This window comes from Specibacter sp. NPDC057265 (assembly GCF_042668835.1).
In the GTDB taxonomy this organism is placed as follows: domain Bacteria; phylum Actinomycetota; class Actinomycetes; order Actinomycetales; family Micrococcaceae; genus Specibacter.
In genome coordinates, this window is sequence record NZ_JBHUYE010000016.1 from 1 (window position 1) to 56,423 (window position 56,423).

Annotated in this window: 52 protein-coding genes, 1 other RNA gene and 1 riboswitch (1 of these 54 running past the window's edge); of the genes, 26 read left to right on the top strand and 27 right to left on the bottom strand. The window is 63.5% G+C overall.

The window, feature by feature from the left end:
- Positions 1-60: 60 nt before the first annotated feature.
- The gene (locus ACFUCV_RS11395) at positions 61-2,661 is read right to left on the bottom strand and encodes an RHS repeat-associated core domain-containing protein (RefSeq protein ID WP_380815699.1); all 2,601 of its coding nucleotides are present in this window, start codon (positions 2,659-2,661) and stop codon (positions 61-63) included.
- An 812-nt stretch (positions 2,662-3,473) separates the two neighbouring features.
- Here ACFUCV_RS11395 and ACFUCV_RS11400 point away from each other — a divergent pair.
- From ACFUCV_RS11400 to mgtE, 6 genes are all read left to right on the top strand, one after another.
- Entirely contained in the window at positions 3,474-4,652 is a 1,179-nt protein-coding gene (locus ACFUCV_RS11400) for a transposase family protein (RefSeq protein ID WP_380815700.1), read from the top strand.
- Between the two features lie 293 nt (positions 4,653-4,945).
- A complete protein-coding gene (locus tag ACFUCV_RS11405; RefSeq protein WP_380815702.1) occupies positions 4,946-5,419 on the top strand; it encodes a transporter substrate-binding domain-containing protein in 474 nt (157 codons plus the stop codon).
- Positions 5,416-6,414 carry a cation diffusion facilitator family transporter gene (locus ACFUCV_RS11410; protein ID WP_380815704.1) on the top strand — a complete coding sequence of 333 codons (999 nt, stop codon included), beginning with the start codon at positions 5,416-5,418 and terminating at the stop codon, positions 6,412-6,414. Before ACFUCV_RS11405 ends, ACFUCV_RS11410 begins: the two co-directional genes overlap by 4 nt.
- 36 nt (positions 6,415-6,450) lie before the next feature.
- Positions 6,451-7,017 carry an orotate phosphoribosyltransferase gene (gene pyrE, locus ACFUCV_RS11415; RefSeq protein ID WP_380815706.1) on the top strand — a complete coding sequence of 189 codons (567 nt, stop codon included), beginning with the start codon at positions 6,451-6,453 and terminating at the stop codon, positions 7,015-7,017.
- Between the two features lie 56 nt (positions 7,018-7,073).
- On the top strand, positions 7,074-7,700 hold the full coding sequence (locus ACFUCV_RS11420) for a thymidine kinase (RefSeq protein WP_380815708.1): 627 nt from the start codon (positions 7,074-7,076) through the stop codon (positions 7,698-7,700).
- Between the two features lie 350 nt (positions 7,701-8,050).
- Positions 8,051-9,409 carry a magnesium transporter gene (gene mgtE, locus ACFUCV_RS11425; protein ID WP_380815710.1) on the top strand — a complete coding sequence of 453 codons (1,359 nt, stop codon included), beginning with the start codon at positions 8,051-8,053 and terminating at the stop codon, positions 9,407-9,409.
- Positions 9,410-9,544: 135 nt separating this feature from the next.
- On the opposite strand, the gene ACFUCV_RS11430 is transcribed toward mgtE, so the two are convergent.
- Positions 9,545-10,096, bottom strand: a complete 552-nt coding sequence (locus ACFUCV_RS11430) for a GNAT family N-acetyltransferase (RefSeq protein ID WP_380815713.1) — start codon at positions 10,094-10,096, stop codon at positions 9,545-9,547.
- Complete coding sequence (locus ACFUCV_RS11435) at positions 10,093-10,833, bottom strand: HAD-IIA family hydrolase (protein ID WP_380815814.1); 741 nt, start codon at positions 10,831-10,833, stop codon at positions 10,093-10,095. Before ACFUCV_RS11435 ends, ACFUCV_RS11430 begins: the two co-directional genes overlap by 4 nt.
- Positions 10,834-11,007: 174 nt before the next feature.
- Between ACFUCV_RS11435 and ACFUCV_RS11440 the strand changes: the two genes are divergently transcribed.
- From ACFUCV_RS11440 to ACFUCV_RS11450, 3 genes are all read left to right on the top strand, one after another.
- Positions 11,008-11,664, top strand: coding sequence for a TrmH family RNA methyltransferase (locus ACFUCV_RS11440; RefSeq protein WP_380815816.1), 657 nt, complete (start codon positions 11,008-11,010; stop codon positions 11,662-11,664).
- 182 nt (positions 11,665-11,846) lie between these two features.
- The gene (fbaA, locus tag ACFUCV_RS11445; protein WP_380815714.1) at positions 11,847-12,869 is read left to right on the top strand and encodes a class II fructose-bisphosphate aldolase; all 1,023 of its coding nucleotides are present in this window, start codon (positions 11,847-11,849) and stop codon (positions 12,867-12,869) included.
- 1 nt (position 12,870) lies between these two features.
- Positions 12,871-13,296, top strand: a complete 426-nt coding sequence (locus ACFUCV_RS11450) for a DUF3151 domain-containing protein (protein ID WP_380815716.1) — start codon at positions 12,871-12,873, stop codon at positions 13,294-13,296.
- A gap of 106 nt (positions 13,297-13,402) precedes the next feature.
- On the opposite strand, the gene ACFUCV_RS11455 is transcribed toward ACFUCV_RS11450, so the two are convergent.
- Genes ACFUCV_RS11455 through ACFUCV_RS11465 form a run of 3 tightly spaced genes read right to left on the bottom strand, consistent with a single transcriptional unit; the run spans position 13,403 to position 15,460 of the window.
- On the bottom strand, positions 13,403-14,203 hold the full coding sequence (locus ACFUCV_RS11455; RefSeq protein ID WP_380815718.1) for an SDR family oxidoreductase: 801 nt from the start codon (positions 14,201-14,203) through the stop codon (positions 13,403-13,405).
- Positions 14,203-14,691, bottom strand: coding sequence for a MarR family winged helix-turn-helix transcriptional regulator (locus ACFUCV_RS11460; protein ID WP_380815720.1), 489 nt, complete (start codon positions 14,689-14,691; stop codon positions 14,203-14,205). The genes ACFUCV_RS11455 and ACFUCV_RS11460 overlap by 1 nt, the downstream gene beginning before the upstream one ends.
- Positions 14,692-14,716: 25 nt before the next feature.
- Positions 14,717-15,460, bottom strand: coding sequence for an SDR family NAD(P)-dependent oxidoreductase (locus ACFUCV_RS11465; protein WP_380815722.1), 744 nt, complete (start codon positions 15,458-15,460; stop codon positions 14,717-14,719).
- Positions 15,461-15,843: 383 nt separating this feature from the next.
- Between ACFUCV_RS11465 and ACFUCV_RS11470 the strand changes: the two genes are divergently transcribed.
- From ACFUCV_RS11470 to ACFUCV_RS11480, 3 genes are all read left to right on the top strand, one after another.
- Positions 15,844-17,136 carry an adenylosuccinate synthase gene (locus ACFUCV_RS11470; RefSeq protein ID WP_380815724.1) on the top strand — a complete coding sequence of 431 codons (1,293 nt, stop codon included), beginning with the start codon at positions 15,844-15,846 and terminating at the stop codon, positions 17,134-17,136.
- Between the two features lie 147 nt (positions 17,137-17,283).
- The gene (locus ACFUCV_RS11475) at positions 17,284-18,090 is read left to right on the top strand and encodes a carbon-nitrogen hydrolase family protein (RefSeq protein WP_380815726.1); all 807 of its coding nucleotides are present in this window, start codon (positions 17,284-17,286) and stop codon (positions 18,088-18,090) included.
- A gap of 64 nt (positions 18,091-18,154) precedes the next feature.
- Entirely contained in the window at positions 18,155-18,673 is a 519-nt protein-coding gene (locus tag ACFUCV_RS11480; RefSeq protein WP_380815728.1) for an SUKH-4 family immunity protein, read from the top strand.
- Here ACFUCV_RS11480 and ACFUCV_RS11485 read toward each other — a convergent pair whose 3' ends face one another.
- From ACFUCV_RS11485 to ACFUCV_RS11510, 6 genes are read right to left on the bottom strand one after another with little or no spacing between them, the layout of a single operon-like run.
- Positions 18,674-19,168: a CoA-binding protein gene (locus ACFUCV_RS11485; RefSeq protein ID WP_380815730.1), complete on the bottom strand. Its 495-nt coding sequence runs from the start codon at positions 19,166-19,168 to the stop codon at positions 18,674-18,676.
- Positions 19,165-20,541, bottom strand: a complete 1,377-nt coding sequence (locus ACFUCV_RS11490; protein ID WP_380815732.1) for an O-acetylhomoserine aminocarboxypropyltransferase/cysteine synthase family protein — start codon at positions 20,539-20,541, stop codon at positions 19,165-19,167. The genes ACFUCV_RS11485 and ACFUCV_RS11490 overlap by 4 nt, the downstream gene beginning before the upstream one ends.
- Positions 20,542-20,593: 52 nt before the next feature.
- A complete protein-coding gene (gene acs, locus ACFUCV_RS11495) occupies positions 20,594-22,600 on the bottom strand; it encodes an acetate--CoA ligase (protein WP_380815734.1) in 2,007 nt (668 codons plus the stop codon).
- Entirely contained in the window at positions 22,591-23,454 is an 864-nt protein-coding gene (locus ACFUCV_RS11500) for an ABC transporter permease (RefSeq protein ID WP_380815736.1), read from the bottom strand. The genes acs and ACFUCV_RS11500 overlap by 10 nt, the downstream gene beginning before the upstream one ends.
- The gene (locus ACFUCV_RS11505) at positions 23,451-24,491 is read right to left on the bottom strand and encodes an aliphatic sulfonate ABC transporter substrate-binding protein (RefSeq protein ID WP_380815739.1); all 1,041 of its coding nucleotides are present in this window, start codon (positions 24,489-24,491) and stop codon (positions 23,451-23,453) included. Before ACFUCV_RS11505 ends, ACFUCV_RS11500 begins: the two co-directional genes overlap by 4 nt.
- A 55-nt stretch (positions 24,492-24,546) precedes the next feature.
- Positions 24,547-25,308, bottom strand: a complete 762-nt coding sequence (locus tag ACFUCV_RS11510) for an ABC transporter ATP-binding protein (protein ID WP_380815741.1) — start codon at positions 25,306-25,308, stop codon at positions 24,547-24,549.
- Between the two features lie 323 nt (positions 25,309-25,631).
- Here ACFUCV_RS11510 and ACFUCV_RS11515 point away from each other — a divergent pair, with 323 nt between their 5' ends.
- The 6 genes from ACFUCV_RS11515 (at position 25,632) to ACFUCV_RS11540 (ending at position 30,311) form a co-directional block, all read left to right on the top strand.
- Positions 25,632-26,057, top strand: a complete 426-nt coding sequence (locus ACFUCV_RS11515; RefSeq protein WP_380815742.1) for a CoA-binding protein — start codon at positions 25,632-25,634, stop codon at positions 26,055-26,057.
- Between the two features lie 49 nt (positions 26,058-26,106).
- Positions 26,107-26,676 carry a dihydrofolate reductase family protein gene (locus ACFUCV_RS11520; RefSeq protein WP_380815744.1) on the top strand — a complete coding sequence of 190 codons (570 nt, stop codon included), beginning with the start codon at positions 26,107-26,109 and terminating at the stop codon, positions 26,674-26,676.
- Complete coding sequence (locus tag ACFUCV_RS11525) at positions 26,673-27,071, top strand: MmcQ/YjbR family DNA-binding protein (RefSeq protein WP_380815747.1); 399 nt, start codon at positions 26,673-26,675, stop codon at positions 27,069-27,071. The genes ACFUCV_RS11520 and ACFUCV_RS11525 overlap by 4 nt, the downstream gene beginning before the upstream one ends.
- Positions 27,055-27,627, top strand: a complete 573-nt coding sequence (locus ACFUCV_RS11530) for a DUF1990 family protein (RefSeq protein ID WP_380815749.1) — start codon at positions 27,055-27,057, stop codon at positions 27,625-27,627. Before ACFUCV_RS11525 ends, ACFUCV_RS11530 begins: the two co-directional genes overlap by 17 nt.
- A gap of 409 nt (positions 27,628-28,036) precedes the next feature.
- Positions 28,037-28,146: riboswitch (TPP riboswitch) on the top strand.
- Positions 28,147-28,194: 48 nt separating this feature from the next.
- Entirely contained in the window at positions 28,195-28,986 is a 792-nt protein-coding gene (locus tag ACFUCV_RS11535) for a 3-oxoacyl-ACP reductase (RefSeq protein WP_380815751.1), read from the top strand.
- On the top strand, positions 28,983-30,311 hold the full coding sequence (locus ACFUCV_RS11540) for an LLM class flavin-dependent oxidoreductase (protein WP_380815753.1): 1,329 nt from the start codon (positions 28,983-28,985) through the stop codon (positions 30,309-30,311). The genes ACFUCV_RS11535 and ACFUCV_RS11540 overlap by 4 nt, the downstream gene beginning before the upstream one ends.
- Positions 30,312-30,357: 46 nt before the next feature.
- Here the strand turns inward: ACFUCV_RS11540 and ACFUCV_RS11545 are convergent, their stop codons facing one another.
- The 4 genes from ACFUCV_RS11545 to purS form a co-directional block, all read right to left on the bottom strand.
- Entirely contained in the window at positions 30,358-30,747 is a 390-nt protein-coding gene (locus ACFUCV_RS11545) for a VOC family protein (protein ID WP_380815755.1), read from the bottom strand.
- An 83-nt stretch (positions 30,748-30,830) separates the two neighbouring features.
- Positions 30,831-33,164: a phosphoribosylformylglycinamidine synthase subunit PurL gene (purL, locus tag ACFUCV_RS11550; protein WP_380815757.1), complete on the bottom strand. Its 2,334-nt coding sequence runs from the start codon at positions 33,162-33,164 to the stop codon at positions 30,831-30,833.
- Positions 33,165-33,917 (bottom strand): phosphoribosylformylglycinamidine synthase subunit PurQ, encoded by a 753-nt coding sequence (purQ, locus tag ACFUCV_RS11555; protein ID WP_380815760.1) that lies wholly within the window; start codon positions 33,915-33,917, stop codon positions 33,165-33,167.
- Complete coding sequence (purS, locus tag ACFUCV_RS11560) at positions 33,914-34,171, bottom strand: phosphoribosylformylglycinamidine synthase subunit PurS (protein WP_380815762.1); 258 nt, start codon at positions 34,169-34,171, stop codon at positions 33,914-33,916. Before purS ends, purQ begins: the two co-directional genes overlap by 4 nt.
- A 343-nt stretch (positions 34,172-34,514) precedes the next feature.
- Between purS and ACFUCV_RS11565 the strand changes: the two genes are divergently transcribed.
- A complete protein-coding gene (locus ACFUCV_RS11565) occupies positions 34,515-37,172 on the top strand; it encodes an exo-alpha-sialidase (protein WP_380815765.1) in 2,658 nt (885 codons plus the stop codon).
- A gap of 353 nt (positions 37,173-37,525) precedes the next feature.
- Here ACFUCV_RS11565 and allB read toward each other — a convergent pair whose 3' ends face one another.
- Positions 37,526-38,917, bottom strand: a complete 1,392-nt coding sequence (gene allB / locus ACFUCV_RS11570) for an allantoinase AllB (protein ID WP_380815766.1) — start codon at positions 38,915-38,917, stop codon at positions 37,526-37,528.
- Positions 38,918-39,333: 416 nt separating this feature from the next.
- Between allB and ACFUCV_RS11575 the strand changes: the two genes are divergently transcribed.
- Together ACFUCV_RS11575 and ACFUCV_RS11580 are read left to right on the top strand one after the other, a co-directional pair.
- The gene (locus tag ACFUCV_RS11575) at positions 39,334-40,872 is read left to right on the top strand and encodes an NCS1 family nucleobase:cation symporter-1 (RefSeq protein WP_380815768.1); all 1,539 of its coding nucleotides are present in this window, start codon (positions 39,334-39,336) and stop codon (positions 40,870-40,872) included.
- Positions 40,873-40,898: 26 nt separating this feature from the next.
- Positions 40,899-41,645: an aspartate/glutamate racemase family protein gene (locus ACFUCV_RS11580; protein WP_380815770.1), complete on the top strand. Its 747-nt coding sequence runs from the start codon at positions 40,899-40,901 to the stop codon at positions 41,643-41,645.
- 84 nt (positions 41,646-41,729) lie between these two features.
- Here the strand turns inward: ACFUCV_RS11580 and ACFUCV_RS11585 are convergent, their stop codons facing one another.
- Entirely contained in the window at positions 41,730-42,662 is a 933-nt protein-coding gene (locus tag ACFUCV_RS11585; RefSeq protein WP_380815772.1) for a 3-methyladenine DNA glycosylase, read from the bottom strand.
- Between the two features lie 14 nt (positions 42,663-42,676).
- A complete protein-coding gene (locus ACFUCV_RS11590; protein ID WP_380815774.1) occupies positions 42,677-43,174 on the bottom strand; it encodes a MarR family winged helix-turn-helix transcriptional regulator in 498 nt (165 codons plus the stop codon).
- 111 nt (positions 43,175-43,285) lie between these two features.
- Between ACFUCV_RS11590 and ACFUCV_RS11595 the strand changes: the two genes are divergently transcribed.
- Positions 43,286-43,510: a hypothetical protein gene (locus ACFUCV_RS11595; protein ID WP_380815777.1), complete on the top strand. Its 225-nt coding sequence runs from the start codon at positions 43,286-43,288 to the stop codon at positions 43,508-43,510.
- Positions 43,511-43,596: 86 nt separating this feature from the next.
- Complete coding sequence (locus tag ACFUCV_RS11600; protein ID WP_380815779.1) at positions 43,597-43,821, top strand: hypothetical protein; 225 nt, start codon at positions 43,597-43,599, stop codon at positions 43,819-43,821.
- Between the two features lie 96 nt (positions 43,822-43,917).
- Here ACFUCV_RS11600 and ACFUCV_RS11605 read toward each other — a convergent pair whose 3' ends face one another.
- Positions 43,918-45,204, bottom strand: coding sequence for an aspartate kinase (locus tag ACFUCV_RS11605; protein WP_380815782.1), 1,287 nt, complete (start codon positions 45,202-45,204; stop codon positions 43,918-43,920).
- A gap of 297 nt (positions 45,205-45,501) precedes the next feature.
- On the opposite strand from ACFUCV_RS11605, the gene ACFUCV_RS11610 reads away from it, so the two are divergent.
- Both ACFUCV_RS11610 and ACFUCV_RS11615 read left to right on the top strand, forming a co-directional pair.
- A complete protein-coding gene (locus tag ACFUCV_RS11610) occupies positions 45,502-46,500 on the top strand; it encodes an ABC transporter ATP-binding protein (RefSeq protein WP_380815784.1) in 999 nt (332 codons plus the stop codon).
- Positions 46,497-47,693 carry an ABC transporter permease gene (locus tag ACFUCV_RS11615; RefSeq protein ID WP_380815786.1) on the top strand — a complete coding sequence of 399 codons (1,197 nt, stop codon included), beginning with the start codon at positions 46,497-46,499 and terminating at the stop codon, positions 47,691-47,693. The genes ACFUCV_RS11610 and ACFUCV_RS11615 overlap by 4 nt, the downstream gene beginning before the upstream one ends.
- A 96-nt stretch (positions 47,694-47,789) precedes the next feature.
- Here ACFUCV_RS11615 and ilvD read toward each other — a convergent pair whose 3' ends face one another.
- Positions 47,790-49,685, bottom strand: a complete 1,896-nt coding sequence (gene ilvD / locus ACFUCV_RS11620; protein ID WP_380815789.1) for a dihydroxy-acid dehydratase — start codon at positions 49,683-49,685, stop codon at positions 47,790-47,792.
- Positions 49,686-49,763: 78 nt separating this feature from the next.
- On the opposite strand from ilvD, the gene ACFUCV_RS11625 reads away from it, so the two are divergent.
- Positions 49,764-50,591: a helix-turn-helix transcriptional regulator gene (locus ACFUCV_RS11625; protein WP_380815791.1), complete on the top strand. Its 828-nt coding sequence runs from the start codon at positions 49,764-49,766 to the stop codon at positions 50,589-50,591.
- 2 nt (positions 50,592-50,593) lie between these two features.
- On the opposite strand, the gene recR is transcribed toward ACFUCV_RS11625, so the two are convergent.
- The 6 genes from recR to arsB form a co-directional block, all read right to left on the bottom strand.
- The gene (recR, locus tag ACFUCV_RS11630) at positions 50,594-51,193 is read right to left on the bottom strand and encodes a recombination mediator RecR (protein WP_380815792.1); all 600 of its coding nucleotides are present in this window, start codon (positions 51,191-51,193) and stop codon (positions 50,594-50,596) included.
- 43 nt (positions 51,194-51,236) lie between these two features.
- Positions 51,237-54,176 carry a DNA polymerase III subunit gamma and tau gene (locus ACFUCV_RS11635; RefSeq protein WP_380815794.1) on the bottom strand — a complete coding sequence of 980 codons (2,940 nt, stop codon included), beginning with the start codon at positions 54,174-54,176 and terminating at the stop codon, positions 51,237-51,239.
- A gap of 71 nt (positions 54,177-54,247) precedes the next feature.
- Positions 54,248-54,343: signal recognition particle sRNA small type (gene ffs / locus ACFUCV_RS11640), an RNA gene on the bottom strand.
- Positions 54,344-54,413: 70 nt separating this feature from the next.
- The gene (locus ACFUCV_RS11645; RefSeq protein WP_380815796.1) at positions 54,414-55,748 is read right to left on the bottom strand and encodes an NAD(P)-binding protein; all 1,335 of its coding nucleotides are present in this window, start codon (positions 55,746-55,748) and stop codon (positions 54,414-54,416) included.
- 13 nt (positions 55,749-55,761) lie between these two features.
- On the bottom strand, positions 55,762-56,172 hold the full coding sequence (locus ACFUCV_RS11650) for an arsenate reductase ArsC (RefSeq protein ID WP_380815798.1): 411 nt from the start codon (positions 56,170-56,172) through the stop codon (positions 55,762-55,764).
- 21 nt (positions 56,173-56,193) lie between these two features.
- A protein-coding gene (gene arsB, locus ACFUCV_RS11655) for an ACR3 family arsenite efflux transporter (RefSeq protein ID WP_380815800.1) crosses the window boundary here: on the bottom strand, positions 56,194-56,423 show its 3' portion. It continues 850 nt past the right edge of the window; the window shows 230 of its 1,080 coding nt (coding positions 851-1,080); its start codon lies off the right edge, out of view — the gene reads right to left on this strand; the stop codon is at positions 56,194-56,196.

Genomic DNA, 56,423 nt, shown 5'->3' on the forward strand with positions numbered 1-56,423 from the left:
GAAAACTTTCGACGTGCAACATTCATAGAGAACACCCTCCCGCAGAATCCCACGATCCCGCTAATCAAGGTGTCCACGAAAACAGGTTAACCCCACATCGCCGATGCTAAATAGGCCCAGTGGGTCGGAGTTGTTGATGGGGTTGTTGGCGGCGTAGGCGTAACGGTTGGCGTTGAGTGGATTAAGTGGCGTGTCGAGGGTGTCTTGTTGTGTCCAGCGTCCGATGGTGGGGCTGTAGTAGCGGGCACCGTATTTGACCCAGCCGGTGGTGCGGTCTTGGGTGCCGTTTTTGAAGAGGTAGGGGTTTTGTGGTGCACCGTTGCCGCCGGAGTCGGCGGTGAGGGTGGGAACACCGAAGGGGTCATAGTTGTAAGCGAAGGCTTTATAGGATTCTGAGGTGACGAGCGCGGCGGGGTTGCCGGTGCCGTCATAAATGTACAGGGATTGCATGCCGGTGCTGGTGCGGAGCATGAGGGGTTCCCCGGTCACGGGGTCGTGTTCGACGTAGGCGGTGAAGTTGTTCCGTTTGATTTGTTCAATGGTGGGTTGGCCGTTGGCGTCGGTCCGTCCGTAGGTAAATTCGAAGTTCGCGCCCGGGTTTTGCTGGGTAAGAAGTTCATTTTGCCCGGAACCGGCATAGGACCTGGTGTACGTGGTTCCGGCTTTGGTCACCTTCGTCATTTGTTGGGCGGCGTTGTAGCCGTAGCTGCCTGACGGGTCTGCGGTGAGGTTTCCACTGCCGTCAAAGGTGTACCCGGCGTTAGTGATTTGGTTCGCCGCGTTGGCGGTGAAGGTTTGGTTCGTGGTGGTGGCCCCGGTGGTGGTGGCGGTGAGCCGGTTCCCGCGCGAGTCATAGCTGTAGTTGTAGGTGATGGCGGCGGTGGTGCCACCGGCGATGGCGGCTTTGGTGAGCCGGTTCGCGCCGTCATAGGTGTAGGTGGTCACGTCACCGGTGAGGTTGTTCTTGACCCACTGAATATTTTTGCGGTCGTTGGCGGCGGTGCTGGTGCAGTTCGGTGCCGTGGTTCCCGCTGCGTGGCAGTAGGAGAGGTCCATGACCGGGGTGTTGGAGGCATCCCCGGTGCCTTGGGCTGCGGTGACGCGGCTGACTCTTCCGGTGGTGTCGTAATCGGTGTGGGTGCGGGCTTTCCACGTGGTGCGGGTGGTGTTGGCTTCCAGCCATGTGTCGGTGCGCCGGCCCCGGTCATCATTGGCGAACGCCAACGTTTTCGCGACCCCGTCCAGGAGGTAGATCAGCGCTGTTGGCTTGCCGGAGCTGTCGTAGCTGTAGCTGGTGGTCCCGCGCGTATCCGTGGTGGAGGTCAGGTTGGAGGCTTTGTCGTAGCCGTAGCTGATGGTCCCACCACCGGCAGTGTTCGCTCGACTGGTCAGCCGGCCCATTTGGTCGTAGCCGTAGGTCGTGGTCCCGGACCCGTCAACACGGGTCGTGAGCTGCCCGTCATCGTTGTAGGTATAGCTGATGGCGGGGGTGCTGTCGGAGAACGTGGTTTGTGTGAGGCGTCCGAGGGCGTCATAACTGTAGGTGGCGGTGATTCCAGGGGCGCTGGTCACGGTGAGGGGGCGTCCCCACGCGTCGTAGCTCATGCTGGAGGGGGCCAAGGAGGTTCCGGTGACGGGGGTGATTGTCGTGAGCTCGTGATTGGTGTTGTAACCGTAGACGGTTTTGTTCGTCCCGTTGCCTGGTGCCAGGGAGGTGGAGACCGTCCCATCAGTGTTATAAGTCAGGGTCGCGGTTGCTGCCAAAGCATCCGAGGACGTAAGGGCGTTTCCTGCACCGTTGTAGGTGAACAGGGATTGGTTGCCGGCATCACTGGTGCTGGAGGTGGGCAGGTACTTCGTTGCGGCTGCGGTGTTCGTGTAAGCCAACTGGGAGCCTGACCCACCCGGTGCCTTGGATTGCGTCAGGGATTGGCCAGTGTTCGCCCCGAAGGTGTTGGTGGTGGTCCCGGCTGTGGTGCCGGTGCCCTGGGTGGCGGTGAGGGTGTCAAAGTCCCCGGTATACGTTTTCGCCTGTGCCCGCCCCATCGGATCAGTGACGGCCGAGACGCGTTTGGTGGTGGTGAGCGTGTATGTGGTGCGCGGTCCGGTTGCTACAGCGACGGCCTGGTCGGTGTTCGGCCCCGCCACCAACGTTTGCGTAGCAGAAGGGTAGACCAGACGGGTGATCGAACTTCCCGGGGAGCCGGCAGTGGTGTTGGTTTTCTCCATCTTGGTCACCCGGCCAGTGCCGTCATAAGTGAGGGTGGTGACAGCCCCGGTGGGGGAGGTGATCGTGGAGACCCGTCCACCGGTGTAGCCGAAAGTGGTCGTCTTTCCCGCCCGGTCCGTGAAAGTTGTCAGGTTGCCGTACGGGTCACGGTCAAAGGAAGCCCGGCGCGTGGTGCCGGCGGAGGTTTGCGAATAACTGGCCAACATTCCAGCTGAATCATAAGCAATGGCCGCTGTCCGCACCGCGGTGATCCCACGGGTCGAGACGACTTCGGTGGGCCTGGAATACGACCAGGTAAGGGTGGTGGTGTTGGCGTTACGGTCAGCTATTTTTGTGGCCCGCCCGTCAGTGTCGAAGGTGATGACCTGGGCGCTGGTGCGTGACGTCAGTATCCAGCCGGTGGTGCCGGTTTTAACCAGGTCAGCTTTCACCCCCGCTGGGGGTGTGTACGCGGTCGTGGAACCCGCCACAGGGGTGAACAACGAGGAGTACCCGTCCCCGGAAGTAAAAATCATTCCGCCCGCCGCACCCGTGGACAGTGACCCGGCAGCACCCAGCGTCATGGTCCAACGAGGCGCGACCAGTCCGGGAGTAGTGATCGTTGATAGTGAGTTGAAAGCAGCACCTAAGCCCATATCGGTGCTAATCCCGGGAAGAGTGAGCGCATTGATGTTCAAAAGGAAATTCCCTGTGCCCACATCAATGGACCCACCCACCTGGTCACTGATCTGCACCGGCAACCGGGTCGCGCCAGGACGGGCACCCAGCAACCCCACCACCGAAGCATCCCCCGCCGGAGGCGCCGCAACAGAAAGAGAAGCGACCCCAAGACCCACCGCTAAAACCAGCCCAGCAGTTATTGTTCCCGCCAACGATTTCCGTCCCACCACACGCCAACGCCCGGAAATTCCTTCACGAAAATTGTTATCCGCACAGTGATGGGGCGCAGTAGTAACCGACATCGTTGTCCCCCAAAACCGAAGTAATAAGAATAAACGAAACCTATGTCAACCCAGAATAAATAACAAGGGACGACGAAACTCATCTAAAGTGCTCGCGAAATGGGGTGCGTGCCTCATTTGAGAAATGCTCGCGAAATCTCCGGTGCCTGTTCGGGTGCTTTGGTGTGCTGAAGGGATGTATGGGTTGACAAAAGTCTGCGCGCAGGGAAATCACGAAGAAGGACGCCGCCGCCTATGGGGCGTCGTCGAAGAAGGCCAAGGGCGGGATTCTGGACCGTCTGGTGGCTGAGATTGGCTGGTCCAGGGCGAACGCCCGCCGCCAACTTGGCAGGGCGTTCAAGCGGCGAGGACCGGCCCGGGCGGTGGAAAGAAGGCTGCGCCCGCCTACGTATGGCTATGACACGGTGAGAGTGCTGCAGCAGGTCTGGATCGTCGCGGGGCAGCCTTGTGGGAAGTATCTGGCCGCGGTCATAGGCACCACGCTGGAGAACATGGAAGCACATGCCCGTGCCGGGTCCTTCGGCAGGGCACGTGCCCGCTACAGCCCGGAAGTGCACGCGCAGTTGCTGGCGATTAGTGCGGCGACGATCGAACGGCTCCTGGCACCGTTCAAACTCTCGATGTATCCGGACGGGAAATCCACGACCCGTTTGCGGCGGAACCAGTACATGGAGGCGATCCCGATCATGTCCCGTATCCCTGATCTTGGCTGGCAGCCGGGCTTGGTCGCCATAGACACGGTGGCGCACTGCGGCAGCCGTGCCAAGGGCCAGTACGCGTTCACGCTGACCGCTACGGATGTCTTCACAGGGTGGATTGTGAACTGGGCGATCAAGAACAAAGCCGCCAGATGGGTGGCCGCTGCAATGGATGAAATTCAGGACGAATTTCCGTACCCCATCGACCACATCCATAGCAACAACGGGTCTGAATTCCTCAACAATCCGGTCACTGCATGGTGCAATATCGATAACATTTCCATGACCCGGTCCCGGCCTCACCACTGGCAACGACAACCGTTCGTGGAGCAGAAAAACGGTGCCGTCGTGCACCGGTCAGCGTTCAACTACCGCTACGACACCGACACCGAGCTGGGCCTGCTCAACGAGCTCTGGCCATTGGTGAACCTGCGCAAGAACCTGTTCCTGCCGACCAAGAATGTTACCGGCCACCATTTGAGCTGCAAGGGGAAATCAATGCGCAGCTACGACGATCCCCGCACCCCGGACGACCGGATCAAGGACACCGGGATAATGCTAGAATCCCAACGCCACCACATGGACGAGCTTTACGCCAGCCTGGACCTGGCCGGCCTGACTGCCAGGATCAACGAGATCCAGCAGCGAGTCATCCAGCTGGCCGCCGCCAAGACCTACTCACAAGCACCCACGCAGCATGACACTTTCGCGAGCACAATAGATGAGGCACGCCGGAATCTTTTGGCGAGCATCTTGACATGAGGCACCACACCGCACACGCATGGGCTGCGCGTTTTATATCCCCCTATCAAGGGGGACTTGAAGCTGCCGTACTGTTCGAACGCGAAGGCAACTTTGCCAAACCCGGAAGGTCCAATGCCGCCTGTTGGCGGCTGCCCTGCACCCCAAGGGAGCTCTCCGGGCCTGGAGGGCACGGTTTTGCGGCGCCTGTTCCCGCGGCGCCCGCCTGCATGTGGGTTGATCCGGAGCCGGTGGATGGTTTCAGGGCCGGCTTGTGGTTTGTGATTGTTTGGGCTTCCACCTAATGTCTGGTTATGTTCAAATTCCAGTCGTTCTTCACGGTTGCGTGCATCGCTTTGCTGACCGCATGCTCCACGTCATTTCCGGCGGATCCGGAAGGCACCTTGGAGCGGGTTACAAACGGGACGCTGCGGGTGGGTGTTTCACAGAACCCGCCATGGGTTCAGACACCTGATGGCCAAGAGCCCCAGGGAAAGGAACCGGATTTGATCCGGAACTTTGCCATGGGCATTGGCGCGGAGGTGGAGTGGGCGGAGAACGGCGAGGAGCAGCTGTTTGACGCTCTGGAGCGTGGAGATCTGGATGTGGTCATTGGCGGATTCACCGATCAAACCCCGTGGACTGAATACGGTGCGGTAACCCGCCCCTACACGCAGGAGCAACGCGGCGGCACCCAGGACAAACACGTGATGGTGGTCCGCATGGGTGAGAACGCGTTCCAAATGGAGCTGGAGAAATTCCTGTTTGAAAAGGTTCAGGCACAATGACGGCGAGATTTGGACGCACCGAGCTGCCGGCGCCACAGCGGGCAGCATTGCGCCGCGCCATCCGTTTTGAATGGTTCACGCTGGTGTTCCTGGCCGTCGCCATCACACTCGTGTTCCTCGTGATGGGCAGCTCGCAGGCAATGAAGGCTGCATGGGTTGAAGACCTGCTCTCGCTGGCTCCGCCCATTGCCTTCCTGGTGGCGGTAAAAATCGTCAATAAAATTCCGACTGCCAAGTATCCGTACGGGTACCACCGCGCCATTGGCGTGGCACACCTGGTGGCCGGTGTGGCGCTGTTGACGATGGGTGCGTTCCTGATCATTGACTCGTTCACCGGACTGCTGGGTGCGGAGCATCCGCCCATTGGATCGGTGGTCGTTTTCGGGCAGCAGCTCTGGCTGGGTTGGTTGATGATGGGCGTCATGGCGCTCACGATCCCGCTTCCCATTTACTTCGGCCGCGTGAAAATGAAACTTGCCAAAGAACTCCATGACAAGGTGCTGTACGCCGACGCGGATATGAACAAGGCGGACTGGATGACCGCCGTGGGATCGATTGTGGGGGTGGCCGGCATTGGCCTGGGCCTCTGGTGGGCCGACGCTGCCATGGCCCTGTTCATTGCCGCGAGCATTTTATGGGATGGCATTAGAAACCTGCGCGCCGCCATTACAGACCTCATGGACACGCGCGCCACCACCTTCGATGATGACAGTCCACACCCCGTTTCACACAAGGTTGATGAATTTTTGCGGTCGCTGCCGTGGACGGACGACGTCGGATCGCGGGTGCGGGACCAAGGCCACGTATTCCATGTGGAATCGTTCATCGTCCCCAAACATGGGCAAATGCCGTCACTGCAAAAATTGGTTGAGGCGCGTGACGGCTGCATTGATCTTGACTGGAAGATCCAAGACATCGTGCTCGTTCCCATCGATGAGCTCCCTGAAGAAGTGGGCGGATCCAAAAACGTGCGCCAATCCGAACGCAACCGCTAGACGCAGTGCCGCCTGCACCCAATTAGAATGAAACCCATGACCCCAACACTTGCTGCTGACCGTGCCCGCCTGCTCGAACTTGTCAAGGAACTGGCCGTGGTTCGCGGCAAAGTCATCTTGTCCTCGGGCAAAGAGGCTGACTATTACATTGATCTTCGACGCATTACGCTTCACCACGAGGCTTCCCGGCTGGCTGGCCGGGTCATGTTGGCGCTGCTGGACGACGCCGGCATTGAGTTTGAAACCGCTGGCGGCCTGACCATGGGCGCCGACCCCGTGGGCACGGCCCTGATGCACGCAGCCAACGATGCCGGCCGCCCTGTTGACGCCTTCGTGGTGCGCAAGGCACAAAAATCCTACGGCATGGGCCGCCAAGTTGAGGGTCCCGGCGTCGACGGCCGCAAAGTGGTGGTTCTGGAAGACACCTCCACCACGGGTGGCTCCGCCTTGACCGCGGTGGAAGGCGTACGCGCCGCCGGCGGGAACATTCAGGCCGTGGCTGTCATTGTTGACCGCGACACCGGGGCCAAGGAGCGGATTGAAGCCGAAGCCAACGTCCCGTACCTGTTCATCTTTGGCAAGGACGAGCTGGGCTTGGACTGACGGCTGGCTAAACAACCCGTTGCCAAGCCGCACCACACCACCTGTAGGGGATTGATTTGTCGAAGTTGTATTTCCGCCACGGGGCCATGAACTCCGGCAAGTCCACCGGTTTGCTGCAGGCCGCCTTCAACTACGAGGAGCGGGGTCAGCGGGTCCTGCTGGCCAAGCCCGGGGTGGACACCAAGGGTGAGCGCTCGGTGGTTTCCCGGCTGGGAGTGAGCCGCGAGGTGGACTTCATCATCCCCTCCGGAGCCAATGCCAGGGAGCTTTTTGCCCAGCAGGCCCGCGGGGATGACCCCAACGCCTTGCTGGAACACGTGGACATGGCGCCGGTGGCGTGCCTGCTGGTGGATGAGGCGCAGTTCCTGGACCCCGCCCAGGTGGATGAGCTGTTCAAGATTGCGGTGCTGGACGGGGTGCCGGTGCTTGCCTATGGACTGCGGACGGATTTCCGCACCCGTGCCTTTCCGGGGGCGGCACGGCTGCTGGAGATTGCCCACTCGCTGGAGGAACTGAAAACCATTTGCCGCTGCGGGCGCAAAGCCATGTTCAACACCCGCACCGTGGATGGCCAGGTGGTGTTCGACGGCGACCAGGTGGCCATTGAGGGCTCCGACGTTTGGTACGAATCCCTGTGCGGCAACTGCTATCTGCAGGAGTCCGGCGGCCAGCTGGGTTCCTGAGCCGCCCCTGCCCGCCCGCGGGGCAAGTGTTGGATACCATGGGTGGACAAGGTGGCGGAGCTGCCTGGCATCTGGCTGCCAGGTGAAAGTCCCTCAAGTGAGGCGGAGGTGAGTTGTCGTATGTCTGACGGAGACGGTCGATCTACCGGGCCGCACGGGCCGCAGCTGTGCTGTGCGGGAACTCCTTCGAAGCTTTCCCAACTTCCGTGACGGTACCTTCAAGCCGTCAGTGATTTCCTGCCTGCACATGGGCCCCTGCGGTGGCGTTGATCCGCCAGCACAGCACACCCCATTTACGGCACGTGGCGCATTTTGTTGCGCACGTGCACCCCACGGCAGGGAGCCTGATCATGAGCAAATCCCCAACACCCACCTTTGACGCCACCGCGGATCTTCTAAGCGAAGCCCTCGCCAGGAACAGGCTGCCCGACGTGGTGCAGGCCCTCTCCGCGCTGAATGTCACGCAGACGGTGGAACAGCTTGAACGCCTCACCACCATTGGCAGGGCCCTGGCCTACCGCACCCTGTCCAAGGGGCGTGCCATCGAAGTCTTCGAACGGCTCGATGCGCGTCTCCAGGCCGATCTCGTGGTGGGCTTGCAGGACGCCGAGGTGGCCGACATCTTTGCCGCACTCAGCCCCGATGACCGGGTGGGCCTGATGGATGAGTTGCCTGCGTTGCTGGCCAATCGGCTGATTCTGGGACTCACGGAGAAGGAAAGGGCGCTGACCAGCACTGTCCTGGGGTACCCGCAAGGCGCCGTGGGACGCTACATGAGCCCGGAGTTCATCACCACCCATCCGCAGCTGACGGCCAGCCAGACGCTGGCCAGGGTGCGGGCGGGGATTGATGATGCGGAGAGCATCTACACCATCCCCGTCACCGATGACGGCCGCCACCTGCGGGGTGTGGTGTCCTTGCGCGAGGTGTTGCGGGCCGAGGAATCAGAGCTTGTGGCGAACCTTGCCCACGAGCCGCTTGCGGTCCCTGCCACACAAAATGTGGAGGACGCGGCCCGGTACTGCGCCGATGCCAAAATACTGGTCCTGCCGATTGTCGATGCCGAGAACAGGCTGGTGGGCATCCTCACCGTGGACGATGCCCTGCGGATCCTGGAGGACGCCGAAAGTGAGGACGCCGCCCGCGCCGGCGGCAGCGAACCGCTCCGGCGGCCATATTTGTCCACCCCGGTGCGCAGCATTGTCCGGGCCCGTGTGGTGTGGCTGCTGGTCCTTGCCGTCGGGGCCACCTTGACGGTGCAGGTCATGGGCGTGTTTGAAGCGACGCTGGCGGAACAAGTGGTGCTTTCGCTCTTTATTCCCCTGTTGATCGGCACTGGAGGCAACACCGGAAATCAGGCAGCCACCACCATCACCCGGGCGTTGGCGCTCGGCGATGTCCGGCCCCGGGATGCCGTCAAGGTGTTTGCCCGCGAGGTTCAGGTCGGGATCTTGTTGGGGCTGCTGCTGGGCACGCTTGGTTTTGTTGTCGCCTCAGTGATCTTCACCCTCCCGCTGGGGCTGGTGATTGGGTTGACGCTGCTGGGCGTGTGCACCATGGCTGCCAGCGTGGGCGGACTCATGCCCCTGCTGGGGAAGGCCCTCAAGGTGGACCCGGCAGTGTTCTCCAACCCCTTCATCTCCACGTTCGTGGATGCCACCGGGTTGATCATATATTTCCTTGTTGCCGCCGCCGTGCTGGGCATATAGCCCTAAAACCGCTTGCCGCCGAAAAAGGCGCCTGCCCGCTGCGCGGACTTGTTGCTGTCCCGCTCTGGTGGTGGCATTTTGGTTCCTGAACCGGCGTGGCACCGGCGCCGTCCGCGAAGCCGGCGCCGGTGCGGCTTAGGGCATGGCCTGCCGATGCCCAGGGTCCAGGATCTTTTGAAACAGCCGGTGATCCTGCCAGCGGCCGGCAATCTTCAAATACTGCGGTGCCAGTCCGTACTGCACGAAACCGTTCTTCTCCAGCACCCTTTGGGACCGTGCATTGTGCACCAGCGTTTCCGCCTGCAGGCGGTGCAGTCCCATTTGGGCGGCACGGGCCGCTGCCTCGGCCACGGCGGCGCTGGCCAGCCCGGCGCCGTTGTATTCCTGCCCCACCCAGTAGCCCAGAACTCCGGACTGAAACGCACCCCGGACAATGCCGTTGATGTTCAGACGTCCGGCCACTGCGCCGTCCGGGCCAAGGATCAGCAGCGGGACCATGCTGCCGGCGGTGTAGGCCGCGAGCGCGGTCCGCACCAGTTGCCGCTGGTGTTCGCCGGTGAAGTGTTCAGCTCCCCGTGCGGGATCCCACGGGGCCAAAAAGGTGCGGTTGCGTTGAACAAGTGCCGTCAGCTCGGCCACGTCTGAAAGCTGCAGCAGCCGGGTGGTGGCACCGGCTGCGTTCCTCACAGCTGGTGGAGCAGATCAGCGACGCTGGCCAGGGTCTGATCCGGGCGGAAGGGGTAGGCGTCAATGTCCGCAGGCTGGGTGATGCCCGTGAACACCAGCACCGTGTGCAGGCCGGCCTCCATCCCGGCAATGATGTCGGTGTCCATGCGGTCGCCAATCATGGCGGTGGTCTCCGAGTGGGCATCAATGCGGTTCATGGCCGAGCGGAACATCATGGGATTGGGTTTGCCCACAATGTAGGGTTCACGGCCCGTGGCCTTGGTGATCAACGCGGCAATGGCGCCGGTGGCCGGCAGCGGCCCCTCAGGCGAGGGGCCCGTGGCGTCGGGGTTGGTGGCAATGAAGCGCGCCCCGCCGCCAATGAGGCGGATGGCCTTGGTGATCGCTTCAAAGGAATAGGTGCGCGTCTCACCCAGCACCACATAGTCCGGCTTCTGGTCGGTGAGGATGAAGCCTGCCTCGTGCAGCGCCGTCGTCAATCCAGCTTCGCCAATGACGTAGGCGCGGCCGTGGGGCATTTGGGCTTTCAGGAACTGGGCCGTGGCCAACGCGGAGGTCCACAGGTTCTCCTCGGGCACCTCCAGGCCTGAGGCCCTGAGCCTGGCGGCAAGATCGCGCGGGGTGAAAATGGAGTTGTTGGTCAGCACCAGAAAACGCTTGGAGGTGTCCACCCAACTTTGAATCAGCTCGGCGGCACCTGGCACGGCCTTGTTCTCGTGGACCAGCACGCCGTCCATGTCGGTGAGCCAGCATTCGATGTCGTTGGGTTGGCGGGACAGTACATTGCTCAAGGTTCCTCCTGAGGTGATCCGAATGTTCCGCTTCCAGTGTCTCAGACGGGCGCCCGGCAAGGACCCGGGCCAAGCTAAAATTGGGCAGTGACCAATTCCAACAACGTGCCGGACCCCGCCTTGTCAACAGAGGCCTCCGAACTTTCCGAGTATCAGCAGCCGCACCATGAGGTCGGCGTCGGCCCGTGGGAGGGGGAACTGCCGGAAGGTGAACACTGGGACCGGGAGCTTTTGGCCCACGGCGACCGGCGGAACGTGCTGGATGAATACCGTTACTGGACCATGGAGGCCATTGTGGCCGAGCTGGACACCCGCCGCCATGACTTTCACGTGGCCATTGAGAACTGGCAGCATGACATGAACATTGGCACGGTGGTGCGCACGGCCAATGCGTTTCTGGCCAAGGAAGTGCACATCATTGGCCGACGCCGGTGGAACAAGCGCGGTGCCATGGTCACCGACAGGTACCAGCACGTGCGCCACCACGCCACGGTGGCGGAGTTTGTGGCCTGGGCGCAGGGGGAGGGCCTGGCCATCATTGGCATTGACATCTTCCCGGACTCCGAGCAGCTGGAAAACTATGAGCTGCCGCGCAACTGCGTGTTTGTGTTTGGCCAGGAAGGGCCCGGGCTCAGCGACGAGGTCCATGCCGCGGCCCAAACCACGCTCTCCATTGAACAATTCGGCTCCACCCGTTCCATTAACGCCGCCTCCGCCGCCGGCATTGCCATGCATGCCTGGATCCGCCGGCACGTGTTCAACCAGAGCGTGAAGTAGCTCCGCGGCAGCGCCCGCCCCCGCGCCGGGGCCCGCCGGCGTCGGCCGTCCCCAGCCTAAAATCCGGGCGCGGGCTTCATCTTCTTCGAAGACTCTGACGGCTCTGGCTAAGATGGAGTGAGTCACACGAGGGCGGCATACAGGTCCGCCGCTTTGTACCGTTCAGCCCAAAGGAGCCATTCATGCCCATTGCAACACCGGACAAGTACGCAGAAATGATCGACCGCGCCAAGGCTGGCGGATTTGCCTACCCCGCAGTGAATGTGACGTCCTCACAGACCCTCAACGCCACCCTGCAGGGCTTCGCCGATGCCGGCACCGATGGCATCATCCAGGTTTCCACCGGCGGTGGCGCCTACTGGTCCGGCGCCGGGGTCAAGGACATGGTTGCCGGCTCCCTGGGCTTTGCAGCCTTCGCCCGCGAGGTTGCCAAGAACTACCCCATCAACGTGGCCCTGCACACCGACCACTGCCCCAAGGACAAGCTGGACGGTTTTGTCCTGCCCCTGCTCGCAGCTTCCGAGGCCGAGGTGAAGGCTGGCCGCGACCCGATCTTCAACTCCCACATGTGGGACGGCTCTGCCGAAACGTTGGAGGAGAACCTGCGCATCGGCCGCGAACTGCTGGCCCGCACGCACGCCGCCAAGATGATCCTTGAAGTGGAGATCGGTGCCGTGGGCGGTGAGGAGGACGGCGTGGAAAACGCCATCAATGACAAGCTGTACTCCACCGTTGCGGACGGTCTGGCCACGGTTGAGGCCCTGGGCTCCGGCGAGCACGGCCGCTACATCACAGCGCTGACCTTCGGCAACGTCCACGGCGTGTACAAGGCCGGCAACGTCAAGCTGCGCCCGGAGATCCTGAAGGAGATCCAGGCGGCGGTGGGCGCCAAGATTGGCAAGGAAAACCCCTTTGATTTGGTGTTCCACGGCGGTTCCGGCTCCTCGGACCAGGAAATTGCCGACGCCGTCTCCTACGGTGTCATTAAGATGAACATCGACACCGACACCCAGTACGCCTACACGCGCCCCGTGGTGGACCACATGTTCACCAACTACAACGGCGTCCTGAAGGTCGACGGCGATGTGGGCAACAAGAAGACCTACGACCCCCGCGTCTGGGGCGCCGCGGCCGAAAAGGGACTGGCAGCCCGCGTGGTGGAGGCCGCCTCGCAGCTGGGCTCCGCAGGAAAGACGTTCAAGTAACATGAGCGACGAATTCCGCCGCAACCTGCTGGGCCCCGAACCCACCCTGCTGCCTGCGGAGGTGGATGTCCAGGCGCGTCTGGACGCGGGGGATGAGGCAGTTGACCTGGCTGCCGCGCACCCCACCTCCTCGCTGCTGTGGGCCATCCTGGCCGACGAGGCCTTTGCCGAAGGCCGCACCATTGAGTCCTACGCCTACGCCCGCACCGGCTACCACCGCGGACTCGATGCGCTGCGCCGCAACGGCTGGCGCGGCACCGGACCCGTCCCGTACGAGCACGAGGGCAACCGCGGCTTCCTGCGGGCGCTTTACGCGCTGGGCCGCGCCGCGGCGACCATTGGCGAAAGCGACGAGGCGGCCCGCATTGACACGTTCCTCAACGATTCCGATCCGGCCGCCAAGGCAGCCATTGAAGCCGCCCTGTAGCTAGGGCGGCACAGTGGTTGAGGCCGCCGAGGCCACCACGCACACCGCAGCAACAAGAAATGCCGCCGCCCCGCAACAGGGGACGGCGGCATTTTTTAATGGGGTGTCAGGCCCAGATGTCGTCTCCACGCAAGGTGGCGTCGGCTCCGCCGTCGGCGTAGATGATCTGGCCGGTGGTGTGGGTGTTTTCCTCGCTGGTCAGCCACACCAGAAGACGGGCAATGACCATTGCCTCGGAGTGGCCGTTGAGCGGCATGGGCACATTGGCATCAACCATGGCGCGGCCTTCAGGGGTGGAGAGCAGTTTTTCGGTCATGGCCGAAATGACGGTGCCGGGCGCCACGGCGTTCAGCGGGATGCCGGCGCCGGCGTAGCGCGGGGCAATGGACTCGCGGCGCACCCAGCGGCTCAGGGCACGCTTGCTGGAGGAGTAGTTTAAATACCCGGCCTGGGGACCCTGCGCAGCCAGCGCGGTGCCAATTTCCACCGCCAGTGCCTCGTCCCCGGCCAGCATGGCCGCAACTTGTTCCGGCGAGTTGGCCTGCAGGGAAGCCATGGAACTGACCACGGCGGCACGCGGGCTGGCGCTCTTGGCCAGTGCGGGTGCCAGGTGGTCCAAAAATTGCGTGACGCCGAAGAAGTTCACGCTGGCCGTCAACGGGATGGGAGCGGAGATGCCGGCGCAGGCAATGACGGCGTCGACGGATCCCCCCGTCAACTCCAGGGCTGCCTCGGCTGCGGCGACCCGTCCTTCGGCGGTGCTCAAATCCCCTTGCACCTCAGCACCCTTGAGGTCAACGCCTATGACGGTGGCGCCACGTTCACGCAGCAGTTGGGCCGTGGCCAGCCCGATTCCGGAGCCGGCCCCGGTGACGATGTAGCTGCGGCCGGTTGTGATGGTTGTCATTATTGATGTGCTCCCTTGGTGGTTTCCGGCGCAAAAGGTCCGGCGGAATCATGGTTCGCCCGAAGTTGGGCGGAAAAGGCAATGGTGGACTGTTCCAGCTTGGCCAGCAGGCGCACCAGATCGGTGCGTTCCTGGGGGCTCCAATCCTGCAGGAGGTCTGCCACAAGGCCGTCTCCGGCGCGGACAAAGGACTGTGCCACGAGATGTCCCGCCGGGGTCAGGTTCACCAGGGAGGCACGGGCGTCGGCGGGATCGGAAATCCTGTCCACCATCCCTGAGGCCTCCAGCCGGGCCACGACCTTGCTGACGTTGGAGGCGCCGGTGACCATTTTTGTGGCCAGTGTTGACGGGCGCAGCGGGCCGTCAAAGGACAAAAGCGTGATCATGGTGATGGCGGCGGGGTCAAGGTCCACCCCTTCCCGTGCCACCACAGCGGATAAAAAGTCAGGGGCGGTCCATTCCCCAATGACCCGGGTCAGTGAGGCCATAAGCGCCTCCTGGTAACTGTCAGCCCTAGGCACTGGTGCCACCGTCCACGGGAAGGACAACGCCTGTGACAAAGCCGGCCTCCTGGGACAAAAGCCAGCTGACCGCGTTGGCGATTTCCTCCGGCTGCCCCAGGCGCTTCATGGGAACCTCGGCCGCATAGCCGGCCTTCGCGTCCGCCGGCAGCGACGCCAGGGCGGCGGTTTCAACTGCTCCGGGGGCGACGGCGTTGACGCGGATTCCGTGTGCGGCGTTTTCCAGTGCCACGCTGCGTGTCAGGCTGACCACGCCATGCTTGGCGGCGCCGTAGGGGGTCAGGGAAGGGGTGGCCGAGATGCCGGCCACGGAGGCAATATTGACAATGGAACCACTTCCAGCGGCCCGGAAGTGGGCAATTTGTGATTTCATCGCCAGGAAGGTTCCGCGCAGGGTCACATTGACCGTCCGGTCCCATTCGGCCTCGGAGATCTCCTCCATGGGCTTGGGCATCGCGCCGATTCCGGCGTTGTTGACGGCCAAATCCAGCCGGCCGTAGTTGTCCAGGGTGAAGGCCATGAGGGCTTGGACCTCGGCGGCGTCGCTGACGTTGGCATGCTGATAGGCGGCGGTTCCACCGGCCGCGGTGATCAGCGCGACGGTTTCCGCGCCGGCTGCGTCATTGATGTCCGACACCACGACGGCGGCCCCCTCGCTGGCGAGCCGCAGGGCAATGGCCCGGCCAATGCCTGCCCCTGCTGCCGTTACCACTGCTGTTTTATTGTTGAACCGCATGATTTCCTCCTGATGGGCGAATAAGGCGCCTGCATGGTGTCTTGGAAACAGTGTACGCTTTTTACTGTCCTGAGGACAGTAAAAATGCGGGGCCCGGGGAACCGTCCGGGAAACCGTCCGGTGGGCGAAGGCGCGCGGGCCACACAGCCTTGGTGGGCGGGTCCTGGCGCCGCCGGTCATTTAGGGCCCTGAATGTGCGCCCGCTGGGCATTGACGGTAAACTCGGGACGTAAGACCCCCTTGAGCGTTTGTCGGGCGGCGTCAATGCGCGCCGCCGGACAGGGTATTCCAAGGGGCATTTTCGTGTCCGGACGCGCCATGGCGGAACCTTCCGCCTAAATGCGCAGCGCCCGGCTCAACTTTTGAGCAAGGGGGAGGGTCCCATGCCAGCAATTGTCATCGTCGGAGCCCAGTGGGGCGACGAGGGAAAAGGCAAGGCCACAGATCTTTTGGGTGGTTTGGTCGATTATGTGGTCAAGCCCAACGGCGGCAACAACGCCGGGCACACGGTGGTGGTGGGCGGTGAGAAGTATGAGCTCAAGCTCCTTCCCGCGGGCATCTTGAGCCCCAATGCCATTCCCATCATTGGCAACGGCTGCGTGGTGAACCTTGAAGCCTTGTTTGAGGAAATCGACGGCCTCGAAGCCCGCGGCGCAGACACGTCCAAGCTCCGCATTTCCGCCAACGCCCACCTGGTGGCCCCGTACCACCAGGTGCTGGACAAGGTCACCGAGCGTTTCCTGGGCAAGCGCGCCATTGGCACCACCGGCCGCGGCATTGGTCCGGCCTACATGGACAAGGTGGCCCGCCTGGGGATCCGCGTCCAGGATGTCTTTGACGAGTCCATCCTGCGCCAGAAGGTGGAAGGCTCGCTGAAGCAAAAGAACCAGCTGCTGGTGAAGGTGTACAACCGCCGCGACGTGGAGGTTCAGGAGATTGTGGAGTACTTCCTGGCCTTCGCCGAACGCCTGCGCCCCATGGTCATTGACTCCACCTTTGTGCTTAACGAGGCTTTGGACCGCGGCGAAGTGGTGCTGATGGAGGGCGGCCAGGCTACCTTCCTGGACGTGGACCACGGCACCTACCCCTTTGTGACCTCCTCCAACCCGACCGCAGGCGGGGCCTCCGTGGGCTCGGGCATTGGCCCCACCCGCATCTCCCGCGCCGTGGGCATCATCAAGGCCTACACCACCCGTGTTGGTGCCGGCCCGTTCCCCACCGAGCTCTTTGATGAAATGGGCATCTACCTGCAGAAGACCGGCGGCGAGTTTGGCGTCAACACCGGCCGCCCGCGCCGCTGCGGTTGGTATGACGCCGTCCTGGCCCGCCACGCCTCCCGCGTCAACGGCTTCACGGACTACTTCGTGACCAAGCTGGACGTGCTCACGGGCATCGAGTCCATCCCGGTTTGTGTGGCCTACGACGTGGACGGCGTGCGCCACGACGAGATGCCCATGACGCAGACCGAATTCCACCATGCAGTGCCCATTTTCGAGTACTTTCCGGGATGGTCCGAGGACATCTCCACGGCCCGCACCTTGGCGGACCTGCCCGAGAACGCCCGGAACTACGTCCTGGCCCTTGAAGGCATGTCAGGGACCCGGATCTCCGCCATTGGCGTGGGCCCGGACCGCGACCAGACCATTGTGCGCCACGACCTCATCAGTAACAGCTGACTAAAAAGGCGGCCACCATAAACGGGAGCCACCAAGCCAGGGCCGGGGTGCGGGACGTACGTTCCGCGCCCCGGCCCTGGCTTTTATGTGCGGACTGCGGGCCGGGCTAGGCTAAAGGAAGTACAGCAGCGGCGAAGGGACAGGGCCATGAAAGTCAGTGTTGGACAATTCAACCCCGGCGGTGACGTTGCGGAGAACCTGGCCACGATGCGCCGTTTGGCTGCCGGGGTTGCCCGGGACGGCGGCGGGCTGATCGTCTTTCCGGAGGAATCCATGTTCTCCGTGGGAAAGGTGGAGGGGGATTTCACGGCCGCCGTGGATGCGCAGTGGACCACTTTTGTGCGGGAACTGTCCCTGCTCGCGGCCGAACTGGGGATTGCCATCATTGCCGGCGGCTACGAATCCAGCGGCGAGGAGCGGCCATACAACACGGTGGTGGCTGTGGATGCCGACGGCGGCATTGTGGGCACCTACCGCAAGCTGCACCTCTACGACGCGTTCTCCTTCCAGGAGTCCAAACAGATCAAGCCCAGCGGGCAGGGGCTGGCGATGGTGGAGCTTGGCGGCTTCAAGGTGGGCATCATGACCTGCTACGACCTGCGCTTTCCCGAACTGGCGCGTGCACTGGCCGTGTCCGGGGTGGATGTGCTCAGCGTGTCGGCCGCCTGGTTCAAGGGCGAACACAAGGTGGAACACTGGGAAACGCTCCTGAAGGCCCGGGCCATTGAAAACACCTGCTGGGTGGTGGCTGCCGGCACCTCCAGCGACCACTGCATTGGGCATTCCGTGATCCTGGATCCCATGGGCGTGGCGGTGGCGTCCCTGGGGGACGACGCCGAGAACGTGGCCACCGCCGACCTCACCCATCGGCGCCTTGAACAGGTGCGTGAATTCCTGCCCGTGCTGCGCAACCGCCGCCTGGAAAGCAGCACACAGCTGTTGCCGGTGGAATGATGCCCAGCCGTTGACGTGCCCCAGCGCTGTGGTTAGTGTCAGAAGCCAAGGGCAGGAGGAAGCCATGAACGACTCCCAGATCTGGCAGGTCTTGGAACCGATGTATCCGGTCATGCTTGAAGACGTGCCGCTGGACGGTGATTGGCTCAAACCGCCCTTCGCCGACGACGCCCAGGGGCGCGCCGTCATCTGCAATGACGGCGACTTTCAGTTCGTGGTGGTGGACCGGGGCAATGGTGCCGTTCTGTACGTCTGTGAAGATGAGGAGACGCTCCTTGCCTCCTCCCTGGCCACGCTGCCCGGCATTGTTGATGCCTGGGTTTCCATTGACAGGGATACCGTGGGGCCGGAGGACGACGAGGATTTCACGGCTGTGAAGAAGTCATTTCAGGACCAGCTTGAAATTCTGGATCCTGCCGCTGCCGCCGCCAACGAGTTTTGGGCCCTGTACACCGACGAGCTCACCAGCGATGACTATGTGGACCTCGCTGATGAGCCCGACGGCGACGACGGGCAGGAGCCGGTCAGCGACTCCGGTGACAATGACAGGCCCGGCGCCGACCAGTCCTTCGCCGACGCCTAATCAGGCCAGCAGCTGCCGTTTGGAGGAAATCACGCCGGTGTCAAAACCGGCCAGGTTCAGACCGCCATGGAAACGTGCATGCTCAATTTTAAGGCACCTGTCCATGACCACTTCCATGCCCGCAGCCTCCGCCGCAGCCGCCACCTCTTCGTGCCAGGAACCCAGCTGCAGCCACAGGGTCCGGGCTCCCACGGCCTGGGCCTGCGCCAGGACGGTGGGCAGGTCATCGTGCTTGCGGAACACGTCCACCAGATCCGGCACCTCGGGCAGCTCCGCCAGTGATTTGTACACCGGCTGCCCCAGGATCTCCTTGGCCACGGGATTGACGAAGTACACCCGGTAGCGGCTGGAGGAGAGCAGGTACGTCGCCACAAAGTAGCTGGCACGCGAGGGCTTGTCCGAGGCGCCCACAATGGCGATGGAGGTGGTTCTGCGCAAAATGGCCAGGCGTTCCGCAGCCGAAGGGCCAAGCCAGGTGCGTGCAGCGGTACTCATGCGCTTGCTCCAATCCGGCAGGACAGGCCGGGGCCGTCAACATCGTTCTCCGCCACGGCCTGGGCCTTGGCGGCCACGCCGTTGAGGGAGGCTTGGGCCAGGGTCAGGGCCTGATCCAGGTCCCACAGGATGTCGGCCACGTCCTCAAGGCCCACGGAAATGCGGATCAGGTCCTCGGGCACGCCGGCGGCGTCGAGCTGCTCCGTGCTGAGCTGCTGATGGGTGGTGGAGGCTGGATGCAGCACCAGGGTGCGGGAGTCACCAATGTTGGCCAGGTGGCTGGCCAGCTGCAGCGAGTCAATGAACAGCTGCCCCGCAGCCCGCCCGCCGCGCACACCAAAGGCAAAGACCGAGCCAACGCCCTTGGGCAGATAATGCAGCCCGCGTTCATGATGCCGGTGGCCGGGCAGGCCGGCAAAACTGACCCAGGAGACACGCTGATCCTGTTCCAGCCACTGGGCCACGGCGGCGGCGTTGCGCAGGTGTTCATCCATGCGCTGGGGCAGTGTTTCCACGCCCTGCAGCAGTTGGAAGGCCGACTGCGCCGACAGGGAGGGGCCAATGTCGCGCAGCTGCTCCGAGCGCAGCTTGGTCAGGAAACCGTACTCGCCAAAGTTTTCCCACCAGGAGACATTGCCGTAGGAGGCCACGGGCTCGGTCATGGTGGGGAACCTGCCGTTGCCCCAATTAAAACGTCCCGACTCCACCACGACGCCGCCCAGGGTGGTGCCGTGCCCGCCCAGGAATTTGGTGGCGGAGTGGATCACAATGTCCGCGCCAAACTCAATGGGCCGGATCAGGTACGGGGTGCTCAAGGTGGCGTCAACCACCAGGGGCACGCCGGCTGCGTGCGCCACTTCCGCCAGGCCCTCAAGATCGGCAATGTCCCCGGAGGGGTTTGCCACAATCTCGGTGTACACGGCCTTGGTGTTCTCCTGGATGGCAGCGGCAAAGTCGGCGGGATCATTTGAATCCACAAAGGTGGTCTCCACACCGAAGCGGCGCAAGGTCACATCCAGCTGCGTGATGGTCCCCCCGTAGAGCTTGGAGGAGGCCACAATGTGGTCCCCCGCACCGGTCAAGGCGGCGAAGGTGATGAATTCCGCAGCCATGCCCGAGGACGTGGCGACCGCGCCCAGTCCGCCTTCCAGGGATGCGATGCGTTCCTCAAAGGCGGCCACGGTGGGGTTGCCGATGCGGGAGTAGATGTTGCCGTACTTTTGCAGCGCAAACAGTTTGGCGGCGTCGTCGGTGTCCTTGAAGACAAAGGAGGTGGTCTGATAGATGGGCACCGTGCGGGCGCCATGGACGGCGTCGGGGGTGCCGCCGGCGTGCAGGGCGCGGGTGCGGAAACCGAATTGGTGCTCAGCCATTAAAGACGCGCTCCTTGAGGTGTGTGGGGACTGTTCATGGTGTGCTTTTTCCTTACGCCTTGGATCTTTGGGTGCAAATCTGCTGGACAGCTGCAATGCAGGGCTCGTTTTGCAAGCTGGTGGTGTCGCCCAGCGCCGAGCCTTCAAACATTTGCGTCAGCAGGCGGCGCATGATTTTTCCGGAGCGGGTCTTGGGCACGTCAGGGACAAAGACAATGTCGCGCGGCTTGGCAATGGGGCCGATCTGGGTGGCCACGTGCGCGCGCAGTTCCGCAATGGCGCTGCGTTGGGCGGCGGTGCCGCGCCCGTCCCGGGTGATGAGGGAGGTGTCGTGGGGGACCACAAAAGCGGTGGCCGCATGCCCGGTGGCGGCATCAAAGGTGGGGCACACGCCGGCTTCCACCACTGCCGGATGGGCCACCAGGGCCGACTCAATTTCAATGGTGGAGAGGCGGTGGCCGGAAATGTTGATGACATCGTCGCTCCGACCCAGGATCCACACATCGCCGTCCTGATCAAAGCGGGCGCCGTCACCGGCCAGGAACCAGCCCTGCTGGGCATACTTTTCCCAGTAGGAGCTGAAGTAGCGCTCCGGGTTTCCCCAGACGGTGCGCGCCATGGCCGGGCCCGTTTTGGTGAGCACAATGTTGCCCTGCACTCCAGCCGGGACTTTGCTGCCGGCGTCGTCCACGATGTCAACGGCGACGCCGGGAAGCGCGCGGGTGCCGCAGCCGGGCTTGAAGGTGGTGGCGTCCGGGCGTGGGGACAGGATGGTGGCGCCGGTCTCCGACTGCCACCAGGTGTCCACCATGGGGATGCCACGCGCCGGCTGCCCGGGCACCAGCGAGTCCTTGCCCACATTGTTGCGCAGCCAGCGCCACGCTTCGGGGTTGACGGCCTCGCCCACGGTGCCGGCCAGGCGGATGGAGGAAAGGTTGTGGGAGTCCGGGATGCCGTGGGGGAACCAGCCCATCAGGGAACGGACCAGGGTGGGGGCCGTGTAGTAGCTGGTGACCTTGTAGCGTTCGATGATCTCAAAGTGGCGGCCCGGGTGCGGGGCATTGGGAACGCCCTCATAAATGACCTGGGTTGCCCCGTTGGAAAGCGGGCCGTATATCTCGTAGCTGTGGGCCGTGACCCAGGCAAGATCGGCCGTGCACCAATGCACGTCGTCGGCGCGGCGGTCCGGATCGGGGTTGCTGAAAAGGAATTCGTGGCTCCAGGAAACCTGCGTCAAATAGCCGCCGGTGGTGTGGACCAAACCCTTGGGCTGGCCGGTGGTGCCGGAGGTGTACATGATGAACAGGGGATGCTCGGCGTCGAACGGCTCCGCCTGGTGCACGCGTGAAGCCGTGTCCACCACCTCATGCCACCAGACGTCACGGCCGGGCGTCCACGGCACCGTGTCCAGTTCCGCGGCGTCCGTGGTGCGGTTGATCACCAGCACATGTTCAATGGCGTTCGTCCCGCTGACCGCCTGGTCTGCATTGGCCTTCACCGCCACGGCGGCGCCGCGGCGGAACTGGCCGTCGGTGGTGACCAAAAGCTTGGCGCCGGTGTCCTCCACCCGGAACTTCAAGGCCTCCGCGGAGAAACCGCCAAACACCAGGGAGTGCACTGCGCCGATCCGGGCGCAGGCCAGGGTGATGACAATGGTCTCCACCAAAACCGGCAAATAAATCACCACGCGGTCGCCCGCGCCAATGCCCAGGGCCGTGAGCGCGTTGGCGCACTGGCTGACCAACCCGGTCAGTTCGCGGTAGCTGACACTGCGTCGGTCGCCCGGTTCGCCTTCAAAATGCAGTGCAATTTTGCTGCCGTTGCCGGCGGCGACGTGTCTGTCCGCGCAGTTCACGGCGGCGTTGAGCTTCCCGCCGGCGAACCAGCGCAGATCCGGGCCGCGGCGGGCGGCGGTGTTGGCGGCGGTGGCGCTGTGGATGGTGTGCCAGGGTTGGGACCACTCCAGCCGGGCGGCCGCGGCGGCCCAGAATTCCAGCCGCTGCTGCTCGGATGCCTCCGGGGGTGCCGTTGGTGCCGGGGCCGCGGTTGTTACGACCATCTGCGCACAGCCCACTTCTCCGCCAGGCCCAGCAGGGCGTCGGTGGCCTTGCCCAGCACCGCCAACAGCACAATGGCCAACAGCAGCCTGTCGGTGCGGCCATTGTTTTGGGAATCCGTGAGCAAAAAGCCCAGACCCATGGATGCTGCAATGAGTTCGGCAGCCACCAGGAACAGCCAGGCCTGGGCCAAGGCCAGGCGCAGCCCGGAAAACAGGGACGGCACCACGGCCGGCAGCTGCACAGTGGTCAGCAGCTTCAGGCCTTTAAGTCCAAAGGCGCGCCCCGCTTCCACCAGGTTCCTGTCCACGTGGCGCAGGGCCAGGGACACCGTGGTGAACACGGGGAAGAACGCCCCGATGATGATCAAGGTGACTTTGGAGTCCTCACCAATCTTCATCCAGAGAATCAGCAGGGGCACCCACGCCAGGGACGGCACCGCGCGCAGGGCGCCAATTGTCGGCCCGAGCAGCACTTCGGCAATTTTGGACAGACCCACCAGCGCGCCCAGGGACACGCCCAGTGCCGCCCCGGCGAGAAAACCAAGGATCACGCGCTGGGCGGAGATCCCCACATGCTTGAACAGTTCATTGCGGCTGATGAGATCCGTGCCCGCCTCCAGCACGGCCCGGGGTGCCGGCAGCTGGACCGGAGAGAACACCCCCGCAGCCGTGCTGAGCTGCCAGGCCAGAAGAATCAAGGCCGGCAGGACCAGCCCCAGGCCCAGGCGGACCCAGCCCCTGCCCAGCAGGGAGGTGGCAGCGGCCGTCGTCACTGGGCCAGGGGAGGCGGGGGCGCCAATATTGGTGTGTTCAAGGCTGCTGCCTGTGATCACCGGGTTGCCGAGGTGGGTCATGCGGATTCCTTGATTGAATCAGGGTTGGCCTTCTGGGCCAGAGAGTCATCGAGCAGGCTTTCCAGCGCCGCATCCACATCCGCCTGGGACTTGACGTCGCCAAGTTCCACAAACGTGGGACCAATCTTGGTCAAAACGGCGCGCTGCTTGTCCCCGGGAATGCCGGAAACGTCCAGGTTGCTGCGTTCAAGAATGACCGTGGTGGCAACCTCCGGCTTTAAACCGGCAGCGTCAGCAAGGATTTGGGCAGTCTCCTCGGGGTTCGCAGCTGCCCAGACGCGGGCCTTCTCATAGGCGTCGACCACTGTCTGCGCAAGTTCGGGCTGGTTCTGCAAAAATGACTCGGTGGCATTGAGGAAGCCGTAGGTGTTGAAATCCAGGTTCCGGTAAAACAGCGTGGCCCCCTCTTGTTCGGCGGTGGCCATGATGGGATCCAGACCGGACCAGGCATCCACTGAGCCATTGGCCAGGGCCGCCTTGCCGTCGGCGTGCTGGAGGTTCTCCACCGTGACGTCCTTGGTGCTCAGTCCAGCCTCCTCCAGCGCCTGCACCAGGAAGAAGTAGGGGTCCGTGCCCTTGGTGGCGGCAATTGACTTGCCCTTGAGGTCTGCAACTGTCTTAATGCCGGAATTCTTGCCCACCACCAGAGCGGACCACTCCGGCTGGGAGTAAAGGGAGATGGTCTTGATGGGGGAGTTGTTGGCGCGGGCCAAAAGCGCTGCGGAACCGGCTGTGGAGCCAACATCGACGGCCCCGGCACGCAGGGCCTCATTGGCCTTGTTGGATCCGGCCGACTGCAGCCAGTTCACAGTGACGTTCTTTTCCGCCAGGGTTGCCTCCAACCAGCCCTTTTCCTTGATCACCAGGCTCAACGGATTGTAGGTGGCAAAATCAATGTTCAAAGTTCCGGGGGCACCGTCTTTGCCGGCAACACTGGAGGTGGCGTCCTCCCCGGAGCAACTGGCCAGGGCCAGGGCGGAGGCGGCAGCTGCGACGCTGAGGAAGGAGCGGCGGCTAAAAGAATTCAAGGCAGGCATGATCGTCCTAAAGTTTGTTGGAGTGGAGCAAAAGTGTGGGTGCTGCGCCGGGCAGTCAGTGGCCGCTGACGCCGAGGCTGGAGAGCAGTGAACTGCGCAGTTCCGCCAATTCCGTGGAGGCCCGGTCGCGCGGGCGGGCTCCGGGGACATTCACGGTGCGCACAATGGTGGCGCCTGGCTCAGGCGATCCATCGCTGCCCAGCAAAATAATGCGGTCAGCGAGCTGCAATGCCTCATCCACATCATGCGTCACGAGCAGGATAGTGGTGGGTTCCGCCGCATGCACATCCAACAGCAGATCCTGCATGGTGATGCGGGTAAGTGCATCCAGCGCGCCAAAAGGCTCATCGAGCAACAGGACCCCTGGATTGCGTGCCAAGGCCCGCGCCAGCGAGGCCCGCTGGGCCATGCCGCCGGAAACCTCCCGCGGCCGGTGCCCGGAAAACTTCGACAAGCCCACCAAATTCAAAAGGTTCGCCACCACGTGTCGGCGGCGTCCGGCGTCGGCCGCTGCCGGAACGCCAATGGCCACATTCCCCGCGAGCGATTTCCACGGCAAAAGGCGGGGTTCCTGGAAGGCGACGGCGCAGCGGGCGTCGATGCCGGACACTGCCCTGCCAGCAATGGTGACGGCACCGGTGCTGGGGGCATCGAGACCGGCCACTGCACGCAGCAAGGTGGACTTCCCGCAACCTGAAGGACCCAGCAGGGCCACAATTTCTCCGGCTTCCACGTCAAAGGAGACGTTTCGAAGCACTGGATGGGTGTTGGCTCCGGTGCCAAAGGAGCGGCCCAGATTCTGAAAGGACACGCTCATGGCGGCGGTTCCTTGCGGATCCATCGTGCTGGGCGCGGCTGTAGGGGACGGCGAAAGCAAAGCAGGCATGGGAGCACTCCATCGGTCCTGGCGGTAGCACCCTGCCAAACATCGCCACTTTTGAAGGAAGTGGCGACCAGGGTTGCTGCGGCGTCGCTGAGCCAGATCTCTCGGCCGCTCGGGATGGTCGTTTCCAGAGTAGAACGGCTCTAAGGGGTGGAGCAATTAGGTGGCCAATCGCAGTTCTCACGGCGTAACAATCCACCCCGGTCCGGCCCCCAAGGCACTGGGCAAGCACGCCCCGGGGGGATTAGGCTCAAAAGATGGCTGCCATCAATGACCCTGAACTCATCAAGCGCCTGCTGACCACGCCCGGCCGTTGGGCGGTGGTGGGTTTGTCAGGCAACCCGCTGCGTCCTGCCGTGGATGTTGCCCGCTTTCTACAGCGGGGGCTGGGTCATGAAATCATCCCCGTGAGCTTAAAGGGCGACGACGTCCACGGGGCCAAAGGCTACAAATCCCTGGCCGAAGTGCCTGGTCCCATTGACGTGGTGGACTGCTTTGTGAACTCCACCAGGGTTGGTGCCGTGGTGGATCAAGCCATTGCGGCAGGAGCCAAGGCGGTGTGGCTGCAATTGGGTGTGGTGGATGAGCAAGCCGCCCAGCGAGCACTGGACGCGGGCCTGGACGTCGTGATGGACACCTGCCCCAAAATTGAGGCCGCCCGGTGGGGGATGTACCCGGGATGAGCGCGTTGGAGACGCCGCTGGCCGGGTTCGAAGCGGGTAGCGTTGAACCATGACGGACATTGTTTACTACACCGCGAGCACCCTCAATGGGTTTTTGGCTGATGCCAGCCACTCCCTTGACTGGTTGTTCTCAGTGGATAATGCGGGCGCACCGGACATTGCTGCGTTCATGGACACCACGGGTGTTTTTGTGGAGGGCGCCGCCACCTACGAGTGGGTGTTGCGCGCTGAGAACCTGATGGCCGAACCCAGGAAATGGCAGCAGTTCTACGGGGACAAACCCACCTACGTCTTCACTTCCCGGAAGCTGCCCATCCCGGCAGGAGCGGACGTGCGCCTGGTCAATGGTCCGGTCACATCGGCATTGGCTGATATCAAGGCTGCGGCAGGGGACAAGGATGTATGGATTGTAGGTGGCGGGGACCTGGCCGGACAGTTTCTCGACGCCGGGGCCCTGAATGAACTCATCATTAGTTTTGCCCCCGCAGCGTTGACCGGCGGGGCGCCGCTGCTGCCCCGATCCGTGGGGCCTGAGCGGCTCAAACTGCGCAGCGCGCAGCAACATGGCCAGTTCGCCATGTTGCGCTACGAAGTGCTTGCAACCGGCGGCGCCGCATGAGCATCGCACCTTCATCCCTGCGCGCCGCGGCATTGAACCTGCCCGGGGCCTATGAAGACTTCCCCTTTGGCGCGGAAACCAGCGTGTTCAAGGTCAAGGCCCCCACAGGGGACCGTCCGGGCAAGGTCTTCGCCTTGGGGGATCTGGACAGCCAACCTTTGAGCATCAGCCTCAAATGTGATCCCGAGCTCGCGCCGGGTCTGCGCGAGGCAAATCCCGGAATCACCGGTGGGTACCACCTGAACAAACGGCACTGGAACACTGTTGACACCTCCCGCGTGGAGGAACAGATGGTCCTGGAAATGCTGGAGGATTCCTACGATCTAGTGGTGGCCGGCTTACCCAAAAAGCAACAAACCGCCTTGAAATGGAGTGCCCATGCCGCAGGGGAGTAGCAATTTGGATTATCCGCAGCTGGGGTTGACCCGCCTGGCGGCACTCACAGCTGCGCAGGACATTCCCTGGCCCAAGGGATTCAGCCACGTGGACAAGACCACCACAGTGGGCAGCGGCCCGGAGACCTTCGCTGCGCTCGCAGAGGGCATCATGACGTGGGAGATTCAACGCCGGGCCGGGTTGACCGTCAAGGCCCCGCCGCGGGCCACGGTGGGTGCGCGGGTGGTGAGTGGATTTGGTGTGGGCCAGCTGCGGCTCCCCGTACCGTGCGAAGTGGTGTGGGCTCTGGAGCCGCAGCGGCTGGAGACGGATGAGGGCAGCGCGGTGACAGTGGCTGGTTTTGGCTACGGGACCTTGCCGGGCCATCCCGCCCTGGGCGAGGAGGCCTTCCTGGCCCTGATGAGGCCCGACGGCGCCGTGCACTTTAGGCTGCTGGCGTTCAGCAGACCGGCGGGATTGATATATACCCTGGGCTCCCCGGTGACCAAATTGGCCCAGGCGGGCGTGACGCGTTCATACCAGCAGGCGGCGAGGGCGTTGAGCGGCGGATTCTAAGTGTCGCAGGCGCCGGATTGTCCGCCGCTGGTGTGCATGGTGGTGCGTTGGATGCCAAGGTGGGCTGTTCTGCGCCGGATTCCATGCCGGTTTGGCGCAGGGGGTGCCATGCGCCAGACCGGGTGCGGCTTTGGCGCCTGAGGTTCCGTCTGCAGGACTGCATGCCTGAAATGCAGCCTGGTTGGCCCATGGTGCTGCGTTGGATGCCAAGGTGGACCATGCCGTGATGCGGGGACTGTGCCGAACTTGTCAGGGCCCCAAGAAATGGTTTTCGGGTTTCCATCCCACCCGGTTCCATGATCCCCCACCGTGTCAGTTTGGACATCGTTGCCTTCCACGCCCGGGGGCATCTGTTGTGACGGGCCGCAAAGTGACCACCCCAAGAATTTCCCAATGGGCTATGGTAGGCAGAAGCGACACGGGGTGCCCCGGCGCGGCGCAAGCCGGTCAGGAGCTGAGATTAAACCCGGTGAACCTGCTCCAGTTAGTACTGGCGAAGGGATGTCAGCACCGGTCAACGGTCATCTACGTCTACGTGCCTTCGTCACCCGTCGAAAGGTGATTCACATGAAGTCCACAACAGTTTCCCCCAAAGCCCTGCCCATCCACGACCAAGTAGTGCTGGTCACCGGAGGCGCGAGGGGACTTGGTGCCCGCCTGGTGCAGTCTTTCCTCAAGGAAGGCTCCCGTGTGGTGATTAATTATTTAGAAAGCGCTGACGCGGCGCAGGGAGCAGCGGCAGCTTTTCCTGAACGGGCTGTGGCCCTGCAAGCAGATGTACGTGATGCGCAGCAGGTCAATGCCATGGTTGAAAGGGCCGAGGCGCATTTTGGTTCCCCCATCACTACGGTCGTCAACAATGCACTGGCCGACTTCTCCTTCAACGGCGACGCGCGACCGCAGGCGGACACGTTGAACTGGGAGAACCTGGAGCAGCAGTTCTCCGGAACTGTACGCGGGGCGTTGAACACTGTGCAGGCAGTATTGCCCAAGATGCGGGCAGCCGGCTTTGGACGCGTCATCAATGTCGGCACCAATTTATTTCAGCACCCGGTGGTCCCCTATCACGATTACACGGCCGCGAAGGCTGCCCTGCTGTCGCTGACCCGCACTCTTTCCCACGATTTAGGCCCTGCCGGGATCACAGTCAACATGGTTTCAGGCGGCTTGTTGCGCAGCACGGATGCCAGCTCAGCCACCCCGGAGGAAGTTTTTGACATGATTGCCGCCGGGACCTCGCTGCGGCGGGTCACTACGCCGAAAGAGTTCGCGGACGCTGCCTTGTTTTTCGCCTCCCCCTGGTCCCGCGCGGTGACGGGACAGAATCTCATTGTTGACGGCGGGCTGGTAAAGGGATGACTTTCGAAACTCGCCAGCTGCACTTGAACCTGTTCATCTTCGGTTGTGGACACCATAAAGCCGCATGGCGCCATCCACAATCACCAGTTGAGCAGCTGGGGGATGTCACTTATTTAGAGCAGTTGGCCCGCACCGCCGAGCGCGGTTTCCTGGACGCGGTGTTTTTCGCCGATGGGCACGCCGCAGCTAATGTCGCCGACGGGCCGCTGTGGTTCCTTGAACCGATGACCGCGCTGGCGGCCATGAGTCGGGCCACAAGCAGGATTGGTCTGGTCAGCACCATTTCCAGCACCTTCCACACCCCGTTCCATGCGGCGCGGATGTTGGCTTCACTGGACCATATTTCCGGTGGCCGGGTGGGTTGGAATGTGGTGACCTCCATGTTCGACGCGGAGGCCCGCAACCATGGGCTGGAGCGCATGCCGGAGTCTCTGGACCGGTATGCCCGTGCGGAGGAATTCATCGAGGTGGTCCTGGGTCTCTGGGACTCATGGGCTGACGACGCGCTGCGTTACGACCGGTCCGGTGTCTACGCGGATCCGGCGGGGGTGCGGGCCATCAATCACCGCAGCGAGCGGTTTCTCGTCGATGGACCGTTAAATGTGCCGCGTCCGCCGCAGGGTCACCCGGTGCTTTTTCAAGCCGGGGCATCAGAGGCGGGCCGGCAGTTGGCTGCCCGCCGTGCCGAAGCAATCTATGCCGTGGCCTATGACCTGCCCAGCGCTCAGGCGTATTACCGGGATCTTAAGACCCGAATCCGCCAAGCCGGGCGCAACCCGGGCGCCGTGGCGATCATGCCCGGGTTGGTCACCTACCTTGGTTCCACCGAGGCAGAGGCTAAAGCCAAGCAGCGCGAACTTGATGAACTGCTTCCAGCCGAAGATTCGCTGCGCCAGCTGGGCCAGTTCGTGGGGCAGGACTGCATGGACTGGGAACTGGATGCTCCCGTTCCGTTGCTGCCACCGCTGGAAGAATTCACCGGGCCCAAGGGGCGGTATGCCACCATTCAACGGATTATCGCCGTGGAGCGGCCCACCGTCCGTGAACTGCTGGGCAGGCTGGCTGCCGGTGGCGGCCACTGCACCATGGTGGGCACGCCTGAGCAAATTGCGGACAAAATTACCCATTGGTTCGAGCATGAAGGCGCGGACGGTTTTAACTTGATGCCACCGACCCTGCCCGGAGGCCTTGACGACTTTGTAGACCACGTTGTTCCGGTCCTGCAGCAACGCGGACTGTTTCGTCACAGCTATGACACCGATACACTCCGGGGGCATTTGGGCCTGTCCCGGCCTGGAGGTGCCCTGAGCGCGCGGTCACGATAAACCTCAGGGAAGGCGGGAAGGACCGTCCCAGGGTTTACGCCGGGAATTAAGCGCCGAGGAAAAATTCCAGGGCAATGCCGTCTGGATCCTTAAAGCTCAGCGCTGTCCCGTACGGCGCTTCCACCAGACCGCTGTGGCGGATGTCCTGATCATCGAGGAGTTGCGCACATGCCTCAAGCTCCGCACGGTTTTCCACCTTAAAGCCAAGGTGGTCAAGGCCGGGGGTTTTGGGCTCGAAGGGGTTCCCTGAGCCGTGGTCATGTTGCGTCAATCCCAGCGTTATTCCTCCGGGCAGGGCAAATATTTGCCGCGAGAACGGCCCGTCGTTCATGGTGGCGACGGGTTTAGTGTCCCAAAGGCGTGAATAAAAGGGCACGCTGACTGCGAGATTTGAAACAGTGAGTGCAACATGGTCAATACCAATAAATGAGGGCATGTTAGAACCTTAGCCAACGCATCATGCACCCAAAAACCCCGGTTGGCTTTCTCAGGAGCCAACCGGGGTTTTTGAAGGAGAAACTACCCGAAGTACTTGGGCAATGTTCCCTCGTGTGCTGTGCGCAATTCATCCAGCTCCGCGCTGAACAGGCCCTGGATGTCCAGGGCCCCGCCGGCGGCGTCCACCACGCCGATGCGGGCCACCGGGAAGCGGCGGGCGGTGCACATGTCATTGAAGCGCACTTCCTCGCTGCGTGGCACCGACACCAGGGCACGGCCCTGCGTTTCGGAGAACAACAGGGTGAAGGTGTCCACACCATCGCGGGCGGCCACTTCATCCAGGGCCACGCGGGCACCGGTGTTGAAGCGCAGCGCGGACTCCACCAGGGCTGCGGCAAGGCCGCCCTCGGAGAGGTCGTGCGCGGAGTCGATCATGCCGTCACGTGAGGCGTTGATGAGGATCTGACCCAGTTCACGTTCACGTTCCAGGTTCACCGCCGGGGGCATTCCGCCCAGGTGGCCGCGCATGTTGGCCCACTCGGAGCCATCCAGTTCGGCGGCCGTGGTGCCCAGCAGGTAGATGGCCTGGCCATCCTCAACCCAGCCCGACGGCGTGCGGCGGGCAACGTCGTCGAACTTGCCCAGCACCGCCACCACGGGGGTGGGGTGGATGGGGGTGGAGCCCGTCTGGTTGTACAGGGAGACGTTGCCGCCCGTGACCGGAATGCCCAAAACCATGCACGCATCGGAGAGGCCGCGGATGGATTCCGCCAGCTGCCACATCACGTCGGGATCCTCGGGGGAGCCAAAGTTCAGGCAGTCGGAGACAGCCATGGGGATCGCGCCGGAGGTGGCGACGTTCCTGTAGGCCTCGGCCAAGGCCAACTGGGCGCCGTGGTACGGGTCCAGGAAGGTGTAGCGGCCATTGGCGTCGGTGGCCAGGGCCACGCCCAAACCGCTTTCCTCATCGACGCGGATCACGCCTGAATCATCCGGGAATGCCATGGCCGTGTTGCCGCCCACATAGCGGTCGTACTGGTTGGTGATCCAGTCCTTGGAGCACATGTTGGGGGAGGCAATGAGCTCCAACACGGCTGCCTTCAACTCCTCCGGCGTGGACGGGCGGGCCGCATCTTCCACCGAACCGGTGAAGGTGTTGGCCTGCAGCGAATCCTGCCAGTCCGGCCGGGCGTAGGGGCGGTCATATACCGGGCCGTCATGGGCCACGGTGCGCGGGTCGACGTCGACAATGACTTCGCCGTCCCACTTGATGATCAAACGGCCGGTGTCGGTGACCTCGCCGAGCCAGGAGTACTCCACGGCCCATTTCTCCATGACCGCTTCAAAAGCCGCCACGTTGTCCGGGGAGACCACCGCCATCATGCGTTCCTGGGATTCACTCATCAGGATTTCGCCCGGTGTCAGGGAAGGATCGCGCAGCAGGACGGAGGTCAGTTCAACTTCCATGCCGCCGTCGCCATTGGAGGCCAGCTCACTCGTGGCGCAGGAGATGCCTGCCGCGCCGAGGTCTTGGATGCCTTCCACGAGGGAGCCCTTGAACAGCTCCAGGCAGCACTCAATGAGCACCTTCTCGGCGAAGGGATCGCCCACCTGCACGGCGGGGCGCTTGGAGGGCTTGGTGTCGTCGAAGGATTCCGAGGACAGGATGGAGGCACCGCCAATGCCGTCGCCGCCGGTGCGGGCGCCAAACAGGACCACCTTGTTGCCCTTGCCGGAGGCGTTGGCCAGGCGGATGTCCTCATGGCGCATCACTCCCACGGCGAGCGCATTGACCAGCGGGTTGCCCTGGTACACGGAGTCGAAGACCATTTCGCCGCCAATGTTCGGCAGACCCAGCGAGTTGCCGTAGCCGCCGATGCCGGCCACTGCACCGTGCATGACACGTGCGGTGTCCGGGTGGTCAATGGCGCCAAAACGCAGCGGATCCATCACAGCCACCGGGCGGGCGCCCATGGAGATGATGTCACGGACAATGCCGCCAATGCCGGTGGCGGCGCCCTGGTACGGCTCCACCATGGAGGGTGAGTTGTGGGATTCGATCTTGAAGGTCACGGCCCAGCCGTCGCCCAGGTTGGTGACGCCGGCGTTTTCGCCAATGCCCACCAGCATGTCCTTCTTCATTTCCTCCGTGACCTTGGCACCGAACTGGCGCAGGTGGTTTTTGGAGGACTTGTAGGAGCAGTGTTCGCTCCACATGACCGAGTACATGGCCAGTTCCGCGGCGGTGGGACGGCGGCCCAGAACCTTCACCACGTCGTCGAACTCGTTTTGCTTCAAACCCAGCTCGGCCCAGGGCAGTTCCACGTCCGGGGTGGCTGCGGCGTGTTCCACGGTGTCGATGTTGAACTTTTTGGCGGTGTCTGCGGCCGTTGCGCCCGTTGAGATCTCAGTCATTTATTTGCCTCCCACAAGCGTGTTCAAGACGGAAGTAAAGAAGCCCAGGCCGTCGGTGCCCGTGTGAGCGGGTCCGTAACCGGCCTCGACGGCGTGCTCGGGGTGCGGCATCAGGCCCACCACGTTGCCGGCGGCGTTGGAAATGCCTGCAATGTTGCGCCGTGAACCATTGGGGTTGAAGTCCACATAGCTGAACGTCACGCGGCCCTCGGCTTCAAGGGCGTCAAGCGTTTTTTCATCCGCAATGTACTGCCCGTCCTGGTTCTTCAACGGGATGGTGATGTTTTGGCTGGCCGTGAAGTCGCTGGTCCATGCGGTGGTGTTGTTTTCCACGCGCAGCACCTGGTCACGGCACAGGAACTTCAAGTGGTCGTTCTTAATCATGGAACCGGGCAGCAGGTGCGCCTCGGTGAGGATCTGGAAACCGTTGCAAATGCCCAAAACAGGCAGTTTGGCGTCGGAATTGGCTGCGTCCACGATCTTGGACATCAGCGGCGCGAAGCGGGAAATGGCGCCGGCGCGCAGGTAGTCGCCGTAGGAGAATCCACCGGGGATGATGACCGCGTCCACATTGCCCAGCTCCGTGTCGGCGTGCCACAGTTCGACGGCGGTGCCGCCTGCCAGCCGGACGGCACGGCTTGCATCCCGGTCATCCAAGGTCCCCGGAAAGGTGACCACGCCAATGCGGGCGCCAAGCAGCCGGCTGTCTGCGGGGGCGGGGGAGAACCCGCCAATCAAGGGTGTTTCAGTCATGACTGGTCCGCCACAACCTCAACATTGACCACATCTTCAATGACGGGGTTGGAGAGCATGGTCTCCGCGGCTGAACGGGCCTGGGCCAGGATTTCGTCCGTGACCTCGCCGTCGACCGTGAGTTCAAAGCGCTTGCCTTGGCGGACGGAGGAGAATGCGTTGAATCCCAAACGGGGGAGTGCGCCAACAATGGCTTTCCCCTGCGGATCCAGAATTTCGGGCTTGAGCATGACGTCGACAACGATCCGGGGCATCGCGGGAACTCCTGGTAATTAAAAGGGGTGGCCGCGGAGTGCCGTCTTACGCCATCGAAGGTGGAGGTGCTTGAAAACCTGGGCAGGAGGGCGCTCCGCGAGCTTGCCATTCCATTCTACGCAGTCAATGCCCACTGTGGAATTTCGCAGCGGAGGCCCGCCGCCACGGCTTGCCCATTATCCAGTCCCAGGCGGATCCAAGAATTTGTCACAAAGTCGTATTGTGATTCAGCACACGCTATCTTTGTAGGATGTTCCATGTCTGATGAATCGCAGCCCGGCATGGCACATGTCACAAAACGGCCACTGCCACGCGGCCAATGAAGGCCGCCGAAAGGACCACATGAAATCCACCCACACGCAACGCCCAGGGAGGCGGGCCCAAACGGCAATTGCCGCCGGTGCCCTCGCCGCAACACTGTTGGCCACCATGACCGCCCCTGCCCAGGCGGAGAGCGGAGCTGTTCCCGCCTCGGAAGCAGGCAATTATGCCGAGCAGGTGCTGGCAAAAAATGGCGACAACGCCATTGACCCTGTGCTCGGGGCGAACTACCGCATCCCCGCACTGGCCCACCTGGGCGACGGCGTGGTGCTGGCCTCCTATGACGGCCGGCCCTACGGCGGCGATGCGCCCCAGCCCAACTCCATCCTTCAGCGCCGCAGCACCGACAACGGCAAGACCTGGGGCCCGCCCAGCTATGTGGCACGCGGCCAGATGCCCACCGCCGACAAGCCCGTCTTTGGTTTCAGCGACCCCAGCTACGTGGTCGACGAGGTCACGGGGGATGTTTTCAACTTCTTCGTCTACTCCAAGGACGTCAGCTTCCAAGCCAGCGGCTTCGGCAATGATGACGCAGACCGCCAAATCACCAGCGCCGCCGTCGCCGTTTCCCATGACCAGGGCCTGAGCTGGTCCATGGACCCGGCCCACCTGCCCGAGCTGCCACCGGTTGACTACGCCGCGGACTCGGAGTTCGCCGGCTTCGACGGCCCGCTGATCACCGACGTGGTCAAGCCTGCCGGTGATTTTGCCAATGTTGGCGGCGTCTCCGGCGTCTTCGCCTCCTCAGGCCAGGGCATCCAGCTCAAGTACGGGGAGCACAAGGGACGGCTGATTCAGCAGTACACCGGCAAGGTCAAGCAGGCCAGTGGCGCCATTGAGTACCAGGCCTACAGCGTCTTCTCCGACGACCATGGCAGGACGTGGCAGCGCGGCGCCTTTGTGGGCACCGGCATGGATGAGAACAAGACGGTTGAGCTGTCCAACGGCGACGTCATGCTCAATTCACGCGCCAGCAGTGGCGGCAACGGCGGCCGCAAGATCGCCATCTCCAAAGACGGCGGCCAAACGTATGGCCCCGTCACCGTGGATACGCGGCTCAGTGACCCCGTCAACAATGCCTCGATTGCCCGCATGCACCCCGACGCTGCGCAGGGTTCGGATGAGGCCAAGATGCTGCTGTTTTCCAATGCCAACAGCACTTCAGGGCGCCAGAACGGCACCATCCGCTACTCCTGCGACGATGGCGCCACGTGGAGCGCCGGCAAGCAGTTCAAGGCCGGCGCCATGAGCTACTCAACCGTCACCGCGCTGGGGGATGGCACCTTTGCTGTCTTCTATGAAGGTGACAACAACACCATGACCTTCGGCAAGTTCGACGCCGAATGGCTCGGCATCGAGTGCGGCGTCGAGCTCACCGCCAAGGCCGTCGCGGGAGCCAACGGGGAAACCGTGCAGGCTGAAATGACCTTGGTCAACGGAAGCGACAAGACCATCACCGGGGCCAAGGCCACCTTCGCAGCACAGAACGCCTGGACCTTTGGCACGGCGGCATTTGCCGACGTCCCCGCCGGGGAGTCCGCCACCGTCACCGTCCCAGTGACCATCCCCGCCAGCGCCAAGGCCGGAAGCTATTCGGTCACGGCCAGGGTTGCTTACGGCAGCAGCGAATTCAGCGCAGTGGTTCCCGTGACGGTCACTGGCGGCGCCGCACCCACCATTGGCCTGGACGTGGTTGGTTCACGCACGGACAAGGGCCGCGACCTCACCACCACGCCGTACACGGTGGGCGAGAAGCTCCCGTACCAGTTTGCCGTGACCAGCCTCAGCAATGTCACCGCCAATGTTGCGCCGGTTTCCGGCAACTTTGACCCGTTCCTGCCCCCGGCCGGCGGCAACTGCCGCTGGAACAACCTCGCCATGTGGGCAAACTACACCTGTGGGACGCCCCGCCATGCGGTCACGGCTGATGAACTGGCCAACGGCTTTTTTATCCCCTTGACCACCTGGTCCGTCACCAGTGCTGGATTGGCAAGCCAGACGTTCACCATCACCGGCAACGAAGTTGACGTGCTGGCACGCAAGCCCCAATTGTCGGCGACCGCGATTGCCGTGTGGAACGACACCGACGGCAACGGCCTGGCTGGAGCCGGTGAAACGGTCACCACCACCGTCACCGCCACCAACTCCGGGAACGTCACCTTGACCGGTGTTGCCGGACTTGGCACCGATCACGGAACCCTGGCTGCTGGCGCCACGGCCACATTCACGGAAACCCGTGAACTCTCGGCGGCGGAACTTGCCGAAGGTGCCGTGGCGGAGCGTTCCATCGTGCTTGCCGCAGCCAACGGCGCCAAGGACGCATCCAAGGACGTCATTGTGCGCGGCATTGACCTGCCCGTGCAAGCGGCCAAGCCTGATTTTGAGCCGTCAGTCCAGCGTCAAAACTTGAAGGGTCAGCCGCCCGTTGATCTGGGGCTGAGCACGGGCAAGTACAGCATTGGCGACCCCGTGACGGTCAAAAACCTCCCCGCCAATGAATGGGTTTATGTGCATTTGAATCAGCACGGAGCCCGCATGGGCTGGTTCCTGGCCGATGCGCAGGGCACCGTCACCTTCACCGTCCCCGAGGGCACAAAAAATGGCAAGGACACCTTGGTGGCATCGGGTGGGAACGGCCGGCTGTTTTCCTTCGGTGCCTTCCACGTGACGCCGAACTAACTGTTCCCCAACACCCCGCAGCCGCGGTGTGGGACGGCGTCCCTTCGGGCCCCTGCCGGAACCCACCGGCAGGGGCCCGAACCACTTTCAACAGGATCGACCCGCGGATTTAGTTGCTGTCTACGGGTCCAAAACGTTCCCCATTCACGAAAAGATGACGATTTGATCAGTTCCCGACGGCTGGATCCGGCTGGCCATCTGGCACCCTGCACGGAAAATGTGGCCAACCGTGCCCACCTGGCCGGTGCCGCTGTCCTCACCGCACAAGAAGCCCGGAACCGTTTACCGGAAACCCTCCACCTTGGCGCCGCTGCCGGCAGCCGGCTGGATGGAGGGTCACGCGGCAACCAGACTCAGGCGTGAACCTCGCGTTCCACGGTGATTTCGCCGCGGCGCAGGAGTTTGCCGGTGGGGGTGGTGCCGTCGAGTTTGTTTCCGCGCAGGTAGGTGGCGCGGACGACGCCGGAGAGGGCGCGTCCGTCGTAGGGGGTGATGGGGTTTTTGTGTTTGAGTTTTTGCACGTCCACGACGTAGGCGTCGTTGGCGGCGAAGATCGCGAAGTCGGCGTCGTGGCCGGGGGCGATTTTGCCTTTTTTGTGCAAGCCGACGAGTTCGGCCGGGGCGGTGGACATCCAGTGGCTGACTTGTTCCAAGGTGATGCCGCGGTGGCGGGCTTCGGTCCAGATCAGGGACAGGCCCAGTTGCAGGGAGGAGACTCCGCCCCAGGCGACGGCGAAGTCACCGTTTTCGAGGTCTTTCAGATCCAGGGTGCTGGGGGAGTGGTCCGAGACGATGCAGTCGATTGTGCCGTCCTGCAGACCGGCCCAGAGCAGTTCGCGGTTCCCGGCTTCACGGATGGGTGGGCAGCATTTGTAGGCGGTGCCGCCGTTGGGGATTTCCTCGGCCATCAGGGTCAGGTAGTGCGGGCAGGTTTCCACCGTCAGTTTCACCCCGTCGCGGCGGGCGCTGGCGATCATGGGCAGCGCGTCGGAGGAACTCAGGTGCAGGATGTGCGCGCGGGCCCCGGTCCAGCGGGCCCGTTCAATGACCTCGGCGATCGCCAGGTTTTCCGCGCCCCGGGGGCGGGAGGCCAGGAACTTGTTGTACTGGTCCCCTTCGGCGGTGGGGGCCCGGTCGATGGCGCGGGAATCTTCGGCGTGCACGATCATGATGGAGTCAAAGGACTTCAGCTCCGCCATGTCCTTTTCCATCTCGTCCGCTTCCAGGGGCGGGAACTCGTCCACCCCGGAGTGGAGCAGGAAGCACTTGAAACCAAACACGCCCGCGTCATGCAAAGGCCGCAAATCCTTGGTGTTTCCCGGAATCGCCCCACCCCAGAAACCCACATCCACGAACGCCTGATCCCGGGCCACATCCCGCTTGGCCTTGAGCGCCTCCACGTTCGTGGTCGCCGGGATGCTGTTCAAGGGCATGTCAATGATGGTGGTCACACCGCCGGCCGCGGCGGCACGGGTCGCGGAAGCGAACCCTTCCCAATCGGTGCGGCCCGGTTCGTTCACGTGCACATGACTGTCCACCAGACCCGGAATCAAGGTCTCATCATCAGCGAGCTCAATGACCTCACGGCCCTGGAGATTATTGCCCAACGGCTCCAAGGCAATGACCACACCATCACGGACACCCACCTCACGGGCCGCAATGCCGGCTGTGGTCAACACGCGACCACCCCGAATCACCAAATCGTACACCGGCGCCTGAACATCAATTTCCGGGGACTTAGACATAAGAACTCTCTTCTTCCTGACCAATCTGGCCAAGCCGGGCACCAATCAAGGCACCAATTTCAGTAAGCAAAACACCAGCATTCTGCAGGAGCCCTGATCCTCCCGCCATCGCTTCGCAGCGGGCTTCCACAGTGAAGCTCCACTTTGTGGAGGACCTGCTCCAACGCGCTGGTGATTGCTCGGGGATGGCAACAACGCCTTTTGCTGTATGGAAATCAAATCTTGTTAGACGAGATTACGGCGTCCAACATGTGGATGTAAAGCTTGGGAGTTCTTCGGCCAGCTCAAAACAGTCCTTTGACAGCATGTGATGCAGCTCATAAACTAATTTCATTGTTCAAAACTTTTTTTCCATCATACGAAATTGTGCACATTGCGGAGTTATTATGGATGCCGAATCTTCAAGGAATGTCAATATGGTCGAGCCCGACCAGAATAAGGACTCCGTGGTGTCGGGACACGCCACAGCAACTGCCTTGTCCGTACCTCCCTTTGAAACGCCGGAGGGGTACACGCTCAGCGCCAGTCTTTTCAACCAGGATCTGGCGCCCACCAAAATGAAAGGCCGCCGCTGGTCCAGCTACAGCATTTTCACGCTGTGGGCCAACGACGTGCACAGTCTGGGCAACTACGCCTTTGCCATTGGATTGTTTGCCCTGGGCCTGGGCGGCTGGCAGATTTTGCTGGCTTTGGGCGTGGGGGCCGTTCTTCTTTTCGGCCTGCTGAACTTTTCCGGATTCATGGGCTTCAGGACAGGAGTTCCCTTCCCTGTCATGAGCCGGATCAGCTTCGGCATCAAAGGGGCCCATATTGCCTCGCTTCTACGTGGCGGCGTTGCCATTGTCTGGTTTGGGGTGCAGACCTTTTTGGCCTCGGTGGTGCTGCGGGTGATGTTGGTTGCCCTGTTCCCGTCCCTGGCGGAAATGGACACCAACAACATTCTGGGGCTGTCCACCTTGGGGTGGCTGTCCTTCATTGCCCTGTGGATAGTGCAGGTCATCATTGTCAGCTTCGGCATGGACATGATCCGCAAATACGAGGCCTTTGCCGGCCCCGTCATCCTGGTGACCATGGCGGCAATTGCCGTTTGGATGTTTGTTGAAGCTGGCGCATCCATTGCCTGGCAAACAGACAATGGCCTGCAGGGTGCTGAAATGTGGCGCAGCATCTTCGCCGGAGGCGCCCTCTGGGTGGCCATTTACGGCACCTTCGTCTTGAACTTCTGTGACTTCACCCGATCGGCCAAATCAGCCAAATCCATTGTGCGTGGCAACTTCTGGGGCATCCCCATCAATATGCTCCTCTTTGGTGCCATTGTGGTTGTCATCTCCGGTGCGCAGTTCAAGATTGACGGCACCATCATTGAAAGCCCCGCGGACATAGTGCAAACCATCCCCAACACCTTCCTGCTGGTGATTGCCTGCTTGGCCCTGTTGATTCTGACCATTGCCGTGAACCTCATGGCCAACTTTGTGGCTCCCGTCTACGCCCTGACCAATCTGTTCCCGCGGCACTTGAACTTCCGCAAGGCAGCCATGGTCAGCGCAGTCATCGGCTTGGTCATCCTGCCGTGGAACCTCTACAACAACCCGGTCGTCATTGTGTACTTCCTGGGCGGACTGGGCGCACTCCTGGGGCCCCTGTTCGGCGTGATCATGGCCGACTATTGGCTCATCCGCCGCGGCAAGGTCAATGTCCCGCACCTGTACACCACAGCCGAAGGCGCGGACTACCACTACAAGCGGGGAGTCAACCCGCGCGCCGTCGTCGCCCTCATTCCCGCCTCCGTGGTGGCCCTGGCGATCGCCTTCATTCCGGCACTGGCGGCATTCTCCGCCTTCTCCTGGTTCTTTGCGGCCGGACTCGCCGCAGTCACCTACTACTTTGTGGCTGATCGTAAAAGCGCCTACCGTGCAGTGTCCGGCGAGCCCATCGCCGTGGACAGCGTCCACTAATTATTTCCGCCGAAGAAAGTCAAAAAATGCGCATTCTTGTAGTCAACGTCAACACCACTGGATCCATGACCGAATCCATTGCGGAACAGGCCCGCGCCATTGCGGCACCGGGCACGGAAATCATTGCCCTGACCCCCCGCTTCGGGGCCGAATCATGTGAAGGCAATTTTGAAAGCTACCTTGCCGCGGTGGCTGTGATGGACGCGGTGCAGTCCTACCCGGAACCATTTGATGCCGTAATCCAGGCCGGATATGGCGAACATGGCCGGGAAGGACTGCAGGAGCTGTTGAATGTCCCAGTGGTGGACATCACCGAGGCGGCAGCCAGCACGGCCATGTTCCTTGGCTACAAGTACTCGGTGGTCACCACCTTGGACCGTGCAGTGCCACTGATTGAGGATCGCTTGAAACTGGCCGGACTGACCGACCGTTGTGCATCCGTGCGGGCCAGCGGCATGGCAGTGCTTGAGCTGGAGGAGGATCCGCAGCGGGCCGTCGAGACCATTGTGCGCGAGGCCGAACTGGCCGTCAGTGATGACAGGGCGGAAGTCATTGTCCTGGGGTGCGGGGGCATGGCTGGTCTCAATGACAAGGTCCGCGAGCGCACCGGCGTCCCCGTGGTCGACGGCGTGGCCGCTGCAGTGACCATTGCCGAATCCCTGGTCCGGCTGGGCCTGTCCACCTCCAAGGTGCGCACCTATGCCACGCCGAGGCCCAAGGCCTTCCTGGGCTGGCCCGTTCCCGCCCACGCCACGGAATTGATTACGCCTTAGGGTGCTTTCAGGCGGGGCCGGGAGGTTTTCTGGCCAGGCCCCGCAGCACAGTTGCTGACGCGCCGGCCCAATGGGCGGCAGTGCCTACTTCAGGTTGGGGCGGCCGGCAGGCAGGACGTCAACTGCTGCCAGCAATCGGCTCCGCAGCACCTCCGCTTCAGCGCTGAATGCCCGTTGGGCCGCCACATAGTCGGCCTTGCCCTGCGCGGTTTCAATGCGAATGGGCGGATACCCCCAGGCCGCCAGGTCATAGGGGGAGGCCTGCATGTCCATGGCCCGGATGCGCCATGACAGCTCAAAGCAATCCATGACCAGTTCACTGGGCAGCACGGGGGAGAGCTTGTACGCCCACTTGTACAGGTCCATGTTGGCATGCAGGCACCCTGGCTGTTCCAAGTCGCGCTGGTTTTCCCGCGTGGGCGTGAGCTCGTTGAGGCCTGATGCCTGCGGGGTGTAAAAACGGTAGGCGTCAAAGTGGGTGCAGCGGATCCTGCTGTCCTCCACCACCTGGTCGGTCCCGCCGGAGCCCAGGCGCAGTTCCAAGTATTCGTGCCGGACCGCGTTGGCTTCCTGTTGGTAAACCATGGCCCATTCATGCAGGCCAAAGCAGCCAAACTGCGCGGGGCGTGCCAGGGTGCGGCCCAGGATGATGCGGGCAAAGTCCACGGCCTCTTTGCGCTGTGCCATGAACTTATCCAGATCAAGAACCACCGCGGGGCCGTGCCCGGCGGTGGCACCGGCTTCCAGCTCTGCGGGGTACGCTTCGCGGTAGAACTTCCAACCCAGGCGTTCCGCCGCGGCAGCTCCTGTCAACACCACACCCGCACCGGGGTGCCAGCGGGAGAGCTGGCCTGGTTTTTGGGTGTAGTAGGTGAAAAGAAAATCCTCCACGGGGTGTTTTTGTCCCGTGGAACGGCGGCGCAGATAGGGCTCTGAATACCGCTGCACGCGGCGCAGATGCGCCGCTGCGCGCTCCTGCCAGTCCTGCTCGGAGAGCGCAGGCAGGGGGGAGGTCATGATTCCATTATCCGTCATGGTCCAGAGGGCACCGGACCCGGCCCGCCGGCGGGAGGAGGGACTGCGCCGTCGTCGGCATGGTCCGCGGACCCAATGAGGGCCATCATGGAATGATGCAGCTGCGTTGCGCTCTCACGGTCCAGACCCAGCCTGGCCATCATGGTTCCGGGCACCGAAAGGGCCCTCTGGCGCAGTTCAACACCGGCAGCCGTAAGGTCAACGGCAAGGGCCCGTTCATCAGCGGCGTCGCGGGTGCGGCTGACGAATCCCAAATCCTCCAGGCGGCGCAGCAGCGGGGAGAGCGTGGCGGACTCCAAACGCAGTGCGGCAGCAATGTCCTTGACCCTGCGCGGGGCCTGTTCCCACAGCGCCAGCATGACCAGGTACTGCGGATGCGTCAGGTCCAGCTGCGCCAGTACCGGCTTGTATGCGGCAATGACGCTGCGTGAAGCAACACTCAGGCCGAAACACAGCTGACGTTCCAACAGCAGCTCGTTGTCTTTGGTGCTCACCCTGCTCCTTTTAGTTAGTGCACTAAGCAAAAGGTTACTATGGATGTGCCTGCACCATTAATGACAATGAATTTAATGCTTTTTCGCCACCTGCCCCAAGGAACGCCAGCCATGCCCAAGATGCGCTTTGTCCACAGGTTCATGCGGTTCACCGACCGTCTGCGGTTCTTCTTCGGACCGGCCAGCAGCAGTCCCCTGGACCATGAAATGACAGTGGAAAACAAGGCCCTGCTGGAATCCCAGCAGGCCGCCACGGCAGCGTTTGTCACCGTCAAACGTCCAGACGGCAGCACCTATCTGGTGCCCAAGGACCCCAACGATCAATCCTTGCGTTGATTCCGGCGGCACCCTTTGGCCCGCTTCCTGCGTAGACTCGCAGGAAATGCACCGCGTGTTGATCTGCACCCCAAGGAGGGCAAGCAATGGCGAAGGATGAAAAGTTTGTCGAAAGTTTCAGGCAATCGACAGGGAAGCTGCGGCATGTTTTAGGCCCGGCTGACCAAAGCGACGGGGACTCCGATGAGATGCCCCGTGCCGAAGAGTCCGCCCGGCGCAGCAGGGAGCAGCTGTCGCAACTGGAACAACACACCGACTCCGAGGGCCACCACTATGCGGTGGAAAAGGACCAGCCCGGCCAAGCGCCGTAGCCAGGGCCGGGCTCCGTCCAAAGGAAAAACGACCCGCAGCGGTCGGAACGTGCACGTCCGACGGTTCGCTGGGGGCCGCTCCTGCCTGCCGTGCGGTCAGCGGCCGGTGCCACCATAAACAGTGGCTTCCACGTCACTGTCCAGGTCAAAGGCCTGGTGCACGGCCCGGACGGCCGTGTCCAGCAGATCCGCGCGGGTGACCACTGAAATGCGGATCTCGGAGGTGGAGATCAAATCAATGTTCACCCCGGCGTCGGACAGGGCCCGGAAGAAGCTGTAGGAAACCCCCGGGTTGGAGCGCATGCCGGCGCCAATGAGGGAGAGCTTGCCGATCTGGTCGTCGTACAGGAGCTCCTCGAAGCCCACGTCCTGCTGTTGGGCGCGGAGGGCGGCCAGGGCTTCCTCACCCTCCACCATGGGCAGGGTGAAGGAGATGTCTGTTTTGCCGGAGCCGCGCGTGGAGATGTTCTGCACGATCATGTCAATGTTGGTGTGCGCCCCGGCAATGATGCCGAAAATCATGGCGGCCTTGCCGGGGATGTCCGGCACGCCAACAACTGTGACTTTGCCTTCGGACCGGTCGTGGGCCACGCCGGAGATGATTGGCTGCTCCAAGGCAACTCCCTCTGAGATTTTGATTTTGTCATCGGGGCTGGGCAACACCCAGGTCCCCTCGTGTTCGCTGAATGAGGACCGCACGTGGATGGGCAGACCGAAGCGGCGGGCGTATTCCACGCAGCGCAGGTGCAGGATCTTGGCGCCGGAGGCGGCCATTTCCAGCATCTCCTCACTGGAGATTTTGGAAATTTTCTGGGCGCTGGCAACCACCCGTGGATCTGCGGTGTAGACGCCGTCCACGTCGGTGTAGATTTCACAGACGTCGGCGTTGAGCGCCGCGGCCAAGGCCACGGCTGTGGTGTCCGAGCCGCCGCGGCCCATGGTGGTGATTTCATTGGTTTGGCGGCTCATGCCCTGGAAACCGGCCACAATGGCCACCTTGCCCTTGTCCAGGGCGGTGCGGACCCGGTGCGGGTCAACGTCAATGATGCGGGCCTTGCCGTGAATGCCGTCAGTGATCATGCCTGCCTGGCTGCCGGTGAAGGACTGCGCCACCCCGCCGTGCCCGCTGATGGCCATGGCCAGCAGCGCCATGGAAATGCGCTCGCCGGCTGTCATGAGCATGTCCAGTTCCCGTGCCGGGGGGTGCTCGGAAACCTGGGCTGCAAGATCCAGCAGTTCATCAGTGGTGTCTCCCATGGCCGAGACCACCACCACCACCTCATGGCCTGCGGCCTGGGTGCTGACAACGCGCTTTGCCACGCGCAGAATGCCCGCCGCGTCCGACACGGAGGATCCGCCGTACTTTTGAACAATCAGGCTCATGGGTGCACACTCATTGGCTTACCTAACGCAAAACTAGGAGAGAAAAGTTGCTGCCTTGCGCCGGGCCGCGCCGCCACGCAGGGCCAATGCGGCATCATCAGCGCGGAAGGCAGTGGAGCCAAGTTTAGCGCGGGCCGCTCCCAACACAGAATTACAGTGTCCACATGTTGGTCCATTGCGTCCCGGCGTCATGGACCAAAACGTTATCAGTGTCCGGCCGGCCAAGTGGTGACGCGGGTGCCTGCCGCACCCTAGGCTGGGCCCTAAGCCGCATGTGCGGCCCACAGGGAGGCTGCCATGACCGAGTTCCAACCGCCAGGCACAACAGGACCGGCGGCAGGGGCCCCGCGCCCGGGGGCAGCATCCAGCGCGGCAACGTTTTCCGGGCTCAGCGCCACCGGGCTCGCGCGCAGCTTTGGTGAAGTGCACGCCGTGGTGCACATGGACCTGCAGGCGCCGGCGGGGCAGGTGACGGCCTTGATCGGGCCCAACGGGGCGGGCAAGACCACCTTGTTGCTGATGCTGGCGTCGCTGCTGGCCCCGGACAAGGGCCACATCAACGTCCTGGGGATTGATCCGGTCAAGGATCCAGGTGCGGCGCGGGCCCAAATTGGTTGGATGCCTGACACCTTGGGCGTCTGGGAGGCATTGACGGCACGGGAAATACTGACCACCATGGCCAAGTTCTACCGCCTGCCCAAGGCGGTGGTTCCAGGGCGTGTGGAGGAACTGCTGGAGCTGGTGAATCTTTCCGCACTGGCCCAAAAACAGGCCCGCGTGCTCTCACGCGGGCAGCAGCAGCGGTTGAGCCTGGCCCGCGCGTTGATCCACAATCCCCAGGTGCTGTTGCTTGATGAGCCCGCCTCCGGCCTGGACCCGGGAGCGCGCATTGCGCTGCGCAGCATCCTGCGGCGGCTGGCAGCGGAGGGAAAGGTGGTGGTGGTTTCCTCGCATGTGCTGGCGGAACTGGACGAAATCGCCGACGGTGCAGTCTTCGTGAACCAGGGCCGCACCGTGCTGGCGCAGTCCGTGGCGCAGGCGGCGGGGCAGGGCCGCAGGTATTCAATTGCCGCCCTTGACGCCGCCGCACTGGCTGCGGCGCTGACAACGCTGGGCGTGGCCTTTGAACCGGGCACGGGCCGGCGTCCTTCGGCGGACGTCACCGTGGAGGGGGAGGGGCAGGCGGTGGCGCTGCTGCGTGATCTGGTGGCTGCCGGTGTGGATGTGTGGTCCTTTGCCCCGGCCGCCGGTGCCCTGGAAGAGACGTACATGAGCATGAAGGTGGAACAGCCATGACAACAACACAGCAGGTGCCGGCCCCCGGGGCTCCGGCACCGGGGGCCGGCCGGTCGGGCGGCTACGCCACGGCGGTGGTGGCGGTGGTGGGCATGGAGCTGCGGCAGCGGCTGCGCTCGCGGGGCTGGTACATCATGCTGGCTGTTTGGTTTGGACTCATTTGGCTGGTGACGGCCCTGAGCTGGATGAGCTGGAAGGCGCAGTCGGGGTACGGCGTCGACCCCGGGTTCGGCGCGGCGGGCCCGGGCCCGTTGATCTTTGAAGCCGTTTTGGCCTTTGTGCTGCTTTTTGGCCTGCTGGTGGCGCCGGCGTTTTCAGCCAATGCCATCAGTGGCGACCGTGCAGCCGGAACCTTGGCCATCATGCAGGTGACGTTGCTGCGGCCCGGGCAGCTGCTGTGGGGGAAGTTCCTGGCGTCCTGGATTGCCGCGCTGGCCTTCCTGGTGGTGAGCGTGCCGTTTCTGGTCTTTGGCATCGCCCAAGGCGGGCTGGGTCCCGTATACATTTTGGTGGCCCTGCTCATGCTCGCCGTTGAGCTCGGGGTGGTGTGCGCACTGGGGGTGGGCATTTCCGCGCTGGCCAACCGGCCGCTGTTCTCCATTGTGGTGACCTATTTGACGGTGGCGGTGCTCGCTTTTGGCACGTTGATTGCCTTTGGCTTGGGCATGGCACTGAGCAATGGCACGGTGCAGGCAAACCAGATGCACTACCAGGGCATGGAGGTGTACCAGGAGGAACCAGGTGCCGCTGAAGCGGACCAGGAGCTGTATCCGGCGGTGCCCAGGCCCACGGACATTACGGATGAGAATGACCAGTACGCCTGTTTTGGTCCGCTGGTGGAACAACCGGCAGCGCGGTCCGAGCGGGTGGCCTGGATGCTGGCCATGAACCCGTTCGTGCTGGTGGCGGACGCCATTCCTTACACCCAAACGGCCGCAGCGGCAGGGAACCACCAGCCCACGGCTTTGTTTGAGACCATCAGCCAGGGCGCCAGGTACGCCCAGGCGGGTCCGGACACCACGTACAGCTGCGCGGGCGGGAAGGTGAGCCCGGAGTATTTGGAGCAAAAGACGCCGCTGTGGCCCCTGGGCTTGGGACTGCAGCTGCTGGCGGCTGCAGCCATCCTCGCCGGGGGCTGGCGGGCCCTGCGCACCCCGGCCGGCAAATTGGCCAAGGGCACCCGGATTGCCTAGCGCTTAAAGTCCGACGGCGTCCGGCCCGGCTGGGCCGAACGCCGTCGGGCATTCAGTGCGGCAGTGGTGCCCGCGGCACTGGCTGCGGGGTGGGAATCAGCCCGCGGCGAGCTGGGTGCGGGGGGCCTTCATCAGGACCACATCCCCCGGGACCTGGCGGATGGCGCCCTTGTCGGCGCTGGTGGCCATGGAGGCGTAGGCGCGCAGGGCTGCGGAAACCTCGCGTTCGCGTCCCACGGGCTGGTAACCGGTGGTGGCTTCCAGGAAGTCGCGGCGGGCATTGAGTTCCGTCTCATCCACCAGCAGTTCCAAGGAACGGTTGGGAATGTCGATCCGGATCAAGTCGCCGTCCTGGACCAGGGCAATGGTGCCGCCGGCTGCCGCCTCGGGGGAGACATGGCCAATCGACAGGCCCGAGGTGCCGCCGGAAAAGCGCCCGTCGGTGATGAGCGCGCAGACCTTGCCCAACTTCAGCCCCTTCAGGAAGGAGGTGGGGTAGAGCATTTCCTGCATGCCGGGGCCGCCCCGGGGGCCTTCGTAGCGGATGACCACCACGTCGCCGGCCTTGACCACCTTGGAGAGGATCTTTTCCACGGCTTCGTCCTGGGATTCACAGACCACGGCCGGGCCTTCGAACGTCCAAATGGACTCGTCCACACCCGCGGTCTTGACCACGGCGCCGTCGAGGGCAATGTTGCCGCGCAGCACGGCCAGGCCGCCGTCCTTGGAGAAGGCGTGCTCAACGTCGCGCAGGCAGCCTGCGGCGGCGTCGGTGTCCAGGGATGTCCATTCGGCCGACTGTGAGAAGGCGGTGGAGGAGCGCTGGCCGCCCGGGGCCGCAGTCCACAGCGCTTGAGCCGCCGGAGTGGCCTTGCCGCCGCGGATGTCCCAGTCATCGAGCCAGTCGGTGAGACCCTCGGAGTGGACTGATTTCACATTGCGGTGCAGCAGCCCGCCACGGTTCAGCTCGCCCAGCAGTGCCGGGATGCCGCCGGCGCGGTGCACGTCCTCCATGTAGAAGGTCTTCTCGCCTGCCACGTTGGGAGCCACCTTGGCCAGGCACGGCACCTGGCGGGACTTGGCGTCAATGTCCTCAAGATCGTACTTCAGGCCCGCTTCCTGGGCGGCGGCCAGCAGGTGCAGGATCGTGTTGGTGGATCCGCCCATGGCAATGTCCAGGGCCATGGCATTGTCGAAGGCCTCGAAGCTGGCGATGCTGCGCGGCAGCACGGAGGCGTCGTCGTCCTCGTAGTAGCGCTTGGCGATCGCGACGGCGGTGGCCCCGGCGCGCTCGTAGAGTTCCTTGCGGGCAGTGTGGGTGGCCAAAAGCGAACCGTTGCCGGGCAGGGACAGGCCAATGGCCTCGGTGAGGCAGTTCATCGAGTTGGCCGTGAACATGCCGGAGCAGGAACCGCAGGTGGGGCAGGCGTTTTCTTCGATCAAGTTGATGTCGGCGTCGGAAACGGAATCATCCACGGCGTCGGAAATCGCGTTGACCAGATCCAGGGTGCGGATGGAGCCGTCGGTCAAGGTGACGCGGCCGGCTTCCATGGGTCCGCCGGAAACAAACACGGTGGGGATGTTCAGGCGCAGGGCGGCCATGAGCATGCCGGGGGTGATCTTGTCACAGTTGGAGATGCACACCAGCACGTCGGCGCAGTGGGCGTTGACCATGTACTCCACCGAGTCGGCAATGAGGTCCCTTGAGGGCAGCGAGTAGAGCATGCCGCCGTGGCCCATGGCGATGCCGTCGTCCACGGCGATGGTGTTGAATTCGCGGGCAATGGCGCCGGCTTCGTGGATGGCGTCGGAGACGATCCGGCCCACGGGGGCCAGGTGGGTGTGGCCCGGGACGAACTCGGTGAAGGAGTTGGCGACGGCGACGATCGGCTTGCCAATGTCGGCTTTGGCAACACCCGAGGCCATCATGAGGGCGCGGGCGCCGGCCATGTTGCGGCCGTGGGTGACTGTGCGTGAACGTAATGGAGGCATGGGAGTAGTCAACCAGCATTTGCTCCACAGCGGAAAGACGGTGCTGCTACTAGTAGTGGGAGTGCTAGTTTTGTTCAAATGAATGAAGAACGACGCCGCGAGCTGGGTCAGTTTCTCCGGGACCGGCGCGTGGGACTGGTCCGGGCGGACCACGGGCTGCCGCCCATTGGCCGCAGCCGGACATTGGGACTGCGCCGCGAAGAGCTTGCCGCCTTCGCCGCCGTGAGTGTCACCTGGTACACCTGGCTGGAGCAGGGCCGGGACATCAATGCCTCACGGCAGGTGTTGGAATCCATTGCCCGGGTGCTGCGGCTGACCCCTGCCGAGCAGTCGTACGTGCTGGCCCTTGGTGGCCACGGCGCGGTCCCCGCTACTGGCACGCATGTTGTGGACGCCGTCCCTGCGCATCTCCAGGCCCTGCTCGACGCCCTTGATTTTCCCGCCTTTGCCCTGACCCCCGGCTGGGGAATTGCCGGCTGGAACCATGCCTACCAAAAGCTGTACTCGCGCATTGCGCAGGTGCCCCCGGAAGAACGCAACCTCCTGTGGCTGGTGTTCAACGATCCTGCGTTGCGTCAAATGCTGCCGGACTGGGACATTACGTCCAGGAACTTTGTGGCCGAATTCCGTGCTGAGGCGGGGCCGCGGCTGGGCTCGCCGGCGCACACGGAACTAATCACCCGGCTGCGGGACGCCAGCGCCGAATTTGCGGGCATCTGGGCCGGCCGCGTGGTGCTGAACTTCGCCTCGCGGCAACGAAGCTTTCTGCATCCGGAAGTGGGGGTGCTGACCTTCGAACAGCACCGCCTGGTGCCCTCTGATGTCCCTGATCTGCATTTTGTCATGTACGTCCCCACCGCGGGGACGGCAACAACGCAACGCTTGGCGCAGCTGCGCAACAACTAAGGTCAGCCCAGGGCGTTGCGGCGGCCCTCAAAGGCACGGCCCAGGGTGACCTCATCGGCGTACTCCAGATCGCCGCCCACGGGCAGGCCGGAGGCCAGGCGGGTGACGGCGATGCCCAAGGTCTTCAACATGCGGGACAAATAGGTGGCCGTGGCCTCGCCTTCAAGGTTGGGGTCCGTGGCAATGATGATTTCCTGAATTTGGGCGTCATTGAGGCGGGTGAGCAGTTCCCGGATCCGCAGCTGGTCCGGGCCAATGCCGGCAATGGGGTTGATGGACCCGCCCAGCACGTGGTAACGCCCACGGAAGGCGCGGGTGCGCTCCACGGCCAGCACGTCCTTGGACTCCTCCACCACGCAAATGATGGTGGGGTCCCGGCGGTCGTCACGGCAAATGTTGCAGCGCTCGGACTCCGTGACGTTGCCACACACGGTGCAGAACTTCACACGCTCCTTCACGGTGGTGATGGCACCAACCAAACGCAACATGTCCTCATTGTCGGCCTCCAAAATATGGAAGGCGAGCCGCTGGGCCGATTTTGGCCCAATTCCGGGCAGGCGCCCCAGCTCGTCAATGAGTTCTTGAACTGCTCCCTCGTACACAATGCCTCTTGTCTGCTAATAAAAAATCGGGGGTGGGGCTGCGCTAGTTGGGCAGCGTCAGCGGGCGTTCCTCCACCAGCACTCCGCCTAGAATACGCTCCACGGCTGCTTGTCCCACCACGCCCGACTCTTCAATGGTGACGTCGTCGGGGCTGGGTACGTCCTCGGTGTGCTGCACGGCTGCGCCGGCCGGTTCCACCCGGCCCGCCTGGGCTGCCGGGCTGTTGGCCAAACGCTGGTACATGCTCAAGGCCTCCGGGGCAGCCGGGGCATCATTTTCCAGGTCCTGCCCCTGTACCGGACCAGCAAGGCTTTGGGGATGCCCGGGGTCCGTGGCGGCCCCCGGCGGCTGGGTTGCGGCGGCCGTGGCCGGTGCCGTCTGCGCCCAGTCCGGGGCAGTGGCCATGCTGCCCCAACCGGGATCGCTGATGCGCGGCTGTTGCCCGTTTTCGAGGGAACCGCCCCATTCCTGGGCGGACCCGCCTGAGGTGTTCCGGGCGGTGTTGTTCGCCACCTGTTCAGCCAGCAATGTGCTGCGCCGCGGCGTTTCCGGCTCAACGGGGGTGGCAGCCGCTGCCGGGGGAGCGCTGGGCGTGTCCCATCCCGTGGTCCACGCGGAAATGGGCGAGACCTTGGGAGGCGTGTAGGGCGCAGCTGCCGGGACGGCTTGCGGCGCTGCGGGAGCGGGAGCTTCGCCGGCGTCCGGCGCGGGTGAATGCTGTTCCGCGGCAGGATGGTCCGCTTCAGCCCAGGGATCAGTGGGCGGATGTCCGTCAGTTTCGGGTTCGCCCCAATAGTCGCTGGGCTCGGTGGGGCCCTCCCATGGCTCCTGGCGCGGAGGGACTGGCCGCGATGCCTGCTCCTGCGCTGCCCCGGCCTGCGCCGGCGTTGGGGATGCGGCTGCTGCCGGCGCCGGGCCCGCCGGGGGTGCCGGCTGCGGGTGGGGCAGCCCCCACGAGTCCTGGGCCGCGGCGGCAAGGGAGGGCCTCTGTGTGGTGTCCGGCGTGCCGACGCCTACTTTTTGTTGCGGCAGCCGGGAGTCACCAGCGGGAACTTTTGGGTTTGGCTCAGCGCTCGCCTTCGGGGCTTCACCGTCGGCGGGGTGGATTTGGATGGAGATGCCCAAAACAGTCTTAATGGCCTGTTGCAGGTTCTCCAGGTGGCCGCTGTCCCGGAACGTGGCAATGAGGCCCGACGACGGCAGCCCCACCCGCAGCTCCTGGCCATCAAAGGTCTGTGGCACCACGTTTTGGTTCACAATGACCCAGGACGCCATGCGGATGCTTCGCAAGGCCCCCAAAATTTCCGGCCACGCCCGCCGGATCATCTCAATGCCGGACGTGGAACCGGCGGCAGGCTCGGGCTGCGCAGGCTGCGGCGGCTGGGGCTGGCTGGGCTGTGATGGGGCGGGCTGCGACGGAGCGGGGGCCGGCGTTTGCTGGCGCGGCTGCTCAACAGACTGCGGCGGGTGTTCCTGCGAAACAGGCGCAGGTGCGCCGGCCGGGACATCTGCCGGCGCTGGTGTGGCTGGTATGGCTGGTGTGGCGCAGGGGGTGGCCGGACCCTCAGCGGTGTGGCGGGCCGCGATTTCGGCCCCGGCTGCTTCCCGGGCGCGGGCCAGTTCGGCTCGGACGGCAGCCAATCCGGCCTTGGCGGTGCCGGCGGCGGGATCAGCGGCGTGGGCTTCCCCCGCCGGGGCATCGATGGACCCGGCGGCGGGGACGGCGGCGGGGACGGCGGCGGGGACGGCGGCGGGGACGGCATCAGCGCCCGGAGCCGCGGGTGCGCCAACGGCTGCTGCGGCCGAGCCGCCACCGTAGTTCAGGCGTCGCTCCAGCTGATCCAGGCGGGTGGCGAGACCGCGCAGGGAGGCATCGGCGCCGGGAAGCAGCAGCCGCGCACCCAGCAGTTCCAGGTGCAGGCGCGGGGAGGTGGCTCCCGTCATTTCATTGAACGCGGCATTGGTGACGTCCGCTGCACGGGACAGTTCGGCCGGGCCCAGCTGGGCGGCCTGCGTCTGCATGCGGGCAATGAGCTCATCCGGGGTGCCGCGCAAAATGGCGTGGGCGCTTTCCGGCATGGCCTGGACAATGATCAGGTCGCGGAAGCGCTCCAGCAGGTCTTCCACGAAGCGCCGGGGATCATGCCCTGTCTGGATGACCCGGTCCACGGACTTAAACACCGTGGCCGAGTCGTTGGCCGCCAAGGCGTCCACCACGTCATCCAGCAGGGAGGCGTGGGTGTAGCCCAGCAGTTCGACGGCCAGGTCATAGTTCAGGCCGGATGCACCGGCACCAGCCATCAGCTGGTCCAAGACGGACAGTGAATCGCGGACGGAGCCACCGCCTGCACGGACCACCAGCGACAGCACGCCCGGAGCCACCGCCACCTTCTCTTGTTCACACAGCTGTGCCAAATAAGCCATGAGCGGCTCGGGCGGCACCAGCCGGAAGGGGTAGTGGTGGGTGCGTGAGCGGATGGTGCCAATGACCTTGTCCGGCTCCGTGGTGGCGAAGATGAACTTGATGTGCTCCGGCGGTTCCTCCACAATCTTCAACAGCGCATTGAAGCCTGCCGAGGTGACCATGTGGGCCTCGTCAATGATGAAGATCTTGTAGCGGTCCCGGATGGGGGCGAAGGTGGCGCGTTCGCGCAGGTCACGGGCGTCGTCCACGCCGCCGTGGCTGGCAGCGTCAATTTCAATGACGTCCAGGGAACCGGCGCCGCCGCGGGCCAGCTCAACACAGCTTTCGCATTCGCCGCAGGGGTGCGAGGTGGGGCCTTTGGCGCAGTTCAGGCAACGGGCAAGGATCCGCGCCGACGTGGTTTTCCCGCAGCCGCGGGGGCCGGAGAAAAGGTAGGCGTGGTTGACGCGGTTCTTGTCCAGGGCCGTCATCAGCGGTGCTGTGACGTGTTCCTGGCCAATGACCTGGGCAAAGGAATCCGGGCGGTACCGGCGGTACAGGGCTGTTGGTGCGCTCACAGTTCAAACCCTATCTAATCCGCCTGACAAAATGCCGCGCTGATGCAGCAGTTCCGGCCTGTCTGGGGATAAGTAAAGACCCCCCATGCACCCGCCAGAGCCCGCTTACCCTTGCTACCTTCCGGTCCTGGGGGAGTTCACAGGGTGACGCCACATGAGGGGCCGGGAATCAGCTTACCCGACGGCGGCGGTGCGGGCGAATCCACGCTTTGCAGCGCCCCGCAGCCAGCTTCCTCCCTAGATCCTGGTCCCGGTGCGGCCGTGCAGGGAATCGGCGCCACGGCGCGGATCAGTGGAACAGACAGATGTGGCGGGCAGCTCCAGATTCAGCTGCGCAGCTTCCTCGTGGTCCCCAGCCAGGGCGGCCACAATGGAGCGGACCTGTTCGTAGCCGGTGGCGAGCAGGAAGGTGGGTGCGCGGCCGTAGGATTTCATTCCGGCAATATAAAAGTCCTGTTCCGGGTGGGCCAGCACCGCGGCGCCATGGGCGGGGACTGTGCCGCAGGAATGGAATGCAGGGTCAATGAGGGGCCCGAGATCCCGTGGGGCTTCCACGCCGGGGTCAAGTTCCAAACGGACCTCGCGCAGCATCTCCAGGTCCGGGCGGAATCCGGTGGCAGGGATCAAATAATCCACTCCCAGGCTGATGTCCCCGCCGGGGCATCCACCTGTCACGGTCAAGCCCCCGTCCGCACCACCTCCCTGGGAGAAGGAGGCGATGGGGAAGGAAGTGTGCAGCTGCACGTACCCGTCCTCCACCAATCCGCGCAGCCGCGCGCCCAATTGGCCGCGGGCCGGCAAGCCGTCCAAATCCCCGCCACCGTAGAGGCGGGTTGTGTCCGGGCCGCGGACAGCCCAGCTGATGCGGGTGCCGGGCTCGTTCTTGGCCAGCTGTCCCAGCGCCAGCAGGGTGTTGGCAGCCGAATGTCCGGCTCCAACAACCAGCACATGTTTGCCAAGAAATTGGGCACGGTCCGCGCCAGTAATGTCAGGCAGCACCCGGGTAATCAGCCCGGCGCTGCGGGCTGCACTTTCACCGGCGGCTGCCAGGCCGGATTGGCCCAGTGGATTGGGTTGGCCCCATGTTCCCGAGGCATCCACCACGGCGCGCACGTGATGGTCCACCACTGTGCCATTGGTGGATTGCACGCGGACCATAAAGGGCTGCTGCCCGCGGCCGAGGGAGTGGGTTTTGTCCATGCCCACCCGACTTACGGCGGTGACAGTTGCGGAAGTCTGCAGGGCCGCCTTGATGGCGGGGACCGCTGCCAGCGGAGCCAGGTACTTGTCCACAAGTTCGGCACCGTAGGGCAGGGACGTCAGCCGGGGTTCCTCCCAGGAGGTGCACTCGAGCAGGCGCCGCGAGACCGGATCAATATTGTGCTGCCAGGATGAGAACAGGCGGATGTGGCCCCATTGACGGATGGCGGCGCCGGCTTCGCTGCCCCGTTCAAAAATGAGCGGGGTAATTCCACGTTCGATCAAGTTCGCAGCTGTTGCCAAGCCAATGGGCCCTGCGCCAATGATGGCGACCGGAAGTTTACGGTGCCCGGATCCGGCTGTTTCAGTCATGGAAGAGCTTTCCTTAGCGGGGGAGGAGGTCGGCAATGAGTGCTTGGATGCGCGCTTTGATGTCGTCCCGGATGGGGCGCACCGCGTCCACGCCCTGCCCTGCGGGGTCCGCAAGCTCCCAGTCTTCGTAGCGTTTGCCGGGGAAGATGGGGCAGCTGTCGCCGCAGCCCATGGTGATGACGACGTCGGACTCCCGCACCGCGGCGGTGGTGAGCACCTTCGGTACCTCGGCCGAGAGGTCGATGCCTTCCTCGGCCATGGCTGCCACGGCGGCTGGATTGACCGCATCGGCCGGAGCGGAACCGGCGGAGCGGACCTCAATGGCACCGTGGGAGAGGGCGTGCAGGTAGGCGGCGGCCATTTGGGAGCGTCCGGCGTTGTGGACGCAGACGAACAAAACTGACGGTTTTTTGGCGGTGTTCATAAGTATGTGCTCCATAAACAGTTAGTGGGTGAAGAAACGTGTGCGGGCCCATAGGGCTGCATAAACCAGGGCCACAAGGACGGGCACTTCAATGAGGGGACCCACCACCCCGGCCAAGGCCTGGCCGCTGGTGACGCCGAAGGTGCCAATTGCCACGGCAATGGCGAGCTCAAAGTTATTGCCCGAGGCCGTGAAAGCCAGTGTGGTGGTCTTGGCGTAGCCGAGGTTGAGGGCCCGTCCAATGGCCATGC

Coding starts and splice junctions, on each gene's coding strand:
- ACFUCV_RS11575 (WP_380815768.1), top strand. CDS start 39,334: ATGGTCGAGCCCGACCAGAATAAGGACTCCGTGGTGTCGGGACACGCC.
- ACFUCV_RS11485 (WP_380815730.1), bottom strand. CDS start 19,168: ATGAGTACCGCTGCACGCACCTGGCTTGGCCCTTCGGCTGCGGAACGC.
- ACFUCV_RS11520 (WP_380815744.1), top strand. CDS start 26,107: ATGACGGACATTGTTTACTACACCGCGAGCACCCTCAATGGGTTTTTG.
- ACFUCV_RS11650 (WP_380815798.1), bottom strand. CDS start 56,172: ATGAACACCGCCAAAAAACCGTCAGTTTTGTTCGTCTGCGTCCACAAC.
- acs (WP_380815734.1), bottom strand. CDS start 22,600: ATGGTCGTAACAACCGCGGCCCCGGCACCAACGGCACCCCCGGAGGCA.
- ACFUCV_RS11460 (WP_380815720.1), bottom strand. CDS start 14,691: ATGGCCTCACTGACCCGGGTCATTGGGGAATGGACCGCCCCTGACTTT.
- ACFUCV_RS11535 (WP_380815751.1), top strand. CDS start 28,195: ATGAAGTCCACAACAGTTTCCCCCAAAGCCCTGCCCATCCACGACCAA.
- ACFUCV_RS11615 (WP_380815786.1), top strand. CDS start 46,497: ATGACAACAACACAGCAGGTGCCGGCCCCCGGGGCTCCGGCACCGGGG.
- purL (WP_380815757.1), bottom strand. CDS start 33,164: ATGACTGAGATCTCAACGGGCGCAACGGCCGCAGACACCGCCAAAAAG.
- ACFUCV_RS11540 (WP_380815753.1), top strand. CDS start 28,983: ATGACTTTCGAAACTCGCCAGCTGCACTTGAACCTGTTCATCTTCGGT.
- ilvD (WP_380815789.1), bottom strand. CDS start 49,685: ATGCCTCCATTACGTTCACGCACAGTCACCCACGGCCGCAACATGGCC.
- ACFUCV_RS11605 (WP_380815782.1), bottom strand. CDS start 45,204: ATGAGCCTGATTGTTCAAAAGTACGGCGGATCCTCCGTGTCGGACGCG.
- purS (WP_380815762.1), bottom strand. CDS start 34,171: ATGCCCCGGATCGTTGTCGACGTCATGCTCAAGCCCGAAATTCTGGAT.
- ACFUCV_RS11455 (WP_380815718.1), bottom strand. CDS start 14,203: ATGACAACCATCACAACCGGCCGCAGCTACATCGTCACCGGGGCCGGC.
- ACFUCV_RS11480 (WP_380815728.1), top strand. CDS start 18,155: ATGAACGACTCCCAGATCTGGCAGGTCTTGGAACCGATGTATCCGGTC.
- mgtE (WP_380815710.1), top strand. CDS start 8,051: ATGAGCAAATCCCCAACACCCACCTTTGACGCCACCGCGGATCTTCTA.
- ACFUCV_RS11610 (WP_380815784.1), top strand. CDS start 45,502: ATGACCGAGTTCCAACCGCCAGGCACAACAGGACCGGCGGCAGGGGCC.
- ACFUCV_RS11645 (WP_380815796.1), bottom strand. CDS start 55,748: ATGACTGAAACAGCCGGATCCGGGCACCGTAAACTTCCGGTCGCCATC.
- ACFUCV_RS11525 (WP_380815747.1), top strand. CDS start 26,673: ATGAGCATCGCACCTTCATCCCTGCGCGCCGCGGCATTGAACCTGCCC.
- ACFUCV_RS11475 (WP_380815726.1), top strand. CDS start 17,284: ATGAAAGTCAGTGTTGGACAATTCAACCCCGGCGGTGACGTTGCGGAG.
- ACFUCV_RS11435 (WP_380815814.1), bottom strand. CDS start 10,833: ATGGACGGCGTGCTGGTCCACGAGAACAAGGCCGTGCCAGGTGCCGCC.
- ACFUCV_RS11405 (WP_380815702.1), top strand. CDS start 4,946: ATGTTCAAATTCCAGTCGTTCTTCACGGTTGCGTGCATCGCTTTGCTG.
- ACFUCV_RS11545 (WP_380815755.1), bottom strand. CDS start 30,747: ATGCCCTCATTTATTGGTATTGACCATGTTGCACTCACTGTTTCAAAT.
- allB (WP_380815766.1), bottom strand. CDS start 38,917: ATGTCTAAGTCCCCGGAAATTGATGTTCAGGCGCCGGTGTACGATTTG.
- ACFUCV_RS11510 (WP_380815741.1), bottom strand. CDS start 25,308: ATGAGCGTGTCCTTTCAGAATCTGGGCCGCTCCTTTGGCACCGGAGCC.
- ACFUCV_RS11625 (WP_380815791.1), top strand. CDS start 49,764: ATGAATGAAGAACGACGCCGCGAGCTGGGTCAGTTTCTCCGGGACCGG.
- pyrE (WP_380815706.1), top strand. CDS start 6,451: ATGACCCCAACACTTGCTGCTGACCGTGCCCGCCTGCTCGAACTTGTC.
- ACFUCV_RS11410 (WP_380815704.1), top strand. CDS start 5,416: ATGACGGCGAGATTTGGACGCACCGAGCTGCCGGCGCCACAGCGGGCA.
- fbaA (WP_380815714.1), top strand. CDS start 11,847: ATGCCCATTGCAACACCGGACAAGTACGCAGAAATGATCGACCGCGCC.
- ACFUCV_RS11580 (WP_380815770.1), top strand. CDS start 40,899: ATGCGCATTCTTGTAGTCAACGTCAACACCACTGGATCCATGACCGAA.
- ACFUCV_RS11595 (WP_380815777.1), top strand. CDS start 43,286: ATGCCCAAGATGCGCTTTGTCCACAGGTTCATGCGGTTCACCGACCGT.
- ACFUCV_RS11465 (WP_380815722.1), bottom strand. CDS start 15,460: ATGCGGTTCAACAATAAAACAGCAGTGGTAACGGCAGCAGGGGCAGGC.
- ACFUCV_RS11505 (WP_380815739.1), bottom strand. CDS start 24,491: ATGCCTGCCTTGAATTCTTTTAGCCGCCGCTCCTTCCTCAGCGTCGCA.
- ACFUCV_RS11490 (WP_380815732.1), bottom strand. CDS start 20,541: ATGGCTGAGCACCAATTCGGTTTCCGCACCCGCGCCCTGCACGCCGGC.
- ACFUCV_RS11565 (WP_380815765.1), top strand. CDS start 34,515: ATGAAATCCACCCACACGCAACGCCCAGGGAGGCGGGCCCAAACGGCA.
- ACFUCV_RS11530 (WP_380815749.1), top strand. CDS start 27,055: ATGCCGCAGGGGAGTAGCAATTTGGATTATCCGCAGCTGGGGTTGACC.
- ACFUCV_RS11500 (WP_380815736.1), bottom strand. CDS start 23,454: ATGACCCACCTCGGCAACCCGGTGATCACAGGCAGCAGCCTTGAACAC.
- ACFUCV_RS11585 (WP_380815772.1), bottom strand. CDS start 42,662: ATGACCTCCCCCCTGCCTGCGCTCTCCGAGCAGGACTGGCAGGAGCGC.
- ACFUCV_RS11515 (WP_380815742.1), top strand. CDS start 25,632: ATGGCTGCCATCAATGACCCTGAACTCATCAAGCGCCTGCTGACCACG.
- ACFUCV_RS11450 (WP_380815716.1), top strand. CDS start 12,871: ATGAGCGACGAATTCCGCCGCAACCTGCTGGGCCCCGAACCCACCCTG.
- ACFUCV_RS11470 (WP_380815724.1), top strand. CDS start 15,844: ATGCCAGCAATTGTCATCGTCGGAGCCCAGTGGGGCGACGAGGGAAAA.
- purQ (WP_380815760.1), bottom strand. CDS start 33,917: ATGACTGAAACACCCTTGATTGGCGGGTTCTCCCCCGCCCCCGCAGAC.
- ACFUCV_RS11600 (WP_380815779.1), top strand. CDS start 43,597: ATGGCGAAGGATGAAAAGTTTGTCGAAAGTTTCAGGCAATCGACAGGG.